Raw genomic sequence first — 45,727 nt, forward strand, 5'->3', positions numbered from 1 at the left:
GCGTGGACTACGGCAAGGCGTATGGCTTCAAGATGAAAACGACGCTGCATATTCAAGCCGAAGGCGTGAGGCAGTAAGCCGAACGTTCCTTCCCGCTGGATAAGAAAACCGCTTCCGACCGAAGCGGTTTTTTTTCGCCCCCGGTATTGCGAGCATTTCGATCCGGATTTCGGCGTGGCACAGTCGGCAGCGTTTGCACTTTGCTGACAGCCAGTCATACCGACAATAACGGAACCACCTTTCATGGGACGGGAGTAAGTGCTCTGCACCAACTCCCGTCGACACTGGAGAAATGCATGAGCAGTACGCCAGCAGCAGTACCTATCAGCCGCCCGGCCGCTTGGCGAGCGGTGGTGGCCGCGTCCATAGGCAACGCACTCGAATGGTTCGACCTCGTGGTCTACGGGTTCTTCGCGGTCGTTATCTCGAAGCTGTTTTTCCCTTCGGGCAATGACTCCGTGTCCATCCTGCTGACACTCGGTACGTTCGGCGTATCGTTTTTCATGCGGCCGCTCGGGGCTATCGTGCTTGGCGCGTATGCCGACAAGGCGGGCCGCAAAGCCGCGCTCACGCTGTCCATCCTGTTGATGATGATGGGTACGTTCATCATTGCCGTTTTGCCCACGTACTCGTCAATCGGAGTTGCCGCGCCATTGATCCTGGTGCTCGCGCGCCTGATGCAGGGCTTTTCGGCTGGCGGCGAGTTTGGCAGCGCGACGGCGTTTCTGGCTGAGCATGTTCCCGGCCGGCGCGGTTTCTTCGCGAGCTGGCAGGTCGCGAGCCAAGGGTTGACCACGCTCCTGGCGGCCATCTTTGGCGTGGTGCTGACCGGCAACCTCTCGCCCGAACAGATGAGCTCGTGGGGCTGGCGTGTGCCGTTCTTCTTCGGCTTGCTGATTGGGCCGGTGGCGTACTACATCCGCACGCGCCTTGACGAAACGCCGGAATTTCTCGCCGCCGTTCCCACCACCACCCCTCTGCGCGACACCTTCGCGTCGAACAAGGAACGTTTGCTGATCGCCATTGGAACGGTGGTGCTGGGCACGGTGGCGACTTACCTCGTGCTCTTCATGCCCACGTATGCAATCCGGCAGTTGGGGCTCGCGCCGTCGGTGGCGTTCTCCGCCATCCTCCTCACGGGGGCGATCCAGATGGGCCTCTCGCCATTTGTAGGTCATCTCTCCGATACCCACGGCCGAACCCGGATCATGGTGATCTCGGCGGTGCTGTTGCTCGTGTTGATCTATCCGCTGTTCACGTGGCTGGTCGGCCATCCCACGTTTGGTACTCTGCTGGTCGTTCAAGCAGTGCTCGGGGTGTTGATGACCGGGTATTTCGCAGCGTTGCCGGGGTTGTTATCGGAGATGTTTCCGGTTGCCACGCGCACGACCGGGATGTCGCTGGCTTATAACATTGCGGTGACGGTGTTCGGAGGATTTGGGCCGTTCATCATCACGTGGCTGATTACATCGACGGGATCGAAGGCCGCGCCCAGCTTCTATTTGATCTTTGCCGCGGTAGTGAGCCTGGTCGCCCTGATGGCAGCACGCAAGCGGCTGGGATTCAAGTAGCGTTTCTGCGCAACGGGTTCGTTCACCCGCCGCAGCCCCGCGGTTTTACGAGTGCTGCTTTTGCTGCGCCAGCATGTAAGCGCGAAGAAGTTTGTTGATCCGCGTCTGGTAACCCTGGCCTTGTTCCTTGAACCAGGCCAGGACGTCAGCGTCGAGGCGCATGGTCACGGCTTGCTTGGGCGGAGAGTGTAGTTCAGCGCGTTGGAAGAAATCGTCTCCCAGCTCGGGCATCTCGCTCGTGTCGTTACTGGAATCCGGCATGGCTTCCAGGCGTTTCCAATCCGTCTTTGTCTTCGTGGTCTTGCTCATGATATGTGCTCCTCTCCCTGTTGCCGCCAAGCGGCAGTAAAACGGTTCAATGTACGAGCGCATGTCCGTAGCGCTTGATTTCGGGGGCGGGTTGCTTTGCGCGCCGAAATGATCCGGATGGTGTCTCCGCGACGCTCGACGTACACGACCACGGCCACGATCAACTGCATCCATCCGACCGCAATCCAGCGATCCTCTCCGAAGTCTTCCCGGCTGTCCGCCGCGGTCAAAACCGTATGCTTGAAAATTTCCACTGCGTCTGTAAAGTCGATGCCGTGTTTGCGGATGTTGCTTCGGTTCTTTACTTCATCCCATTCGAATTGCATGCGACCACCTGTATTGACGATTGTACATACAATGTACGGGGTTGGGGTTATTTTCCGGCGCGCGCTGTGCGAGCATATCGACACCGACCACGAAATGTTGCAATTGCCGCCTCAAAAGCAAAAAGGCCGATTCGCGAGAATCGGCCTTTGCCACTTTCAGATCTTGAACCTCACACCTTGTAGCCTGCTATCAGACCTCTGCGCCTGCGTTGGGATCGGTGGGATCGTATTTCGGCTTCTTTTCCTTCACCAGGTCTTCGCGCTTCACGCCCAGCCACATGGCGAGCGCGGCCGCGACGAACACCGACGAATAGATACCGAACAAGATGCCGACCGTCAGCGCCAGTGCGAAGTAATGCAGCGTTGCCCCGCCGAACAGGAACATGGACAGCACCATCATTTCCGTACAGCCGTGGGTAATGATTGTTCGTGACATCGTGCTGGTGATGGCGTGGTTGATGACCTCGATCACCGTCATCTTGCGTTGCTTGCGGAAGGTTTCACGAATCCGGTCAAAGATAACGACCGACTCATTCACCGAATACCCGAGCACCGCGAGAATGGCCGCCAGCACGGAGAGCGAAAACTCCCACTGGAAGAACGCGAAGAAGCCAAGAATGATCACGACGTCGTGCAAGTTGGCGATCACGCCGGCCACCGCATATTTCCACTCGAAGCGGAACGACAGGTAGATCACGATGCCGATCACCACGCACGCCAGCGCGAGCAAGCCGTTGGTCACAAGCTCCTTACCGACCTGCGGACCAACGAACTCCACGCGCTGCAACTGCACCTGCGCGTCCTGATTCTTCAACGCCGTCATCACCTGGTCGCTCTGCTGCGCCGAGGTCAAACCATGCTTCAACGGCAGGCGAATCAGTACATCACGTGACGTGCCGAAGTTCTGCACCTGGGCATCGGGATAACCGAGCGTGCTCAACGTGCCGCGTACCGGTTCAAGCGGCACGGCTTGCGGATATTGCACTTCCACCACCGTCCCGCCCGTGAACTCCACGGAGAGATGCAGCCCGCGATGCACGAGGAAAAACACAGCCGCGAGGAACGTGATGAGCGAGATTGCGTTGAAGATCAACGCGCGCTGCATCAGCGGTAAGTCGCGGCGAATACGAAAGAATTCCATGATTTATTCTCCGGGACTCAGTTGGACGAGCCGGGTTTTTTCGGTTCAATACCCGGACCCGAGCGACGGCGCACAACCGGCTTGCCGGTACGAACGGGAGGCGTGGCCTGCTTTTGCGAACGGGCCGGAACCGGTGCTTTGGGGCGTACAGCCGGGACGACTTGATCCACGGCGGAGTCGTCGCCGCCACGCTCGTTCGCCAGGTAAGCGGCGGTGGCGGCAGCCGTGTCGCTGCCGGCCGGACGCCAGACTTGACCGATCGCAAGCGATTGCAGTTTCTTTTTGCCGCCGTACCAGAGGTTCACGAGGCCGCGCGAGAAGAACACAGCGGAAAACATGGACGTCAGGATGCCGATACAGTGCACGACCGCGAAGCCACGCACCGGACCGGAGCCGAACGCCAACAACGCCAGACCTGCGATAAGCGTGGTCACGTTCGAGTCGACAATCGTGGCCCATGCATGCGCGAAGCCGTTCTGGATAGCGAGCTGCGGCGGCGCGCCGTGACGCAGTTCCTCACGGATCCGTTCGTTGATCAGCACGTTGGCGTCAATGGCCATACCGAGCGCCAGTGCAATAGCTGCAATACCCGGCAGCGTCAGCGTGGCCTGCAGCATGGACAGGATTGCGATCAGCAGCAACAGGTTCACCGACAGCGACAACATGGAGATCAGGCCGAACAGCATGTAGTACGCGATCATGAAGACGGCGATCGCGGCGAAACCGTACTGCACGGAATCGAAACCCTTCTTGATGTTGTCGGCACCAAGGCTCGGGCCGATCGTGCGTTCCTCGATGATGTCCATGGGCGCCGCGAGCGAACCTGCGCGCAGCAGCAGCGCCAAGTCGGCGGCGGCTTGCGGCGAGGGCTGGCCGGTGATCTGGAAGCGGTCGCCGAGTTCGGACTGGATGGTCGCGACCGTCAGCACTTCGCCCTTGCCCTTTTCGAACAGGATCATGGCCATCGGCTTGCCGATATTGTCGCGCGACACACTGCTCACCGCACGGCCGCCGGCTGCGTCCAGGCGGATGTTCACCGACGGACGCTGATGTTCGTCGAAGCCCGCCGATGCGTCGATGATCCGGTCACCCGTGAAGATCACCTGCTTTCTCACGAGCGTCGGGCCGTTATTCCCCTGCGTGAAGAGTTCGTCGCCAGGAGGAACCGGGTCGTTCGGGCCGGGGTGCGTGTTGACCGGGTCGGCGAGGCGCGCTTCGAGCGTTGCCGTGCGGCCGATGATGTCCTTCGCCTTTGCGGTGTCCTGCACACCCGGCAATTCGACCACGATGCGGTCGGAGCCTTGCTGCTGGATCACAGGTTCCGCCACACCGAGTTCGTTCACCCGGTTATGCAGCGTAACGATGTTCTGTTTGAGCGCGCTGTCTTCCGCCAGCTTTTGAGCCGCCGGCGTGAACGTGCCGACGACCTGGTAACCGTCGCCGCCCTGACGCGTCGCCCATTGCAATTCGCTCAGGCTGCTCGTCAGCATGGTGCGCGCGGCATCGGCTGTTGCCTGGTCGGCGAAGTTGACCACGACTGACTGGTTCACCCGATTCACACCGCCATCGCGGATGTTTTTATCGCGTAAAAGCGCGCGGGCATCGGCGGCGTTCGAGTCGAGCTTCTTGTTCAGCGCACCCGCCATGTCCACTTGCAACAGGAAGTGCACGCCGCCGCGCAAGTCGAGGCCGAGGTACATGGGCAGCGCGTGCAACGCCGTCAGCCAGCGCGGAGAGGCTGCCTGCAGATTCAGCGCAACCACGTATTGCGGATCGCTCGGGTCGCTGTTGAGCGATTTCTGCAACAGGTCCTTCACGCGCAATTGCGTGTCGGTGTCTTTCAGGCGCACACGAATGTTGGCGTTCAGCGACGAATTGTCGAACGTCACTTCATCCGGCGTCACCTTGTCGGCAGCCAGCGCGTTTTCGATGTTGGCAAGCGTAGTTGAATCCAGCTTGACCGTTGCCTTGCCGCTCGATACCTGCACCGCCGGCGCTTCGCCGAAAAAATTGGGCAGTGTATAGACGAGGCCGATGACTAGCGCCACCAGCATCACGGCATATTTCCAAAGTGGGTAGCGATTCATGGGGATGGCCGAACAGGAGAGTTGGCGAGGAGGGGTAAGCGATGCGTCCGGCGATGAGCGGGCAACTGGCCGCGGAGGCCGCGCCACCGAGGCCGGGCCATGCTGGCCGCGCCGGACGTGAGAAAATTGGCCTTAGAGCGACTTGATCGTGCCTTTCGGGAGGATAGTCGTGACAGCAGCCTTCTGGATGGTGATTTCCGTGCCTTCCGAAATTTCAACACCAACGTACGCGTCCGTCACCTTCGTGACCTTGCCGACAATCCCGCCGTTCGTTACCACTTCATCGCCCTTCGCCATGGCAGACAGCATATTGCGATGTTCCTTCTGACGCTTCATTTGCGGACGAATCATGATGAAATACAGTACTGCAAACATCAAAATGAGCGGCAAAAAACTCATGATGCTCGACTGGGCGCCATCTGCGCCGCCGCCGAAGGCTTTGGAAATAAAATCCACGTCGGTCTCTCCGTTATAACGATCAGAAAATTAGCCCGCTATTCTATCACCGGGCTACGCAAGCCAAGCGCGGAATGCGCTTTGTGATCAAGCTGTTAAAGCGTTGCGTAAAGCAATTGTAATGTTTCTTGGGCTGGTGACGGATTCAAGGGCCGCACGTCAGCCATCCGGTCAGTCAATTCCGCGTGCGCGATCCTCTTTAAACTGCTTCACGAATGCGTCAAACGCGTGATTTTCGATCGAATCGCGGATCTCCTGCATCAGCTGCAAGTAGTAGTGCAGGTTGTGAATTGTGTTGAGCTGCGAGCCCAGGATTTCGCCCACGCGATGCAAGTGATGCAGATAACCTCGCGTGAAGTTGCGGCAGGTGTAGCAGCCGCAGGTTTCATCGAGTGGCTTCAGCGAGTTCTTGTGGGCCGCGTTGCGGATCTTGACGTCGCCGAAACGGGTGAACAGCCAGCCATTGCGAGCGTTGCGGGTCGGCATCACGCAGTCAAACATGTCGACGCCCGAGGCTACGCCCGCCACCAGGTCTTCCGGCGTGCCGACGCCCATCAGGTAATGCGGTTTATCGGCGGGAAGCTTCGGGCCGATGTGCTCCAGCACCCGCATCATGTCTTCCTTCGGTTCGCCGACGGACAGGCCGCCAATCGCGAAGCCGTGGAAGCCGATGTCCGCGAGACCTGCCAGCGATTCATCGCGCAAATCCTCGAACATGCCGCCCTGGACGATGCCGAACAGCGCGTTCGGATTTTCGCCTTTGGCGAATTCATCGACGGAACGCTTGGCCCAGCGCATCGACATGCGCATGGAGTCGGCTGCGTCCTGGTGCGGCGTGGGCACGCCGTTGGTTGCATACGGCGTGCATTCGTCGAACTGCATCACGATGTCCGAATTCAGCACCTTCTGGATCTGCATCGAGATTTCCGGCGATAAAAACAGCTTGTCGCCATTGATGGGCGACGCGAACGTGACACCATCTTCGGTGATCTTGCGCAGATCGCCGAGTGAAAAGACTTGAAAACCGCCGGAGTCGGTGAGGATCGGGCGTTGCCAGTTCATGAACCGGTGCAACCCGCCATGCGCGGCAATGGTTTCGAGCCCTGGGCGCAGCCACAGGTGGAACGTGTTGCCGAGGATGATCTGCGCGTTCATTTCCTCGAGCTCGCGCGGTGCGACGGCCTTGACCGTTCCGTATGTGCCCACGGGCATGAAGATCGGCGTTTCGACTACACCGTGGTTCAAGGTGACGCGGCCGCGCCGCGCCTGGCCGTCGGTGGTTATCAGCTCGAATTTCAGGCCGTTCGCGGGTCGTGCTGGTGCTTCGATCGTATCGGCGGGGTTGCTTGTTTCGGACATTCAAAAGCTCCTGTGCCACCGGAGGCCGCTTTGCATGGGGCCGGAGTAAGGCACTAAAGTGCCAACTCCGGACCGGCAAGTCCGGCGCAGATGGGTAAGTTGTTCGTGAGTTTAGTCGCGGCCACGGTCGTAGCTGGCGCGTTTAATCATTCTTGCTTCAAGGTTTCCCGCATGGCCCACGGCGCTCTTCAAGCCGCCGCTTGCCGCGTGAGCAGCATCGCGTCGCCGTAGCTGAAAAACCGATACCGCTCTTGAATCGCATGCGCGTATGCCGCGCGGATCGCGTCCATGCCTGCGAACGCCGAGACCAGCATCATCAGCGTGGATTTCGGCAAGTGGAAGTTGGTCACGAGCCGGTCGACCACCCGGAATTGATACCCCGGCGTGATGAAAATATCCGTCTCGGCGCTGGTTTGCGCGAGCGGCCGGCCAGCAACGGCCGCGTCGCGGGCGGCGGCTTCGAGCGCGCGCAGCGAAGTCGTGCCGACCGCGACCACCCGGTTTCCCCGCGCTTTCGTCGCCGTGATCTTGTCCGCCAGCTCCTGCGGCAGCCGATACCATTCGCTATGCATCTTGTGTTCCGCGAGGTTCTCCACGCGCACCGGCTGGAACGTGCCCGCGCCCACGTGCAGCGTCAGCGTCGCGCGCTCCACGCCGCGCGCGTCGAGTGCGGCAAAGAGTGCCGGGTCGAAGTGCAGGCCCGCCGTGGGCGCCGCGACAGCGCCGGGGTTGGCTGCGTAGACGGTCTGGTAGCGGGTTTCATCGAAGGAATCGGGGTCGTGTTCGATATACGGCGGCAACGGCAGGCGGCCGTATTGCTCGATCAGCGTCAGGCAATCGGCGGGAAAGTGCAGCGTGTAGAACGGTTCCACGCGCTCGCCGACCGTGACCTCAAAGGCATCGGCGAGAACCAGTTTCGTACCCGGTAAGGGACTTTTGCTTGCCCGGATCTGGGCGAGCGCGGTGGTCGCGCCGGTCAGGCGCTCGACCAGCACCTCGATACGGCCGCCGCTGGCCTTTTGGCCGAGGAACCGCGCCTTCAGGACTTTGGTATCGTTGAAGACGAGCAGGTCACCGGGTTCGAGCAGGTTGGGCAATTCGGTGAAATGGCGATCGGTGAAAGCCGCCGTCGCGGCGCGGTTGTCCACGTCGAGCAAACGGCTCGCGCTGCGCTCGGTGAGCGCCGTTTGCGCGATCAGCTCGGGCGGCAGATTAAAATCGAAGTCGGAAAGCGTGAACATGGGGAAAGCAGGTCGATGCGCGATGAAACGCGCGTTATTTTGGCCAGGCGTTTGGCAAGGCGGCGCGGGTAGGCGCGGATTCAGTCCGTTAATGCGGTTTCGCGGGCAGGCTCTCTGATCGACCGCTGCGACGGCTTCAAATAGCGGCGCGGCCTCTCGATATCCACTGGACCGCCCCGGAATGCACCGGGAAGCCGTTGTTTTCGCAGCCGCGTCTGTGCGGTTCGATGGGCGAAAACCCCTTGCCGGCTGCATGTTCAGGCGCTGTAACGAACCCACGCGTGCCGCGTGGCGAGCGGATGATGACCGCATCGCCGTGCCGAACGAAGCCGATATTGTACTTTGAAGAGATTAGATGCCCTTGCCCGACCGCCGTTTGCTCGCTGCTCCCGACGCCCAAGACGCTCCCGATGCAGCCGGTGAACCCGACGCGCCTGTTCAAAAGCGCAAGCGTTCGCGCTCGGGCGGCGCGAAAACGCTCGCGAATCTGGAGATCGCCGAGGACAAGGTCCAGCCCTTGAAACCCGCCGCGGCGCCACCCAAACCCGTCGACAAACTGGCCAAACTCGGCCTGAAATCCGATATCGATCTCGTGCTGCATCTGCCGATGCGCTATGAGGACGAAACCAGCATCACGCCGATCGCCCATCTGATTCCCGGCGACAACACTCAGACCGAAGGTGTGGTGTTCGACAACGAGATCGCGTACCGCCCGCGCCGGCAGTTGCTGGTCAAGATCCACGACGACGCCGGCGATGAACTCACGCTGCGCTTCCTCAATTTCTACGGCTCGCAGGTCAAGCAGATGGCGATCGGCGTGCGCCTGCGGGTGCGTGGCGATGTGCGCGGCGGTTTTTTCGGCATGGAGATGGTGCATCCGGCGGTGCGTCCGGTGGATGAAGACACGCCGCTGCCGCAAGCGTTGACGCCGGTGTATCCGAGCACGGCGGGGGTGTCGCAGGCGTATTTGCGCAAGGCTATCGACAACGCGTTGTCGCGGGTTCATCTGCCGGAGCTGTTGCCGGAGAAGATTGCCCGGGCGCATCTGCAGCCGCTGCATGTGCCCGCGTTGCTCGATGCCGTGAAAACGCTGCATCACCCGCACGCCGATTCCGATGAAAACGCGCTGATCGACGGCACGCATCCGGCGTGGACGCGCATCAAGTTCGAGGAATTGCTTGCGCAGCAGTTGTCGCTCAAACGCGCGCACGAGGAGCGCCGCACGCGCGCCGCGCCGGTGATGCCGCGCTTGCAGAACGTGCCGGAATCGCTGGTCGCGAGGTTCCTTAATACGCTGCCGTTCAAGCTGACCGGCGCGCAGGAACGCGTGTGCGCCGAGATCTCCGCCGAACTCATGTTGCCGCATCCCATGCAGCGTCTGCTGCAGGGCGACGTGGGCAGTGGCAAGACGATCGTGGCGGCGCTTGCTGCCGCGCAAGCTATCGACGCCGGTTATCAGGCCGCGTTGATGGCGCCGACCGAAATCCTGGCCGAGCAGCACGCGCGCAAGCTGCGTGCGTGGCTGGAGCCGCTTGGCGTGACGGTGGCATGGCTCGCCGGCAGTTTGAAGGCGAAGGAAAAGCGCGCGGCGCTGGAAGCGGCGGCATCGGGCGCGGCGCAACTGGTGATTGGAACGCACGCGATCATTCAGGACGCGGTGGAGTTTTCGCGGCTGGGTTTTGTGATTGTCGATGAACAGCACCGGTTTGGCGTGGCCCAGCGGCTTGCGTTGCGGGCCAAGGCGCATAACGCAGCGGATGGCGTGAACAACTTTCAGCCGCATCAACTCATGATGTCGGCCACGCCGATTCCGCGCACGCTTGCCATGACGTATTACGCGGATCTGGATGTATCGACTATTGATGAATTGCCGCCGGGGCGCACGCCCATCCTGACCAAGCTGGTCGCCGATAACCGCCGGGAAGAGGTGATTGCCCGTGTGCGCGAAGCGGCGCTGACCGGACGGCAAGTGTATTGGGTGTGTCCGCTGATCGAGGAAAGCGAGACGTTGCAATTGCAGACGGCGGTGGAGACCTACGAAACACTTGTTGCTGCATTGCCGGAGTTGCGCATTGGGCTGGTGCATGGGCGTTTGCCGCCGGCGGAGAAAGCCGCTGTCATGGACGCATTCACGCGCGCCGAGGTCCAGTTGCTGGTGGCAACGACGGTGATCGAAGTGGGGGTGGACGTGCCGAACGCCTCGCTGATGGTGATCGAACATGCGGAGCGCTTTGGCCTGGCGCAGCTTCACCAGTTGCGTGGCCGTGTGGGGCGAGGCAGCGCGGCTTCCGTGTGCGTGCTGATGTACGCCGGGCCGTTGTCGCAGACGGCGCGGGCTCGTTTGCAGACCATGCGCGAAACCACCGATGGCTTCGAAATCGCCCGTCGCGACCTGGAGATTCGCGGCCCCGGCGAGTTCCTTGGCGCGCGGCAGTCGGGTGCGGCGATGCTGCGGTTTGCCAGCTTGGAAAACGATGGCTGGCTGATCGAACCGGCGCGCACGGCGGCCGACGAGATGCTGGCCCATTTCCCGGAGGCGGTCACGAACCATCTGGCGCGATGGCTCGGTGCGCGCGAGCAATACCTGAAAGCTTGAAAAGGGTTTTTCGTTCGCACGGCCGGGATTACGGGATCGGGCGAGGCGGCCTCTGTACGCCCCGCGCACGAACGAAACATTCCGCTCACTGGTGCGAACGAAACCCCGTTCATGAACTCCAAAAGCCACCGCGGGTTGGCGAATCCCCCCGACGGGTGTATAAGTCAAATCCTATCGATTCAACGACTCTGATTGGCCCCTAATGACCTTAACCGAATTGAAGTACATCGTTGCGGTGGCGCGCGAGCGGCATTTTGGCCGTGCGGCCGAGGCGTGTTTCGTGAGTCAGCCGACCTTGTCGGTAGCAATCAAGAAGCTGGAAGATGAACTGAACGTGCAGATTTTCGAGCGCGGCACCAGCGAAGTCAGCGTCACCCCGATTGGCGAACAGATCGTCACCCAAGCGCAGCGCGTCCTGGAACAAACGCTCGCCATCAAGGAAATCGCCAAGCAGGGCAAGGATCCGCTGGTCGGGCCGCTGCGCCTTGGCGTGATCTACACCATCGGGCCGTATCTGTTGCCCACGCTCGTCAAGCAGATGATCAAGCGCGTGCCGCAGATGCCGCTGATGCTCCAGGAAAACTACACGCTCAAGCTGATCGAACTGCTGAAGCAGGGCGAAATCGATGTCGCCATCATGGCGCTGCCGTTCCCGGAAACGGGCCTGATGGTGCGCCCGCTGTTCGATGAACCCTTCGTTGTCGCCATGCCGGCGGGCCATCCGTGGGAAAACCGCGCGAAGATCAATGCCGACGACCTGAAGCTGGAAACCATGCTGCTGCTGGGTAGCGGCCACTGTTTCCGCGATCATGTGCTCGGCGTGTGTCCCGAACTGATGCGCTTTTCGCAGAGCGCGGACGGCATCCAGAAGACGTTCGAGGGGTCGTCGCTGGAAACCATCCGGCACATGGTTGCAAGCGGCGTCGGCATTACCGTGCTGCCGCGGATGTCGGTGATGGAAGTGAAACCGCACGCGGGCGGCGTGGACGCCGGCCTGCTGAGCTACGTTCCCTTCGACGACCCCATTCCAGACCGCCGCGTCGTGCTGGCGTGGCGCAAGAGTTTCACGCGGATGCCGGCCATCGAGGCCATCTGCGACGCAATCGCCGCCTGCAATATCCCTGGCGTTACGCGGCTAGAGTTGCCCGCCGCAGTCAACTAGTCCTTTCTTAGCTGGATTTAGCTTGTACCGCGCCCAGCATGGGCGCGGATTCCGGCACCATTTCCCCGCTCTTTTCAAGCTGCGCGCTCCGCAAATTTGCTTGGCCTATCGCATAGATTAAATTAATTGAATTCGATAATCAGATAGTCTTTGCTATTCTCACCTCCATGGATCGACCCCGATCCACCCAGAACAACACCGGAGGAAGCCATGACGCTGATCGCCCGCCAGGCCACGCAATTCACTGCGACATTTCGCGAAGCAAAAGGCGTTGTGGCTGAAGTGCTAGCCAGTTTCGCCAGCATTTGCTGAGCTTCCCCGACATAACGTTTCGTCCCCAGACAAATTCCACGGAGTAATCGATGAGCAATCGCATCCTCACCACCGCAGCAGGCGCGCCAGTCGGCGACAACCAGAATTCGATCACCGCTGGTCCGCGTGGTCCGATCGCACTGCAGGATTTCTGGCTGATCGAGAAGCTCGCGCATTTTGACCGCGAAGTGATTCCCGAGCGCCGTGTGCACGCCAAGGGGTCGGGCGCGTTCGGTACGCTCAAGATCACGCACGATATCTCGCGCTTAACGAAAGCCAAGGTATTTGCGGAAGTCGGCAAGCAGACACCGTTGTTCATGCGCTTTTCGACGGTTGCCGGCGAGCGCGGCGCGGCTGACGCCGAGCGCGACGTACGTGGTTTCTCGATCAAGTTCTACACGGAAGAAGGCAACTGGGATGTGGTCGGCAATAACACGCCGGTGTTTTTTATCCGCGATCCGCTGAAGTTTCCTGACTTTATCCACACGCAAAAGCGTGATCCGTATACGAACATGCGCAGCAACGTGGCGGCGTGGGACTTCTGGTCGCGGCATCCGGAATCGTTGCATCAGGTCACCATCCTGATGAGTGATCGCGGGATTCCGAAGAGCTACAGGCAGATGCATGGTTTCGGCTCGCACACGTATTCGTTCATCAACGCGAATAACGAGCGTTTCTACGTGAAGTTCCATTTCAAGTCGCAGCAGCCGCTCGAGAATTTCACCGATGCCGAAGCTGCAGCAGTGGTCGGCAGCGACCGGGAAAGCGCGCAGCGTGACCTGGTGGATAACATCGACCGCGGTAATTTCCCGAAGTGGAATTTCCGCATCCAGGTGATGACCGAAGCGGAAGCGGCGACGTATCGCATGAATCCGTTCGATGTCACCAAGGTGTGGCCGCACAAGGATTTTCCGCTGATCGACGTGGGCACGATCGAGCTGAATCGAAACGCAGGCAACTATTTCGCCGATGTCGAGCAGGCGGCTTTCACGCCGGCGAACGTGGTGCCGGGTATTGGCTTCTCGCCGGACCGCTTGCTGCAAGGACGCTTGTTCTCGTATGGCGATGCGCATAGGTATCGTCTTGGCATCAATCACCATCAGATTCCGGTGAATGCGCCGAAGGCCGCCGTGCAGAACTCGTTTCATCGTGATGGCGGCATGCGCGTCGACGGTAACAGCGGCGGCCGCGTGAACTATGAGCCGAACCGGTTCGGCGACTTCGCGCAGGACGCGAGCGTGAACGAGCCGGCATTGGCGGCGGGTGCGGTCGAGCGTTACGACCATCGTGAAGACGGGGACTACTACAGCCAGCCGGGCGCGCTGTTCCGCCTCTTCGACGACGCGCAGAAGCAGCGCTTTTTCGGCAACATCGCGCGGCATATTTTCGGCGTGCCGAACGAGATCGTGGCGGTTCAGGTCGAGCACTTCCGGCGTGCTGACCCGGCGTATGCGGCGGGTGTTGTCGCGGCGCTCGCGGCGTTGGGCCAGAAGGTTGAAACGGCTGACGCGGATGCTGAAGCTGCGATGAAGTAAGCAGGGCGGGGCGCGTTTTGAGAAAGTGCGTCCCCCTTTGATTTGACACGCAGGACTCAAAGGAGAACGACGATGACACGAGCGATCATGACACTCGAACGGGCGGTGAGCGGTATTGAGACAAAGAGCCTCAATGCGTCGCGCGGCGTACGGCTCGCGATCGGTTTTGGCATTGTCGCGGCGAGTTACGCGGTGGTGATTATCGAAGGACTGCATGGCGTTGGTTTCGCCGGATTGTCCTGAAAGCGCGTCGTCACGACGCACCCGATAACCGCTCTGACCCGCCTCCATGGGGGGTCGCGCCGCGTTTCTAAGATAAACTCACGAACGCTCGGCGGCCCCGGCAGCAGCATTGGCCGGGTCGCTCGCATTGTTCGTATCACTCTCACGGAGTCACTATGGCGAAGAAAATCGCATCACCGGCTGTGAACATCGGTATCAGCGACAAAGACCGCAAGAAGATCGCCGAAGGTTTGTCGCATCTGCTAGCCGATACGTACACGCTGTATCTCAAGACGCACAATTTTCACTGGAACGTCACGGGGCCGATGTTCAACACGCTCCACCTGATGTTCGAGGGGCAATACACGGAACTGGCGCTGGCTGTGGATTCGATCGCAGAACGTATTCGTGCGCTGGGTGTGTACGCGCCCGGCAGCTATCGCGAATTCGGGAAGCTGTCGTCCATTCCTGAAGCCGACGGCATCCCGGCAGCGGAAGAGATGATCCGCCAGTTGGTGGAAGGTCAGGAAGCGGTTGTACGCACGGCGCGTGCAATTTTCCCGCTGACCGATAGCGCCAACGACGAACCGACGGCCGACCTGTTGACGCAGCGCATGCAGATTCATGAGAAGACGGCGTGGATGTTGCGCGCGATGCTGGGGCAATAAAGATTTGATGTGATCGCCGGTGCATTGAGCACGGCGAATTGAATAGAGGAAGCCCCGCGTTCGGTCGAGCGTGGGGTTTTTGGTTTTTTTGGGGCAAACCGGAAACGAACCGCAAATCACCGCTGCCTTAAAATACCGTTACCGCCAATTGCCGCCGCCCCGTCGCCATGCTCGCTCGCCTTCCGCTCTATCTCCGCCTCGTCCGCATGGACAAGCCCATCGGCAGCTTGCTGCTGCTGTGGCCAACGCTCAACGCGTTGTGGATCGCATCGAGCGGTCGTCCGTCGCCGATGCTCTTGCTGATCTTCGTGCTCGGCACGCTGCTCATGCGCTCAGCCGGTTGTGCAATCAACGACTACGCCGACCGGGACTTCGATAAACACGTGAAGCGCACCGAAAATCGCCCGATCACGTCCGGCAAGATTGCCGCTTGGGAAGCGGTGGCGTTGGCGGCGGCGTTATCGCTGATTGCATTCCTGTTGATTCTGCCGCTCAACACGCTGACAAAAGAACTCTCGGTGTTCGCGCTATTTGTGGCGGGCAGTTATCCGTTCACCAAGCGCTTTTTCGCGATTCCCCAGGCGTATCTGGGCATTGCGTTTGGCTTCGGCATTCCGATGGCCTTCGCCGCCGTGCAAGATCACGTGCCGCCGCTTGCATGGATCATGCTCGCCGCGAACGTGTTCTGGTCGGTCGCCTACGACACCGAATACGCGATGGTCGATCGCGACGACGACATCAAGATCGGCATCCGCACGTCGGCGCTGACATTTGGCCGGTTCGATGTAGTAGCCATCATGCTGTGTTATGCCGTCACGCTTGGGATCTATGTGTGGATCGGCCTGACGCTGGCGTTCGGCGCGCTGTACTGGGTTGGCTGGATGGCGGCAGTGGCATGCGCCGTTTACCACTACACGCTGATCAAGAACCGCGAGCGCATGCCGTGCTTCGCCGCGTTCAAACATAACAACTGGTTGGGTGGCGTGCTGTTCGCGGGCATTGCGGCGCATTACGCGTTCATGCGGTAGCGCGTTCGCCCCTACCGCAACAGGGCGTTTCTTTTAGCGTTCAGCTCAATGCTTTGCAGCACGCATTTGCCGAGAGTGCGTGGACGTCAGGCTTTGCCCAGCTCTGCGCCCATTTCCTTTGCCCTGGCATCCGCCGCCAACGCGCCGCGGACGATCGCTTCCTTCACACCCTGGGCGTCAAAGGAAGCCAAGGCCGCTGCCGTCGTGCCGCCTTTCGATGTCACGCGTTCCCGCAACACGCTCGCCGGCTCACCCGATTGCGCCGCCAATTGCGCAGCACCGGTGAACGTAGCCACCGCGAGCGCGCGGCCTTGTTCTTCGTCCATGCCAAGTTGACGCGCTGCTTCCTGCATGGCTTCGATGAAATAAAACACGTATGCCGGACCGCTGCCGGATATGGCGGTGACGGCATCTATCTTCGTTTCGTCGTCGAACCAGACGATTGCGCCTACTGCTTCCAGTACCTTCGACGCGAGCGCCTTCGCTGAACTGTCGACGCCGGGCAGCGCAGCCAGACCCGTTACGCCCATGCCAATAAGCGCAGGCGTATTCGGCATGGTGCGCACGATCTGCGTGTAGCCACCGAGCCAGCGCGACAGGTCGGCGGCGCGAATGCCGGCGGCAATACTGATCACTAATTGCTTCGATAACACCGGCCGAAGCGCGCCGGCTACGTCCTTTAAAACCTGCGGTTTCACGGCGAGCAGGATTGCATCGTAGTCCGCAAGTGTCGAGTCGATCGACGCACCCGTCGCAACGCCAAACTCCTTCGCCACGCGAGCGCGTGCTTCCTCCCCGAGATCGACGACATAAAGATCCGCCGCCGCCACGCCACGCTTGATCAAACCGCCAATAAGCGCGGACGCCATGTTGCCGCCACCAATAAACGCAATTTTCATAGTGAGTTCATCAATCAAGTCAGTGAGAGTAATCGCGCGCGCCGAAGATGGCCGTACCAATGCGAACCATTGTTGCGCCTTCCAGGATTGCCGCTTCGATATCCGCCGACATGCCCATGGAAAGCGTGTCGAGTTCAAGCCCGTCCGCGCGCAATGTGTCCATGAGTTCATGCAGACGCCGATGCGGCGCGCGTTGTTCATCGAGCGTTCCGGCCGGTTCGGGAATGGCCATCAAACCGCGCAGCTTGAGATTGGGCAGCGCGGCAATGGCATGAGCAAGCGTCAAGGCTTCGGCAGGCGGCACACCGCTTTTGGATTCCTCGCCGCTGACATTGACCTGCAGACACACGTTGAGCGGCGCCAAACCGTCGGGCCGCTGTTCGCTGAGACGCTGAGCAATCTTCAGCCGATCGACGGAATGTACCCAATCAAAATTCTCGGCGACGACCTTGGTCTTGTTCGACTGCAGTGGCCCGATGAAATGCCACTGGACCTGATCGCGCAGATCGGCGAGCGCGGCAATCTTCGCGACCGCTTCCTGCACGTAGTTTTCGCCGAACGCGCGTTGTCCTGCTTCGAACACGGCCCGCACATCCTCGGCGGGAAAGGTCTTCGATACCGCCAGCAACGCAACAGACGACGCGTCGCGCGATGCCGCCGCTTCGGCTTGCGCGATACGTTGGTGGACTTCACTGAGATGGCGGGCAAGATCGGAGGAGGAGGGCATCGCGTTCAAGAGCCGGTGAATGACAAGCCCCGATTATACGGACGCGACGGCGCAACGCAGTCAGCGCCCGCCAGCGTTAGCCATACAGCAGATGTTCCACCAGCTGGATCCAGTGCACGACAGGCGTGGACGTACCGCTTTGCAAGTGCGCGATGCAACCGACATTCGCCGACACGATCATCTGCGGTTCGAGTTTCTCGAGCGTGTCGAGTTTCTGGTCGCGCAACGCGTACGAGAGCTTCGGCTGCAGCACCGAGTACGTTCCAGCCGAGCCGCAACATAAATGGCTGTCGGCGGGAAGATGCACCTCTATGCCCAGCGTCGTCAGCAAGTTCTCCACGTGGCCGCGGATCTGCTGGCCGTGCTGCAGTGTGCATGGCGGATGGAACGCGACGGTGTGGACGGCGCGCCGCCTTGCCATCGCGGTCAGTTCGTCCTCGTATTGCGGCAGGATCTCGGACAGGTCACGCGTCAGGTCCACAATCCGCGCGGCCTTCTCGGCGTACACCGGATCGTTGCGCAGCAAATGCGCGTATTCCTTGACCGTCGCGCCGCAACCGGACGCGTTCATCACGATCGCCTCCACGCCGTTCTCGACGTACGGCCACCACGCGTCGATGTTCTTGCGCACGTCGTCCAGCGCCTCGCCGTTGTAGCCGAGATGCAGGCGGATCGCGCCGCAACAGCCCGCGTCAGGCGCGGTGAGGATCTGAATGCCCAATGCATCGAATACCCGTGCAGTCGCTATGTTGACGTTCGGCATCATGGCAGGCTGAACGCAGCCGGCGAGCATCAGCATCGTGCGCTCATGCGTGCCGGTTGGCGGTTCGAGCGGGCGTTGCGCGACCGGAATCTTGGTGCGCAAAGTTTTGGGCAGCAGCGGCCGGAACTGCTGGCCGAGTTTCATCGCGGGCGTGAAAAGCTTGCTGTTCGGCAGGAAGTTGGCGAGCAGTTTGCGTTGTATACGTTGACCAAACGGCCGCTCCACTTTCTCTTCCACCACCTTCCGGCCGATCTCCACCAGCCGTCCATACTGCACGCCCGAGGGGCACGTGGTCTCGCAATTACGGCACGTGAGGCAGCGATCCAGATGCAGTTGCGTACTGCGTGTGACGGGCGCGCCTTCCAACATCTGCTTGATCAGATAGATCCGGCCGCGCGGGCCGTCGAGTTCATCGCCCAGTATCTGATATGTCGGGCACGTCGCCGTGCAGAATCCGCAATGCACGCACTTGCGCAGGATGGCCTCGGCCTCTTCGCCATCGGCGGTGTCGCGCATGAAGTCGGCGAGGTTGGTTTGCATTGCGTGTGTCTTCGTTCAGAAGTCGGGGTAGAGGCGGCCGCGATTGAAAATGCTCGCGGGATCGAATGCAGCCTTCAGCCCGCGATGAATCTTCATCATCGGGGCAGGCAAGGGCGTGAAGACACCCGCGTTACGGTCATACAGAGTGCCCGAGCGGAAGATGGTCGCGTGGCCGCCGGCCTGCTTGGCGCTGATGCGCACGGTTTGCGGATCGGCGTCAGTGATCCACCAGCGCTGCGCGCCGCCCCATTCCATCAGGTGCGGGCCGGGAAGATGCATCGGTTCGGCAATCGATGGCAACGACAGCCGCCACAAAGCAGACTTCGGCGGCAGCACGGCGAAGAATGGATCGGATTGTTCGCGCAAACCGTGCCAGAAACGTTCGGCTTCGACCGCGTCCACCACTTCGCCGCCCAACGATGTCCGCGCCGCTTTCACCGCCGCTTCCGCGCCGCCCAGGCGCAACGCCAGCGTGTGGTCACGCCAGGCGCTGCCGGTCAGCGGCAAGGGGTGGCCGCTCCACTCATTGAGCTTGCGCACTGCGTCCGTGTCGTTCATCTCGAACTTGAGCGTGGCTTCGGCAACGGGTTTCGGCAGCACTTTCACCGATATCTCCAGGATCAACCCAAGCGTACCGAGAGACCCCGCGAGCAGCCGCGAGACGTCGTATCCCGCCACGTTCTTCACCACTTGCCCACCGAAATGCAGCACCTGGCCCTGGCCATTCATCACCACCGCGCCGAGCACGAAGTCGCGCGGCGCACCGGCCGCGGCGCGCCGCGGGCCGGCGAGTCCCGCGGCAATGCAGCCGCCGAGCGTGGCATTTAGCCCGAAATGCGGCGGCTCGAACGGCAGCATCTGGCCGCATTCGTCCAGCACCGCTTCGATCTCGCTGAGCGGCGTGCCGGCTTTCGCGGTGATCACGAGTTCGGCCGGGTCATATTCGATAATCCCGCGATGCGCCCGCGTATCGACTATCTCGCCTTGCAGCGCCTGCCCGTACCAATCCTTCGTGCCGCCGCCGCGAATCCTTAGCCGGGTGTTGCTCGCCGTCGCGGCGCGCACGCGCTCGGACCAGTTCGCGACAATGTCTTCCTCTGTCATGGTGTCCCGCGTTTTATGGCTCTTGGGTCAGTGTATCGGCGTGTTCCCGCACGGCCACTCGTATAAACGTGGATACGTGCGGGCTTGGACGCCTGGAACAACCGCCGATTCTTCAAAGGGACATTAAAGAGACGCCGAAGGGGACGTTATCTGCACGTAACGTTTAGAAGCGTCGCCTAAACACGCCGCTCAAAAGCGTGGAATCTCCGGATGCGGCAGCAAACCGCCGCGAATATGCATTTTCCCGTACTCGGCGCAACGCGCACGCGTCGGGATGCCTTTGTCGGGATTGAGCAGGCCGGGGGGATCGAAGGCGCGCTTGATCGCGTGGAAGGTGTCGCGTTCTTCAGGCGAAAACTGCACGCACATGGAATTGATCTTTTCGATACCCACACCATGCTCGCCCGTCACCGTTCCGCCCAATTCCACGCAGGCTTCCAGGATATCGCAGCCGAATGCTTCCGCCCGGTGCCATTCGTCGAGATCGTTGCCGTTGAAGAGAATCAGCGGATGCATGTTGCCGTCGCCGGCATGGAAAACGTTCATGCAACGCAGTGCGTACTTTTTTTCCATCTCTTCAATGCGCGCCAGCAACGGCCCGATCTGGCGGCGCGGCACGGTGCCGTCCATGCAGTAGTAATCGGGGGAGATACGGCCGGCAGCCGGAAACGCGTTCTTGCGGCCGGACCAGAACTTCAGCCGCTCGGCTTCCGAGCGCGAGATCTGGATACGGTTCGCGCCGAATTCGCGCAGCACGGCCGTCATTCGTACGATTTCCTCCATGACTTCGTCGTGCGTGCCGTCCGATTCGCACAGCAGGATCGCCTTGGCGTCGAGGTCGTAGCCCGCCTTCACGAACTCTTCCACGGCGCGGGTCGCGGGTTTGTCCATCATCTCGAGCCCGGCGGGGATAATGCCGGCCGCGATGATCGCCGCGACCGCGTTGCCGCCTTTGACGACGTCGTCGAAGCTCGCCATGATCACCTGGGCTGTTTGCGGCTTCGGGATCAGCTTGACGGTGATCTCGGTGACGATGGCGAACATGCCTTCGCTGCCGATCAGCACCGCCAGCAGGTCCAGCCCCGGCGCGTCAAGACTGAGCGAACCGAATTCAAGGATATCGCCTTCCATTGATACGGCACGCACCCGCATCACGTTGTGGCACGTCAGGCCGTACTTGAGGCAGTGGACGCCGCCGGAGTTCTCGCTGACGTTGCCGCCTATGGTGCAAGCGATCTGCGATGACGGATCGGGTGCGTAGTAGAGCCCGAAGGGGGCCGCCGCTTCAGATATGGCGAGATTGCGCACGCCCGGCTGGACCGTGGCGGTGCGGGCGTACGGGTCGACCTCCACGATCTTGCGAAAGCGCGCGAGCGATACCACGATCCCATGCCGGATCGGCATGGCGCCGCCCGACAGGCCCGTGCCCGCGCCACGCGGGACGATAGGCACGTCCAGCCGCGCGCAGATCTGCACGACGCGCTGAACCTGCGCTTCGGTTTCGGGCAGCGCGACCGCAAGCGGCAGCCGCCTGTACGCCGCGAGCCCGTCGCATTCATAAGCGGCCGTATCTTCTTCGCGATACAGCAGGCAATGCGTCGGCAGCACGGCCATCAACGCCTGCACCACTTCACGCTGACGCTGCGCCAGCACTTCAGGCGAAAGCTCGGCGGGTGCGTTCATGTCTCCTCCCGGCGGTGTTTGTGCTCTGGAGCAGTTCCAAAAAGCAGAGCATTGATCTTGCACCTGCGCGTGTCTGCCGTCGATTGGGCTAATTACGGGGACGGAGCATGTTTATACGCCAGCGCGTTGTTCGCGCCAGGCGCTCACCGTTCAGTTATCCGCGAATAACCGGCCCGCATTCGCTCAAGCGTCGTAGGCGAATATCTTGCCCGGGTTCATCAGGTTTTTCGGATCGAGCGCATGTTTGATCGAGCGCATCACGCTGATCGCGTCCTCGCCGTGTTCGTCGATCAGGAAACCCATCTTGTGCAGCCCGACACCGTGTTCGCCGGTACACGTTCCGCCCATGCGCAGCGCGCGCTCCACGATCCGGTGATTGATCCGCTCGGCTTCCTCCAATTCCTCGGGCTTGGCCGGATCCAGCAGCATGGCGACGTGGAAATTGCCGTCGCCGACATGGCCGACGATCGGGCAGGGCAGCGTGCTGGCCTTCAGGTCCTGCTCCGTTTCGATCACGCATTCGGCCAGCCGCGAAATCGGCACGCAGACGTCCGTGGTCACGGCGCGGCTGCCGGGCTTCAGTTGCAGCATCGCGAAATAGGCGTTGTGACGCGCGTTCCACAGGCGGCTGCGGTCTTCCGGCCGGGTTGCCCATTCGAAATCGGTACCGTTGTTTTGTGCGACGATTTCCTGCACCGTTTCCGCCTGCTCTTTCACGCTGCTTTTCGTGCCATGGAATTCGAAGAACAGCATGGGCGATTCGCGGAAGGTGAGGTTCGAATGGCGGTTGATCGCGCGCACGGCAAGCGAATCCAGGAACTCGACACGGGCCACGGGCACGCCCATCTGGATGGTCTCGATGGTGGCACGCACGGCGTCTCCCATCGACGGAAATGCGCAGACCGCGGCCGATACCGCTTCCGGTTGCGGATAAAGCCGCACGGTGATTTCAACGATCACGCCGAGCGTGCCTTCCGAGCCCACGAATAAACGCGTGAGGTCGTATCCGGCCGACGATTTGCGCGCCCGTGTACCGGTCTTGATGACGCGGCCATCGGCTAATACGACGGTGAGGCCGAGCACGTTCTCGCGCATCGTGCCGTAGCGCACGGCGTTGGTACCCGATGCACGCGTTGCCGACATCCCGCCAATGCTCGCATCCGCACCGGGATCGATGGGGAAAAACAGCCCGGTGTCCTTCAGCGCTTCGTTCAACTGCTTGCGCGAAATGCCCGGCTGCACGGTGACCGTCAGGTCTTCAGCGTCGATTGACAGCACCTGGTTCAGACCCGACATGTCGATGGATACGCCGCCCTGTACTGCCAGCAAATGACCTTCCAGCGACGACCCGTTGCCGTACGGAATGACCGGGACATTGTGTTCGGCGCAGAGCCGGACCACGGTCTGGACCTCTTCTGTGCTGGTCACGAAAACGACAGCGTCGGGCAGTTGCGGATCGAACGGCGATTCGTCGCGGCCGTGATGTTCGCGGACTGCGGCAGTGGTCGAGACGCGTTCGGCGAACGCGGCTTTCAGCGCGTTGAGCAAGGCGGCGGGGAATGCGCGGCGCACGGCGAGCGGCGGGACGGGATGGTTCACGGCATGTCTCCGGACATCGGTGTAATGGGATGTTGGAATGCACTGGATTTCGCATCGAAATGCGGGAATCGTGCGTTTTATGTATTCATTTTACGCCGATAGCCCATATCAAGCCCGCCTTGAGGCCGCCTCCGGGCGATGCTCCCGCGTTGCCTATAATGAGCGCGGGCGCTGACCGGCGTTCCGGGTTACCTGGAGGACATCATGGGCAATCGCCTGAGCAAGATATCGACGCGCACCGGCGACGACGGCACGACCGGCCTCGGCGATGGCAGTCGCGTGCAGAAGGACGACGCGCGCATCACGGCTATTGGCGATGTCGATGAACTGAATTCGCAGCTTGGCGTGCTGCTGTGCGAACCGCTGCCGGACGACGTGCGCGCCGCGTTGTCGGCCATCCAGCATGATCTCTTCGACCTTGGCGGCGAGCTCTGCATTCCCGGCCATTCGATGATCGAGAAGTCGCATCTTGCTCGTATCGATGAATGGATCGCGGAATACAACGCGACCTTGCCGCCGCTCAAGGAATTCATCCTGCCGGGCGGATCGCGGGCTGCGTCGCTCGCGCACGTCGGGCGGACTGTTTGCCGGCGTGCGGAGCGCGCGATTGTTGCGCTTGGCCGCGTGGACAGGATCAACGCGGCGCCGCGGCAGTATGTGAATCGGCTGTCCGATCTGCTGTTCGTGCTGGCGCGCGTATTGAATCGCGTGGACGGCGGAACGGACGTGTTGTGGAATCACGAACGCAAGGTCTAGGGCAGGGGTGTTCGGCACCGATTGCGCTACGCAGCACTAGATAACCCCTGCGACAAAACGCGCAAATTCGTACCTCCTTAAACATGTATTATAAATGCATCTTTAAGAGAACCCACTAATGACAGCCTTGACCGCCGACCAGATTGCCCGTGTAAAAGCCACCGCTCCCGTGCTCGCCGAACATGGCGTGACCATCACTCAACACTTCTACAAGCGGATGTTCACTCACCATCCCGAGTTGAAAAACGTGTTTAACCAGGCGCATCAACAGAGCTCGAGCCAGCCGCAGGCGCTGGCTCGAGCGGTGTATGCGTATGCCGCGAACATCGATAACCTCGGCGCGCTCGGTTCGACCGTCACGCATATTGCACACAAGCACGCAAGCCTGAATATCTGGCCGGAGCAATATCCGATCGTTGGGGAAAATCTGCTCGCCGCCATATCGGAAGTGCTGGGCAATGCCGTCGATGAACCCACGCTCGAGGCCTGGCGAGCCGCATACGCGCAGCTCGCGGAGATCTTGATCGGGGCCGAAAAGGCGCTTTATGCCCAGGCTGCATGGAGCGGTTTCCGGCCGTTCGTGGTGTTTCGGCGAGAACGGGAAAGCGACGAGATCACATCGTTTTATTTGAAGCCGTCCGATGGCGGACCAGTCTGCGATTTCAAACCGGGCCAGTACATCAGCGTGAAGCGGTTCGTGAAGGCGATTGGGGTAGACCAGCCGCGTCAATACACGCTCTCCGACGCGCCGAACGGCGAGTGGCTGTGGATTTCGGTGAAGCGCGAGCGGGCGCAGGATACGCCACCCGGGCACGTGTCCAACCTGATACACGAGGGTATTGAAGTCGGTGGAATTGTTGAAGTCAGTGCACCGATGGGCGAGTTCACGCTCGACGCAGCCAAGACGACACCCGTTGTATTGATCAGCGGCGGCGTGGGCATTACGCCAATGGTGTCAATGCTCACCTCGCTGACCGCGCAGGACAGCAAGCGGAAGATATCGTTTGTGCATGCTTGCCGGAATGGCCGCACGCACGCATTTGGCCGGTGGCTTGACGCGATTGTTGCAAAACATCCGAACGTGTTGCGCGCCGTGTTCTATGAAAACACTCACGCCGATGACCGTCCGGGGAAGGATTTCGATTTCACAGGGCGCCTGGATTTCTCGAGGATCGCCGATAAAACCCTGCATCCGGACGCCGATTATTATCTCTGCGGTCCTGTCCCCTTCATGCGCGTGCAGCAGGAAGCATTGATGGCGGCGGGGGTATCGAAGGCCCGGGTGCGTACTGAGATTTATGGTTCCGGCGAGCTCGCGTAGCGCCATGGCGTTTTGAATCGAGGGCCACCAGACCTGGCGGCCCTCGCCTGCTCACCCGGATCAAGGGCCAGTCAGTTCCCATTCCCGCGCGCCACGCGCCGCTGCTTCACGGCTTCGGCCAGCCCTTCCAGCACGTTCAAGCTGTCTTCCCAGCCGATACACGCGTCGGTGACGCTCTGCCCGTACGTCAGCTCGCAACCTTCCTTCAGATCCTGCCGCCCGGCGACCAGATTCGATTCCACCATCACGCCGATGATCCGCTCGTCACCGCCCGCAATCTGCCGGCCGATATCGGCGCAAACCGGGATCTGGTTCTCATGTTTCTTCGAACTGTTTGCGTGGCTCGCATCAATCATCAGGCGCGCGGCCAGTCCGGCCTTGCTGATGTCGTTGCAGGCGGCGTTCACGCTCTCCGCGTCGTAGTTCGGCGTCTTGCCGCCACGCAGGATGATGTGGCAGTCCTCATTGCCGGCCGTCGAGACAATGGCAGAATGGCCGCCTTTCGTCACCGAGAGGAAATGGTGGGGTTGCGACGCTGCCTTGATGGCGTCGACCGCAATCTTCACGTTGCCGTCGGTGCCGTTCTTGAAACCTACCGGGCACGACAAACCCGACGCCAACTCGCGATGCACTTGCGATTCCGTTGTCCGTGCGCCGATCGCACCCCATGAAATCAGGTCCGCGATGTACTGCGGGCTGATCATGTCGAGGTATTCGGTGCCGGCGGGCAACCCCAGTTCGTTGATCCGCAGCAGCAATTCGCGCGCGGTCCGCAGGCCGTCGTTGATCTTGAAGCTGTTGTCCATGTACGGGTCGTTGATCAGGCCTTTCCAGCCGACTGTTGTACGCGGCTTCTCGAAATACACCCGCATCACGATTTCAAGCTCACCGGCAAAGCGCTTGCGCTGTTCGACAAGACGGCCCGCATATTCCAGCGCCGCTTTGGTGTCGTGGATCGAGCACGGCCCGACGATCACGATCAGGCGGTCTTCCATGCCGTGCAGGATGCGATGCATCGACTGGCGCGAGTTGTAGATCAGCTCCGAAACCGTCTCGGCGCAAGCGAACTCACGGATCAGGTGAGCGGGGGGTGTCAGTTCTTTCAATTCGCGGATTCGGACATCGTCGGTGTTGTGCGGGGGCATGCTGGTTCTCCGGGAACTCGTTTTGGTGCTGCGTTGGTCTTGTCGAAAGGTCTGACAGATCAGGGACAGTGCAAAAGTCGTCAAAAAAAGTGGGCATAAAAAAACCGCCAGACTGCGCTGGCGGTTTTTCGGGAAACTTGGGTTCTACACAAACGACTCACCCCTCTCGATCCGCCAGCGGCTTGAGATGCCAAAAAAAGTAAAAATAAAACTTGGCGGACATGATGGTTTCGGTCGTCTGGTAAAAATTGAACGTCTGGCTTTATAACCTTAAACACGCGCGGTTGGCAAGTTGTCAGCCGCTAAAATGCGGATATCCCGCGTCACAACATCGAACTTCGCAGTAAGCGTGCGTATTCCATGCGGTTTTCCCGCATGACGCGCTCAAAAGCTATACGGAGCGCGGTGCGGGAAAATCAAGGGCCAAATGACGGACTACGCGGTCAAACCGTGCCGCCCACCGTCATCTTTTCGATCCGCAAGGTCGGCTGGCCAACGCCCACCGGCACGCTCTGGCCTTCCTTGCCGCACACGCCCACGCCGCCGTCGAGCGCCATGTCGTTGCCGATCATGGTCACGTACTTGAGCGATTCCGGGCCGCTGCCAATCAGCGTTGCACCCTTCACCGGATACGTGATCTTGCCGTTCTCGATCATGTACGCCTCAGACGCCGAGAACACGAACTTGCCGTTGGTGATGTCGACCTGGCCGCCGCCGAAATTCACCGCGTACAAGCCGTTTTTCACCGATGCCAGGATCTCACCCGGATCCTTGTCGCCGTTGAGCATGTACGTGTTGGTCATGCGCGGCATGGGCAGGGCGGCGTACGACTCGCGCCGGGCGTTGCCCGTCACCGGCATCTTCATGAGGCGGGCATTCAGCGAGTCCTGAATGTAGCCCTTGAGAATGCCGTCCTCGATCAAGGTCGTGCATTGCGTAGGATTGCCTTCGTCGTCGATATTCAACGAGCCGCGCCGGTTCGGCAGCGTGCCGTCGTCGACGACTGTCACGCCCTTCGCCGCCACCCGCTCGCCGATACGCCCCGCAAACGCCGAAGAACCCTTGCGGTTGAAGTCGCCTTCCAGCCCGTGGCCGATCGCTTCGTGCAGCAGCACGCCGGGCCAACCCGGTCCGAGCACGACGGTCATTGCACCGGCGGGCGCCGGACGCGCGTCCAGATTGACGAGCGCGGCGTGCACGGCCTGATCGACGTAGTGGGACAGGACTTCGTCGGTGAAATAGGCGTAGTCGTAACGTCCGCCGCCACCGCCGCTGCCCATTTCACGACGCCCGTCCTTTTCGGCGATCACCGTTACGGACACGCGCACGAGCGGCCGGATGTCGGCAGCCAGCGCGCCGTCGCTGCGCGCGACTAGCACGACGTCGTATTCCCCCGCCAGACCCGCCATGACCTGGACGATGCGCGGATCGCGGCCGCGCGCCATTTTCTCGACGCGTTCGAGCAGCTTCACCTTTGCGGTGGCGTCGAGCGACGTGAGCGGATCGGACGGCAGGTACAGGTCGCGGCCGAACACGCCGGTCAGCGAACTGGCCGACTTGATCTTGTGCTTGCCTCCGCCGGCCTTCGCGATGGCGCGCGTGGCGATAGCCGCCTGACGGATGGATTCGGGCGACAGGTCGTCCGAATAGGCAAACGCGGTCCGGTCACCCGACACGGCGCGCACGCCGACACCCTGGTCGATGCTGAAACTGCCCGATTTGACGATGCCTTCTTCCAGGCTCCACGCTTCGCTGCGCGTGGACTGGAAATAGAGATCCGCGTAGTCCACGCGGTGCGTGAAGATCTCCGCCAGCGTGCGCGTAATCGTGGATTCGTCGAGGCCGTAGGGCGTCAGCAGGATCTCTTTCGCGGTGGCGAGATTTCGGATGCCGGGTTCGATGATGTTCATTCGTTGCCTGTGGCGAAGTCTATGGGGATTAAAAGCATTCTAACGTCCGGATGTTCGTGCGACCTCCTGACCAGATGGAGGGGGGCTCCGGAATAACAAGCCAAGCAACAAGCTAACCCAATACGCGATGGCGATAAGCCGGCAGGCTTTGCCGGACCGATGCAATGCGTTCGGGATCAATTGTTCCAGCCACCACGCCCGCGCCTTCCGCCAGCACGGCCACGACCTCGCCCCACGGGTCGATCAGCATGCTGTGCCCCCAGGTCCGGCGGCCGTTTTCGTGTTTGCCGCCTTGCGCGGCAGCCAGCACGTAGCATTGGTTTTCCACTGCGCGTGCCTTGAGCAGCGTTTCCCAGTGGGCCTCGCCGGTCGTGTACGTGAACGCGGAGGGCACCACCATCAAGGCGCAGTCGCCCATTTTCCGGTACAGCTCGGGAAAGCGCAGGTCGTAGCACACCGACAACCCCACGCGTCCGAATGGTGCATCAAACGTACGCACTTCGCTTCCCGGACAGATCGTGCGGGCTTCGTCGAAGGATTCCGTGCCTTTTTCGAAATTGAACAGATGAATTTTGTCGTAGCGGGCGACCTGTTTGCCGGCCGGATCGAAAACGAGCGTTGTATTGAGCACGCGCGCCGCTTCAGCCGACTCCAGCGGCAAGGTCCCGCCGATCACCCACACGCGATGTTCACGCGCCGCGTCCGCCAGGAACTGCTGGATCGGACCATGGCCGGGCGTCTCGCGGATCGCGAGCTTGTCCGTGTCCTTGAAGCCCATGTAGCAGAAATATTCGGGCAGCAGCACAAGCTGCGCGCCGCCCCGCGCGGCTTCGGCAATCAGCCGGCCGGCTTCCGCGATATTGCGCTCGCGATCCGGCGCACTCACCATTTGCAGCGCGGCGACGCGGAACGTGCCTGGGGTGCCTTCGCTTGATCTTTCGCTCATGTCAGCCTGCTAAAAAAGGGGCGCGATGATGACCGGATCGTGACCGAAATTGTGGTTGAATCTGCCCGCCGCCAGCCAGCGGGCCTGTACCGGAACGCCATTCAGACGCTCAGTTGGGCAAGGTTGCAGCGGGAATTTCGATCTTACCCTGATCGCCTTTCACCCGCTGGATGACGGGTTTCGACCACGGTCCGGTAATGGAATAGTCAATGGTGAACGCCTTGCCGATCGACTTCGAAAGCAGCAGGTCGGCTACCAGCGTGCCGAGCCCCAGCAAAGGATTGATCACGGCTGCGCCCAGCGCGACGGCGCCCGCGCTGATGGTCGGGATGATCTTGGCGTGCAGGTCCTGCGTTTCCTTCGGCAGGTCGACCAGTCCTTTCAGCTCCACGCGCGCAGGCGCCGTGATCATCGTGAAGTCGTTGGTGCGGCCGATACCGTTCTGAACCGTGCCCGAGCCGGTGATCTTTTCGAACGGCAGCCCCTTGCCGACCACATCCTGGAAATTCAGCGTGAGGAAGTGCGCGAGGCTTTGCAGGCTGAGCACGCCGAGCAGCTTGGCCGCGCCCGGGTTGACCTTGAGAATCTGACCGTGCTGCAGGTCGGCGTCCAGCTTGCCGTTGAGCGTGGGCAGGTCGACAGCGGCCGGGCTGCCGTCCCAGCCAAGCTGGCCCGTCACCGTGCCTTTGCCGCCCTTCACCGTGCGCGGCAGGCCAAGCCGTTCGACCAGCGCTCCGGCGTCCATGATGTCCAGCTTGAAATCGAGTGCTGTGCGGCGAGGGGCGTTGTCGTCGGCATCGGCCGGAAAACCAACCGGGCCGCTGATCGTGCGCCAGTTGGCGGTTGCGGAAAGCTTCGCGTCCGGGTTGCTCAGCTCCAGCTTGTCCAGATGCCAGACCGGCACGTTGTCTTCCACGTCGTTGCGTGCGTCGACCTCGAGGCGTCCGAGCTCGCGCCCGCGCACCACGAGTTCGTTCACGATCAGGTCGATGGACGGCATGTTGGGCGGCGGCTTGCGGATCATTTGCGTGACCAGGTCGGTTTCCTGTTTTCCCGGAATCACGACCTTTTCGAACCGCGCCTGCAATGCGCCCGGGCTGCCTTTCGTCGCGCCCGGCAGCCATTGCGCATTTCCCGTGACCTGATCCGACGCAATGTTCGCCTGCCACTTGCGGTCATCGCCGAGATTTGCGCCGATCGACACATCTTCCCAGCGCCGGTTGAGCAACTTCACCGTCGCGAAATGCAGCGTGAAGCGAGTCGGAACGAATTGCTTCACCACTTGGGATTGCGTCTTCGGATCCGGTTGCGGCATGGGTCCCAATTCAGTGATCAGCTTGCGCCACGCATCGGCGTCGAGTTCGTCGATATCCACGGCCGCCGACACGCCTTGCGCCGGCAGATCGGCCGGCTTGTTCACGCCGATAGCACCACGCTCCACCGTCGGCGCTTCCTTGCCCGTCTGCTTGAGCAGGTAGTGCGCATTGACCGGCCCGAGCGTGAGTTTCGCGTCGTGCTCCTCTGCCGATCCGGCGATCGGCTTAAACGTGAACGCGAAGGGCATGGGCGTGCCCTCGCTCTTGTTGAAGGGCGCCGGGAAGTCCAGCCCGAGGCCGGTCAGGTCGGAGTTCGCCTCGATTTGCGGCAACGTGTTTTTCACGCCGCGCACACGCAGGTCGTAAGGCGCGGTGCCGCTGACGTGCTTGAGGATTTGCGCTGCCTGCGCCTGGTCATGCGCGTTCAGGCTCTGGGCGGCGTCGGCGCCTATGCGGCCGTTTACATCGAAGGCATAACTGCCGTCGGGTTTCACGCCACCCGTACCGCGCACGTCGCCACCGAGGAATTTCGCCGTCAGGCCATCGAGCGAGGCGGTTTTCTCGCCGAACCGCGCCCGCCCCTTGAGATTCGACAGCGGCGGAAACGTGCTGTACGCGAGGTCGTTGCCATTGAACGTGAGCGCGCCTTTGTAGCCCACATGCGCCCGCATGCCGGGCGGCGGCGCGACCCGCGGAATCTCCAGTTGCAGCGCCAGCGCGGCGTTACCGGTTGCATGGATCTTTGTCGCCACGTGGTGGGAGAGCGAGCCGAGCGAGCTGTCTTCCACGTAATGGAGCATGTCGGTGATGGGGCCGTGCGCGTCGGCGTCGATCAGCAGCTTCGATTCGCGGTTGCCCAGGTCTTCTATACGTCCGGTGGTCTTGACCACGCTCACGCCGAGATAATGGCCGCGCGAAATATCGAAGCCCAGCTTGTTTTCGGCAAGGTGAAACGTCCCGTCGATACCGTCAAACGCCGGCCATACGTTCGGCGTGCCGTTCGCCATGGTCTTTGGCGGATAGGGCGTTGGCTCGAACTTGCCGCCGGTGAACGGCGCGACGATGCGGAACTGGCCGGCGTCGGGGAACTTTGCGTAGGGGAATTTCGTCAGGTCGCCGTGAATCTCGATAGTGCCGTTGCGCGAGATGCCCGCTTGCAATGCGTGGCCCAGATACAGGCGCAATTTTTCGCTGATGCTCGTCGGCAGATAGTGCACGAGGCTCGTCACATTCAGGCGCGCGGCCTTTGCCTTGAGATCGAGGGAACCGCGGCCTTCGCCTTCGTTCCGGTAATCCGCTGTCGCACTGGCTTCCGCGTCCGCGTTCCTGACGTGCAGCGTCTCCACGTGCGCGATGATTGCCTTGTGCGGCTTGCCGGGCGCGTCGGCGAGGGTCCAGGTTACGCGGCCGTCGATCTGGTCCAGCACGAGGCGCGGGTTATCGAAGACGCCGGGCACGGTGATCGCCGTATTTTTCGTATCGATGACTGCGCTGCCGTGATCCTGATCGGCGTCAATACTGCCCCACAGGTTCTCCACGCCGGGAATCCCGGCTCGCGGATGGTTGTTGATCGTCAGTCCCGGCGGCGGTTCCTGGGCCTGCACGCTGACGCCGTGCAAGTCGCCCTTCACCGTGTAGCGCATCGGCGGTTCGGCGCCTGTCTGGCGCTGGGCCAGCATTTGAGCATGGGTTGCCGGTCTGGGCCGCTCGGTCTGCAGCGTGTAATTGGCAATCTGGCCACGCGGGTTGAAGCGGATCAGATCGTTTTGCAGCTTCGACGGCAAAGGCAGCGCGCGCAAGAATTCGCCCAGGATGCCGAGATCGACGACATCGCCCGCTACCCCGAACATCTGCCCATGCTGCAGGCTTGCCGAGCGGTAATGGCCGGTCAGCGTATGCAGGGCCAGCAGGCGCGACACCGGCGTGCCGTCCGCGAGCGGCGGCTGGCCGAGTTCCGCGCGCAGGTTCGCGAGGTGCAGCGTGTATTCGTCATCCTGCAGCGCGAGATTCCAGTTGAAGTTCGCGATCGGCACGTCGAGACGCGGCTGCGTTGGGCGCACGCGTAACGCGATGTCGGTCCCGGTCAGCTCGCCGCCTGCTGTTTTCAGCTTGCCGCTCGCGAAGTCGATCCAGATGCGGTTGTCGAAACGTCCGCCATAGGTCGCGAACGGCATCGCCACGTATTGCGAGAGCTTGGGCAGATCGACAGGACCGGTCGACAGATACGCCTGGCCCGTCCAGTTCGCCGGACGGCCCGGCACGCTGAAACGCGGCGTGCGGAAGTCCGCGCGAAAATCGAGCGGCCCGTGCAGCAGGTCGCCGTCGGGCAGGGCCTGCAGCGCCACGCGATGATGCGGGCCGTTGTTGAGAATGGCCAGCTTGATCCGCTTGAGCGCCAGTTCCGGCGCGTTGCGCTCGCCGTCGTGCCAGCGCAGCGTGCCGTCACGCAGCACGATGGCTTGCTGTCTCAGCAGCCAGGTCATGAACGCGTCGTTGCCTGTGTGTTTGGCCTGGAGCGGCACGCCGGCCACGCTGAAGGTCCCGTCGGCGGCGCGTGAGATGACGACATCGGGGCCATCGACGGTGAGATTCGAGAGCAGCGGGACAGGACCCAGCAGCGAGCGCCACGCGACCGTGGCGCTGGCGTGCGGTACCGCGAGACCCGGGGTGCCGTCAGCGGCGTCGATCCGGAGATTGTCTATATCGAATGAAGGCTCGAAGCCGGACCATTTCGCCGCGATACGCCCGATGTGCAACTGCGCATGGATCTTCGACGAGACCATTTGCTCGATGCGCGGCCTGAACGCATCGATCTGGGGCAGCACGGCATAACGCAGCGCGAGATAGATGCCGGCGACCGCGAAATAGACCACGGCAACCAGCACCAGAAGGACTTTGAGCACCCGCGAGAATGCGAGCTCGGCGCGACCACCTAGCTTCACGGGTACAGCTTCAGGTGGGTCGGCAAGTTCCTTTCGGTCGGACATGCTGCGGCGGGTCGGCGATATGGTAGGTTTTCGAGATTTGACGTTGAAATGTAACACAGCGCGCAATGCAAAAAACTGCGGGAACACGCTACGATGCAGCCGCCAAGCCGCGCCGGACGGCGTTCTGCGCATCTCGCGCCAATTCGCGCAAAAGCCCCGGTGCATTGCCGGACTTCTTTGTGAGCAATGACTGAGCCCGACCTTTCATGACCGACGCCGTTTTGCTGAGTTCCAGTGCTTCCCACTACGCCGCGCGCGTGTATGCCGCGCGTCCCGAATTGCCGGCGGCTGTGGCCGAATGGTCGAAGGTACCGATCCGCCGCGCGTGGGTAGAAGCGCGGTTGAACGCGCTGTGCGACGCGTGTTCGGCGAGTTCGGCCAGTGGCCGGCTTGATGAGGCCGCGCTCAAGACCGCGCTTCGCCGGTTGCGCATCGAGGTCTTCTGCACGGTGATGGAACGTGATCTTGCCGGCCTCGCGCCTGTTGCCGAAGTCACGGGCGCCATGACCGATCTTGCCGAGCTGACTATCCAGCGCGCGCTCGCGGTGTTGTCGGCGGATCTGGAAGTCACGTTCGGCGAGCCGCGCGGGCCTGACGGACAGCGCTTGACGCTGGGTGTGGTGGGAATGGGAAAGCTCGGTGGACGTGAGTTGAACGTGTCGTCGGATATTGATCTGATCTTCGTCTATGAAGAAGACGGTGAGACGGCAGGCGGCGAACGCGCGGCTTTATCGACCCAGGAATATTTTACGCGGCTCGGCCGCAAGCTGATAGGCGCATTGGCCGAGGTGACGGAAGACGGTTATGTCTTTAGAGTCGATATGCGGTTGCGGCCGAACGGCGATGCCGGTCCGATCGCGTGCGGACTCGGCATGCTCGAAGAATATTTCTACGTGCAGGGCCGCGAGTGGGAACGGTACGCGTGGATCAAGGGGCGGCTGGTCTCCGAGAGCGAGAGCGACGCGGCGCAACGGCTGGCGAAGCAGCTCGACGCGCTGGCTACGCCGTTCATCTACCGGCGGTATCTGGACTACGGCGTGATCAGCGCGATTCGTGCGCTGCATGTGCAGATCCGGCAGGAAGCGCAACGGCGTGCGTCGATGCGTCCCGACAAAGCCGATGACATCAAGCTCGGCCGCGGCGGCATTCGGGAGATCGAGTTCAGTGCGCAGGTGTTTCAACTGATCCGTGGCGGTCAGATTGCCGATCTGCGGATTCGCCCGACCTTGTCCGTGCTGAAGCGCGCGGCCGCGCACGGGTTGATATCGGCGAACGTGTGCAGCGAACTCACCGACGCGTACCTGTTCCTGCGCAAGCTCGAGCATCGCTTGCAGTATCGAAACGACGCGCAGACGCACGCCATGCCGGTCGCGCCGGAAGACCGGGCGGTGCTTGCCGGTGCAATGGGTTTTGCCGATTACCCGGCGCTGACAGATGCGCTGGAAGCGCACCGGGCGCGCGTGGAGCATCAGTTCGACCAGATTTTCGCCGATAAGGTGAAGGGCGACGGCGGTTGTGCGGTCGCGGAAGATTCGGCGGCGTCGTGGGTCTGGAGCAGCGCGCTCGCCGACGACAGCGCCGAGGAGCAGTTGGTCGAACGCATGACCGAACTCGGTTTCACCGATGCCACCGCGGTGCTCACGCGTCTGCGCAACGTGTGGAAGTCGACGCGATACGAAGGTTTGCCCGAGCGCAGCCGGGAACGATTCGACATCGTCGCGCAACGTGCGCTTGAAGCCGCGCGGGCCATAGAGCCACCCGAGCGGCGCGGTGACACCATCGCCCGGCTGTTCGACCTGCTCGAAACGGTCAGCCGCCGCGGCGCTTATCTTGCGTTGCTGACCGAATATCCGGCGGCGCTCGAGCGGGTGTTGTCGGTGCTCGGCGCGTCGCGCTGGGCGGCAGGGTATCTGATTCGCCATCCGCAGCTTCTGGATGAATTGCTCGATGACGAAGTGATCGCGAGTCCCTTCGACTGGCTGCAATTTCGCGAATCCTTGCGCGCGCAGATTGCCGCCGCCGATGGCGCCGAGCAGCAGATGAACCTGCTGCGGCACGCGCATCAGGCAGAGGTCTTCCGGATTCTGCTGATCGACCTGGGCGGCAAGCTTACTGTTGAACACGTGAGCGACTTGTTGTCGGCGCTGGCTGATGCCGTGCTCGATGTCACCATCGAAACGGTGTGGTCGCAGTTTCCGAAGCGTCACCGCGACGTGCCGCGCTTTTCTGTGATCGCTTACGGGAAGCTGGGCGGGAAGGAACTGGGGTATGCGTCGGACCTGGACCTGATCTTCCTTCACGATGACCCCGACGAATCCGCTGGCGATATCTATGCCACGTTCGCTCGCCGGCTGATCACGTGGCTCACTACGGCAACGGGAGCGGGCACATTATTCGATGTCGATTTGCGGCTGCGTCCTAATGGCGAATCGGGTTTGCTGGTGACGAGCCTGGAATCGTTCCGGCGTTATCAGATTCGCGAGGGCGACGCTGCGAATACGGCGTGGGTCTGGGAGCATCAGGCGCTGTCGCGGGCGCGGTATTGCGCCGGCGATGCCGAGATTGGCGAGCGCTTCGAGGAGATCCGCGCCCAGGTTCTCACGATGCCGCGAAATGCTGCTGCGTTGGCGCAGGAGATTGTCGTGATGCGCGAGCGGGTGGACGCCGGGCATCCGAACCGCAGCAAGTTATTCGACCTGAAGCACGACCGCGGCGGGATGGTGGATATCGAGTTCATCGTGCAGTACTGGGTGCTGCTGCACGCACGCGAAGACGCTGAGTTCGTGCGGAACATGGGCAATATTTCGCTGCTGCGACTGGCTGCGGCGTTCGGGTTGATGAGCGCCGACGAGGCTGAAACGGTGGCGGCTGCGTACAGGCGGTATCGGAAGTTGCAACACACACTGAGGCTCGACGGGATGGAAAAGGCGCGGGTTGAGCCGGAGGTTGTGGTCGCGGAGAGGGAAGCGGTAACGGGGCTTTGGAAGCGGGTGTTCGGGTAATAGCAGCTTTGTCCGGCCCCGCTCGCAGGGGTGAACATTGGAACGTGGTCTCGGCTTCGGGCGCGGCTTCGGCCGCGATTTTTGATTACAGCCGCGCTCGTTACTTCACCAGGCGAATCGGGCTCGCTTTGTACTCAGCGACCGTCTCGTCATTTGTCAGCAAGGTGATGCCCTCGACTGTCGCTTGCGCGATCAGCAGCCGATCGAACGGGTCTTTGTGATGGTCGGGCAGGTTGCCGACGGCCGCCGTGTGCGCGCTGCTGATGGCCAATTCGATATAGCCGTTGTCCAGCAACGCCCGGCGGAACAAGTGCGCGTCGACTTTGAAGTCGGGTCTGCCAAGCCCGTTCTTGATCGCCACTTCCCAAACGCTGGCCGCACTGAACAGCAGTTCGTTTTCCTCATCTTCGATCAACGCGCGCGCTTCGCTGGATAGCGAGCCATTCGAACGAACGTCCGCGCTTGCAACTGCCGTCCACAACAGTAAATGCGTGTCGAGCAACAGCTTCATTCGTCACCGCCAAACATCGCCGTGATTTCGTCATTGCCCAGATCGTTGAAAGTCTGCGCATCAGGCACGGTGACCTGGCCGGCAAGAAAACCGATCCGCTTCTTCTTGGCCGGCACCGGGGCGTCTATGGCAATGATCCGGACCATCGGCTTGCCGGCTTTGGCGATTACAACGGATTCGCCCTGCACTGCCTTCTCAACCAGCCGCGACAGGTTGGTTTTGGCCTCGTGCATGTTGACAGTGATGGTGGGCATGGTGTTCTCATTAGCTTAGCTAGGTTGACTTAGTCTATCATGAGGCCGAAAAACGGGCACATAGCGGCCGTAACGGCGGTGTCGATCGGTAGCGTTAATTCACCGCTTACGCAGCAAGCATTTCCTTCGCGTGCTTGCGGGTCGTGGCCGTGATTTCGAGCCCGCCGAGCATGCGCGCGACTTCCTCGACGCGCTTCGATTTATCCAGCGGCGTAACCGTGCTGACCGTTCCGCCCGCTGAGTCTCCGGCTTTCGCCACCTGGAAATGATGATCGCCGCGCGCCGCGACCTGCGGCAAATGGGTCACGCACAACACCTGCCGGTCGCGGCCCAGTTGATGCAGCAAACGCCCGACTACTTCCGCCACACCGCCGCCAATTCCCGTATCCACTTCGTCGAAAATCAAGGTGGGGGTCGGGCTCGCCGTGCTCGCAATCACCGCCAACGCGAGACTGATCCGCGCGAGTTCGCCGCCGGACGCGACCTTCGCCAACGGCCGCAATGTCACACCCGCATGTCCGGCCACCCGGAATTCGATCTGCTCGAGCCCGTTCGCGCCGCCCTCTGCAAGCGGCACGAGCGCGACTTCAAAGCTGCCACCCACCATCGACAATTCCTGCATGCCCTTGGTGACCGCCTTGCCGAGCGACTTCGCAGCTTTCCCGCGCGCCTTCGATAACACCGTCGCCTCCGCCAGATAACTTTCTTTCGCCTTGGCGACCGCTGCGCGCAGCGCATCGAGATCGGCGGCGGCATCGAGCGCCGCCAGTTGCCTGCGCCGCTCCGCGTGCTCCTCGGGCAAGACCTCGGGTTGCATGCGGAACTTGCGCGCGGCCGAATGGAGTTGCTCCATCCGATGCTCGACCTGCGCCAAGCGGTTCGGATCGAGTTCGAGCCGCTGCGCATAGTGGGAGAGCGAATACGACGCTTCCTGCAATTGAATTTCGGCAGGTTCGAGCGAAGCCAGCACGTCGGCGAGCGCAGGGTCGATGTCGACAAGACTCCGCAGCTTCGACACGATCGCGGAGAGCTGCGTGATCATGGCTTCGTCCGACTCGGACAGCGCGTTCAGCGCGCCTTGCACACCGTCGATCAAACTCGCCGAATGCGACAACCGATGATGCTCTGCGCTCACTTCTTCCCATTCGCCCGGCTGTGGCGCAAGTTTGTCGAGTTCGCTCAACTGCCACGCAAGACGCTCGCGTTCCAGTTGCAACTCGCGATCGCGGTTCTGCGCCAGCTCCACCGCGTGCGCGGCGTCGCGCCAGACCCGATGCGCCCGCGCCACTTTCTGCGCTGCGTCGAGAAGGCCCGCGTGGGTGTCGAAGAGTTCGCGCTGGGCGTCCGGGCGCATCAGCAATTGATGGGCGTGCTGCCCGTGGATGTCGACGAGCATTTCGCTCAGTTCACGCAGCTGCACGAGCGTGGCCGGCGTACCGTTGATGAACGCCCGGGAACGCCCGCTCGAATCGACTACGCGCCGCAGCATGACCGTGTCGGCGTCGCCGACAGCCAGTGCGTGCTCGTCCAGCCAGCGCGACACCCCTGCGTGAGTCGAAAACTCGGCCGTGATGTCCGCTCGCGCTTCGCCTGTCCGCACAATGCTGGCGTCGGCGCGGGCGCCAAGCGTGAGCGCGAGGGCGTCGATGAGAATCGATTTGCCGGCGCCGGTTTCGCCTGAAAATACGGTGAAGCCGCGCTCGAACTCGAGGTCTAGCGCGGCGACAATGACGAAGTCGCGAATCGAGAGATGGCGGAGCATGGGCGTCTTAGAGTTTCGTGGCGTCTTCGTGCGAGGGATATTCGTTCCAGTGCAGTTTCTTGCGCAGCGTGGCGTAATGGCTGTAGCCGACCGGGTGCAACACCGGCACGGTATGGCGCGAACGCCGCACTTCAATGGTGTCGTTCAATTCGACCGCGGTAAACGACTGCATGTCGAAATTCACGTTGACGTCGCGCCCGCCAATAATCTGAATATCCACCTGAGAGTCGTCGGGCAGGACAATTGGACGATTCGACAGCGAATGCGGCGCGATGGGTACAAGCACGAAGCCCTGCAATTGCGGATGCAGGATCGGTCCGGACGAGGAGAGCGCATACGCGGTCGAACCCGTAGGGGTGGCGACAATCAGCCCGTCCGAGCGCTGGTTGTACATGAAGCGCCCATCCACCGACACGCGCAGTTCCGCCATACCCGAGAAACCGCTCCGGTTCACCACGACGTCATTGAACGCCAGCGCGTGGTAGATAGGCCGGCCGTCCCGGACAATGCGCGCTTCGAGCAAGGTCCGCTCTTCGCGCTCAAAACTGCCGGCGAGCATTTGCGGCACCAGCTCGTGCATTTCGGCCAGCGTGATGTCCGTGATGAAACCGAGCCGCCCATGATTGACGCCGATCAGCGGCGTGCGATACGGCGCGAGCTGCCGCCCAATGCCGAGCATGGTGCCGTCGCCGCCCAGCACGACAGCCACGTCCGCGCGTGCGCCAATTTCCTGCGCGGTCAACGCGGGGTAGTCGGTCACGCCAACGTCGTGCGCCGTTTCCGCTTCGAACACGACACTGAACCCGCGTTTCACAATGCACGCGGCGAGCGCCGTCAGCGGCTCCCTGATGCCGGGCGTATTGTTGCGCCCCACGAGCGCAACAGTCTTGAATTGGGTACCAATTTCCATGCCGGCATTACACCATAGGTGAGTGTCGAAAAGAACCGCGCGCCACGTCCGTGACGCGTTCCGGCGCGTTGGGTTGTCCTATATATGCTAAGCCCCGGGCGTAACGGGGAATTGTCGCTAGAATGGTATCGATCATGAATTGATGACGGATGAATGACAAAATAACGTCAACCCGCCATTGCCATATTTGGTGTGCTCGCTGTTTCCTTACACGTTGAGCTAAAATTTCCCCATGCTAGACCCACGTGCCCAGACCCTCCTCAAGACGCTAATCGAGCGCTATATCGCCGAAGGTCAGCCGGTCGGTTCCCGCACGCTTTCGCGTTACTCCGGACTCGAGCTCAGCCCGGCCACCATCCGCAACGTGATGTCGGACCTGGAGGACCTCGGGCTGGTGGTCAGTCCGCATACGTCTGCAGGACGGATTCCCACGCCGCGCGGCTACCGGCTCTTCGTGGACACCATGCTCACCGTCGAAACCACCGACGACGAAGCCATGACGTCCGCCGTCAAGATCAAGCTGCAGGGCGGCGAGCCGGCGAAGATCGTGGCCGCCGCCGCGAGCGTGCTGTCGAATCTTTCGCAGTTCGCGGGCGTCATTCTCACGCCGCGCCGCAGCCACATGTTCAAGCAGATCGAGTTCATGCGCCTGTCCGACAAGCGCATCCTGCTGATCATCGTGACGCCGGAAGGCGACGTGCAGAACCGCATCATGGCGACCCAGCGCGACTACTCGCCGTCGCAGCTCACCGAGGCGTCGAACTATATCAACGCGAATTTCGCCGGTTTGTCCTTCAACGAAGTACGCCGCCGACTGCGCGAGGAAATCGACGCGTTGCGCGGCGACATGACCTCGCTGATGCAGGCAGCGGTGGCGGCGAGCGTCGACGAAACGGATCAGGGCGACACCCTGCTGATTTCCGGCGAACGCAACCTGCTGGAAGTGGCGGATCTTTCTTCCGACATGGCGCGGCTGCGCAAGCTTTTCGACGTGTTCGACCAAAAGACGAGTCTCCTTCAATTACTCGATGTCTCGAGCCACGCGCAAGGCGTGCAGATATTCATAGGCGGCGAGTCGAATCTCGTGCCGATCGAGGAAATGAGCGTGGTGACCGCGCCCTATGAAGTGAACGGGACAATCGTGGGCACGCTGGGGGTGATCGGACCCACGCGGATGGCGTATAACCGCGTCATTCCCATTGTCGATATCACCGCGCGCCTGCTGTCCCTCTCGCTCAGTCAGCAGTAGGCCGATACAAGCGGCTTGCAACAAACCATCCGCCGGTGCGGCCCGCAAAATGCTGCGAACCCCGGCAGACAACCAATCTTGCCACGTCCCAAGCCCCGTGCACCACTCGGCCGTTCGGTCGATGTTGCGTTCCGAAAGCCGCCGCTATAATGGGTTTCACATACTTACACGGGCTTCACAGCCTCTTTCTTTTATGCGCTACGACCTCGAGTTGCCTTCGCAGCCTTCCGCTTCGCATCGCGTTGCGGTGCTGCTGATCAATCTCGGCACGCCGGACGCGCCCACGCCCAAGGCCGTGCGCAAGTACCTTGCGCAATTCTTGTCGGACCCGCGGGTGGTGGAAATTCCGGCGCTCGCGTGGCAGGTGATCCTGCGGCTGGCAATCCTGCCGTTTCGCGGCCGGGCGTCGGCGAAGAAATATGCCCAGGTATGGCTGCCCGAAGGCTCGCCCCTGCGGGTCTATACGGAAAAGCAGGTGGAAGCGTTGCGGCGCTTGTTCATGGTGAACGACTATCACGTGATAGTTGACTACGCCATGCGCTACGGGACGCCCGGCATTCCGGCCATGATGAATCAACTCAAGCTGGAAGGCGCCGAGCGCGTGCTGCTGGTGCCCATGTATCCGCAATATTCGTCGTCGACCACGGCCACCGCGTTCGACGATGCATTCAACGCCTTGCGGCGCGTGCGCAACCAGCCGGAACTGCGCACCATCCGCCAATATGCTGACCATCCGGCCTATATTGGCGCGCTGGCCGAGCAGGTGCGGGACTATTGGCGGCATCACGGCCAGCCGGACTTCGCGGCGGGCGACCGGCTGGTGCTGAGCTTCCACGGCGTGCCCAAGCGCACCATGGATCTTGGCGATCCGTATCACGATCAGTGTCAACAGACCGGATCGTTGCTCATGGCTGCGCTCGGGCTATCGCCGGTCGAATGCCGGGTGACATTTCAATCACGTTTTGGCCGGGCAGAATGGCTGCAGCCTTATACCGCACCCTCGCTGGCCGAACTTGGCGCGGCGGGCGTGAAGCGGGTGGACGTGTTCTGCCCGGGCTTTACGTCGGATTGCCTGGAAACCATTGAGGAAATCGGCATTGAAGTGCGTGATGAATTTCTGCACGCGGGTGGCAAGGATTTTCACCGGATTCCCTGCCTGAATGCATCGCCGGCCTGGATCAAGGCGCTGGGCGAAATTGTCGCGCAGCACCTGCAAGGCTGGCCGGTTCAGGTGCCGCAAACGCTGAGCGCGGCCGCATAGACCATCTTACTGAGCACTTGTGAACTACCAGATCTCAACGGACTCCGGCGCGCGCCTTCGTATCGACAAATGGCTGTGGGCAGCGCGCTTTTTTAAAACGCGTTCACTGGCTGGCGACGCCGTGGAGAAGGGCCGCGTGCGAATTGGCGGCGCGAACGTGAAGCCGTCCAAGGATGTGCGCGTGGGCGATCTCGTGGAGATCGAGATTGAACACGTGCTTTGGCAAGTGAACGTGCTGGGAATTTGCGAAGTGCGCGGTCCCGCACCCATTGCGCAGACGCTTTATGCGGAAACCGATTCCGGGCGGGAAAAACGCGTGGCGGAGAATGAGCGGAGGAAGACGTATCGCGAGCCGGCAGCCGCATTGCAGGGTCGCCCAACCAAGCGCGACCGGCGCATTATCGACAAACTTTCAGGTTCGGACTGAAAAAGTGTTCCATGGTGGCCGAAATGCCGCCGTACTCCGTGGTGCGGTCATTGACCGCGCCTGACATGCAGATGGTCGTGGTGCCGCCAACGAGTACCAATGCGACGATCGCAATTGCAAAGGTCAGTTTCATGGGCACCCCCTGTAACAACGCAACAACTCTGAAAAACGGGCGCTAGAGCTGACTTGAAACAAGCTTTAGCGATTAAAAAAACTTGGCTTCGGGCAATCGTAAGATTAGGGTTAACTAGTGCTTCCGGAGTCATGTTCGAAGTGTAGGCGAGCAAATCAACCGGCTCAATCTGAATCTGATGACAGGTCGAAAATGGTTGTAACCGGCCATTTCCGCAGCCTAGAAATGGTCCCGGAAAGCGCGTGCAACCCCTTGAAAACGCTCGTCTGAGCCTCAGATGGGTTGCTTAGGACGAACACAGGATGCACCCCGCTTTACTCGCACCGTCTGCCGTTGAGGCCCGTTGTGTTTTTGCAACGTTGAGTTGGCGGTTATCATCGGCAGCTTTTTGATGAGCCGAACCCGCAACGTTGCGTTCGATTTCACCCGTTTTCACCCATAGCAAAATCTCAAGCGACATGGAAAACACGCAAGACAACTCCGCGAGCCAGAACCCCACGCCCGCCGACAATCCCGCGGCGGCTCAAACTATCCAGCAGCCCGGCGTGCCGGACGCGACTTCCGCACCGGAAACCGTCGACGCGAACGAAACCGAGGCATTGCTCGCCGAAGCGCAAGCGCGGGCAGCGTCGTTGCAAGAAGAGTTTTTGCGCGCGAAAGCCGAGACCGAGAATGTGCGGCGCCGGGCGCAGGAAGATGTGCAGAAGGCGCATAAATTCGCGATCGAAAATTTCGCGGAAAACCTGTTGCCGGTGCTCGACAGCCTGGAAGCCGCGCTGACGCATTCATCCACCGACCTGGCAAAAGTCCGCGAAGGCGTTGAGCTGACGCTGCGCCAACTGACCGCTGCGCTCGAAAAGGGCCGTGTGGTCGAGGTCAATCCGGTTGGCGAGAAGTTCGATCCACATCGCCATCAGGCTATTTCGATGGTGCCGGCCGACCAGGACGCGAACACGGTGGTTTCGGTGCTGCAAAAGGGCTATGTGATCGCGGACCGCGTTTTGCGTCCGGCGCTGGTCACCGTTGCCGCGCCGAAATAAGCGTTTCAGCTAAAGACGCTGCTGCATGGCCAATATCCCCGTCGACGCCTCCGCGTTTGCCGTTTTTGACATGCAGGAGTTGAGCGCCGAGACGTTCGATGCCGGTCTTGAGTCGGCAGCGGACGAATTGGCCGTCGTGTTTTTCTGGGGTTTCGAGTGCTTCAACTGCGAAATCGCGAAGAAGGCGATGCTCGCGAAACCGGACGAAATCCGGGCACTCGGGCTGAAATGGTTTCACAGCAACGTTTACGAGCATCGCGATCTCGGCCGCCGTTTCATGCTGCATGGCGTGCCAACGTGGTTCTTCTTCTACCGGGGCAAGCGCCTGGGACGAGCAACCGGCTGGCATGGGCTTGGCCAGTTCGAAGCCGCTGTCGCCGCTGCCCGCGAGAAAATCCGGGCGCTCGAAGCGAAAGCTTGAGCAGGCAAGTCAGGAAAAGTTTCAGATCGGCTGAAAAAAAGCGGGAAAGCATCAGTTTTTGGTCTTGAAAACGATGCGAACGCTCTTATTTGGCGTACAGGGTTAAATTTTGGGCGTCCGGATAGCGAATTCGATCGTCAACACGTCGAAAACGCAAAATCGGGCCTGCTGCAATCAAAGTCAGGAGAGTGATAAAAATGGGCAGAATCATTGGTATCGATCTGGGCACGACGAACTCGTGCGTCGCGATCATGGAAGGCAACACGGTCAAGGTGATTGAGAACGCGGAAGGCACGCGCACCACGCCGTCGATCATCGCTTATGTGGACGACAACGAAATTCTCGTCGGCGCGCCGGCGAAGCGCCAGTCGGTGACGAACCCGAGGAACACGCTGTACGCAGTCAAACGGTTGATTGGCCGCCGTTTCGACGAAAAAGAAGTGCAAAAGGACATCGCGCTGATGCCTTACAAGATCGTGCGCGCCGATAACGGCGACGCCTGGGTCGAAGCCCGCGATCAAAAACTGGCACCGCCGCAAATTTCGGCTGAAGTGCTGCGCAAGATGAAGAAGACCGCCGAAGACTATCTCGGCGAAGAAGTGACGGAAGCCGTGATTACGGTTCCGGCCTACTTTAACGACAGCCAGCGTCAGGCGACGAAAGACGCTGGCCGTATCGCCGGTCTGGAAGTGAAGCGGATCATCAACGAACCGACCGCAGCCGCGCTCGCGTTCGGCCTGGACAAGAACGAAAAGGGCGATCGCAAGATTGCGGTGTACGACCTGGGCGGCGGTACGTTCGACGTGTCGATCATCGAAATCGCGGACGTTGACGGTGAGAAGCAGTTCGAAGTGCTCTCCACGAACGGCGACACGTTCCTTGGCGGCGAAGATTTTGACCAGCGCATCATTGACTACATCATCTCCGAGTTCAAGAAGGATCAAGGCGTTGACCTGAGCAAGGACGTGCTCGCGCTGCAACGCCTGAAAGAAGCGGCTGAAAAGGCGAAGATCGAGTTGTCGTCTGCTGCTCAGACCGAAATCAACCT

39 protein-coding genes are annotated in these 45,727 nt (G+C 61.3%); 16 read left to right on the plus strand and 23 right to left on the minus strand.

All coding sequences use genetic code 11. The features are described 5' to 3' along the window. Nucleotides 1–245 (minus strand): hypothetical protein (locus AWB69_RS49885; protein ID WP_231937356.1); only part of this gene is annotated, 245 nt, incomplete at its 3' end. A 51-nt stretch (nt 246–296) separates the two neighbouring features. On the opposite strand from AWB69_RS49885, the gene AWB69_RS36820 reads away from it, so the two are divergent. Beyond that, nucleotides 297–1,571, plus strand: coding sequence for an MFS transporter (locus AWB69_RS36820; protein WP_062091710.1), 1,275 nt, complete (start codon nt 297–299; stop codon nt 1,569–1,571). A 45-nt stretch (nt 1,572–1,616) separates the two neighbouring features. Here AWB69_RS36820 and AWB69_RS36825 read toward each other — a convergent pair whose 3' ends face one another. The 7 genes from AWB69_RS36825 to queA form a co-directional block, all read right to left on the minus strand. Beyond that, entirely contained in the window at nt 1,617–1,880 is a 264-nt protein-coding gene (locus AWB69_RS36825; RefSeq protein WP_062091711.1) for a BrnA antitoxin family protein, read from the minus strand. Beyond that, on the minus strand, nt 1,877–2,206 hold the full coding sequence (locus AWB69_RS36830) for a BrnT family toxin (RefSeq protein WP_062091712.1): 330 nt from the start codon (nt 2,204–2,206) through the stop codon (nt 1,877–1,879). The genes AWB69_RS36825 and AWB69_RS36830 overlap by 4 nt, the downstream gene beginning before the upstream one ends. 190 nt (nt 2,207–2,396) lie before the next feature. After that, nucleotides 2,397–3,347: a protein translocase subunit SecF gene (gene secF, locus AWB69_RS36835; protein WP_062091713.1), complete on the minus strand. Its 951-nt coding sequence runs from the start codon at nt 3,345–3,347 to the stop codon at nt 2,397–2,399. A 17-nt stretch (nt 3,348–3,364) separates the two neighbouring features. Continuing rightward, nucleotides 3,365–5,434, minus strand: a complete 2,070-nt coding sequence (gene secD / locus AWB69_RS36840; RefSeq protein ID WP_062091714.1) for a protein translocase subunit SecD — start codon at nt 5,432–5,434, stop codon at nt 3,365–3,367. Nucleotides 5,435–5,566: 132 nt separating this feature from the next. Continuing rightward, nucleotides 5,567–5,890, minus strand: coding sequence for a preprotein translocase subunit YajC (gene yajC / locus AWB69_RS36845; RefSeq protein ID WP_062091715.1), 324 nt, complete (start codon nt 5,888–5,890; stop codon nt 5,567–5,569). A gap of 171 nt (nt 5,891–6,061) precedes the next feature. Then, nucleotides 6,062–7,249, minus strand: a complete 1,188-nt coding sequence (gene tgt, locus AWB69_RS36850; RefSeq protein ID WP_062091716.1) for a tRNA guanosine(34) transglycosylase Tgt — start codon at nt 7,247–7,249, stop codon at nt 6,062–6,064. A 188-nt stretch (nt 7,250–7,437) separates the two neighbouring features. Next, the gene (gene queA, locus AWB69_RS36855; protein WP_062091717.1) at nt 7,438–8,490 is read right to left on the minus strand and encodes a tRNA preQ1(34) S-adenosylmethionine ribosyltransferase-isomerase QueA; all 1,053 of its coding nucleotides are present in this window, start codon (nt 8,488–8,490) and stop codon (nt 7,438–7,440) included. Between the two features lie 355 nt (nt 8,491–8,845). On the opposite strand from queA, the gene recG reads away from it, so the two are divergent. From recG to ubiA, 6 genes are all read left to right on the plus strand, one after another. Then, nucleotides 8,846–11,086, plus strand: a complete 2,241-nt coding sequence (gene recG, locus AWB69_RS36860; RefSeq protein ID WP_062091718.1) for an ATP-dependent DNA helicase RecG — start codon at nt 8,846–8,848, stop codon at nt 11,084–11,086. Nucleotides 11,087–11,288: 202 nt separating this feature from the next. After that, nucleotides 11,289–12,248: a hydrogen peroxide-inducible genes activator gene (locus AWB69_RS36865; RefSeq protein WP_062091719.1), complete on the plus strand. Its 960-nt coding sequence runs from the start codon at nt 11,289–11,291 to the stop codon at nt 12,246–12,248. Nucleotides 12,249–12,610: 362 nt separating this feature from the next. Further along, entirely contained in the window at nt 12,611–14,095 is a 1,485-nt protein-coding gene (locus AWB69_RS36870) for a catalase (RefSeq protein WP_062091720.1), read from the plus strand. A gap of 72 nt (nt 14,096–14,167) precedes the next feature. Further along, nucleotides 14,168–14,338: a hypothetical protein gene (locus AWB69_RS48240; RefSeq protein ID WP_156529096.1), complete on the plus strand. Its 171-nt coding sequence runs from the start codon at nt 14,168–14,170 to the stop codon at nt 14,336–14,338. A gap of 155 nt (nt 14,339–14,493) precedes the next feature. Then, the gene (locus AWB69_RS36875; RefSeq protein WP_062091721.1) at nt 14,494–14,985 is read left to right on the plus strand and encodes a Dps family protein; all 492 of its coding nucleotides are present in this window, start codon (nt 14,494–14,496) and stop codon (nt 14,983–14,985) included. 167 nt (nt 14,986–15,152) lie between these two features. Further along, complete coding sequence (ubiA, locus tag AWB69_RS36880; RefSeq protein ID WP_062091722.1) at nt 15,153–16,013, plus strand: 4-hydroxybenzoate octaprenyltransferase; 861 nt, start codon at nt 15,153–15,155, stop codon at nt 16,011–16,013. Between the two features lie 86 nt (nt 16,014–16,099). On the opposite strand, the gene proC is transcribed toward ubiA, so the two are convergent. The 6 genes from proC to AWB69_RS36910 all read right to left on the minus strand — a co-directional run bounded on the left by proC (nt 16,100) and on the right by AWB69_RS36910 (nt 23,328). Then, the gene (proC, locus tag AWB69_RS36885; RefSeq protein WP_062091723.1) at nt 16,100–16,912 is read right to left on the minus strand and encodes a pyrroline-5-carboxylate reductase; all 813 of its coding nucleotides are present in this window, start codon (nt 16,910–16,912) and stop codon (nt 16,100–16,102) included. 19 nt (nt 16,913–16,931) lie between these two features. Next, nucleotides 16,932–17,639 (minus strand): YggS family pyridoxal phosphate-dependent enzyme, encoded by a 708-nt coding sequence (locus AWB69_RS36890; protein WP_062091724.1) that lies wholly within the window; start codon nt 17,637–17,639, stop codon nt 16,932–16,934. A 76-nt stretch (nt 17,640–17,715) separates the two neighbouring features. Then, entirely contained in the window at nt 17,716–18,942 is a 1,227-nt protein-coding gene (gene glcF, locus AWB69_RS36895; RefSeq protein WP_062091725.1) for a glycolate oxidase subunit GlcF, read from the minus strand. 15 nt (nt 18,943–18,957) lie between these two features. Then, nucleotides 18,958–20,046, minus strand: coding sequence for a glycolate oxidase subunit GlcE (glcE, locus tag AWB69_RS36900; protein WP_062091726.1), 1,089 nt, complete (start codon nt 20,044–20,046; stop codon nt 18,958–18,960). A 189-nt stretch (nt 20,047–20,235) separates the two neighbouring features. Next, complete coding sequence (locus AWB69_RS36905; protein WP_062091727.1) at nt 20,236–21,729, minus strand: FAD-linked oxidase C-terminal domain-containing protein; 1,494 nt, start codon at nt 21,727–21,729, stop codon at nt 20,236–20,238. Between the two features lie 183 nt (nt 21,730–21,912). Then, the gene (locus AWB69_RS36910) at nt 21,913–23,328 is read right to left on the minus strand and encodes an FAD-binding oxidoreductase (RefSeq protein WP_062091728.1); all 1,416 of its coding nucleotides are present in this window, start codon (nt 23,326–23,328) and stop codon (nt 21,913–21,915) included. Between the two features lie 204 nt (nt 23,329–23,532). Here AWB69_RS36910 and AWB69_RS36915 point away from each other — a divergent pair, with 204 nt between their 5' ends. Continuing rightward, complete coding sequence (locus AWB69_RS36915) at nt 23,533–24,084, plus strand: cob(I)yrinic acid a,c-diamide adenosyltransferase (RefSeq protein ID WP_062091729.1); 552 nt, start codon at nt 23,533–23,535, stop codon at nt 24,082–24,084. A 118-nt stretch (nt 24,085–24,202) separates the two neighbouring features. Continuing rightward, the gene (gene hmpA / locus AWB69_RS36920) at nt 24,203–25,405 is read left to right on the plus strand and encodes an NO-inducible flavohemoprotein (protein ID WP_062091730.1); all 1,203 of its coding nucleotides are present in this window, start codon (nt 24,203–24,205) and stop codon (nt 25,403–25,405) included. 71 nt (nt 25,406–25,476) lie between these two features. On the opposite strand, the gene aroG is transcribed toward hmpA, so the two are convergent. The 4 genes from aroG to AWB69_RS36940 form a co-directional block, all read right to left on the minus strand. Beyond that, nucleotides 25,477–26,550 carry a 3-deoxy-7-phosphoheptulonate synthase AroG gene (gene aroG / locus AWB69_RS36925; protein ID WP_062091731.1) on the minus strand — a complete coding sequence of 358 codons (1,074 nt, stop codon included), beginning with the start codon at nt 26,548–26,550 and terminating at the stop codon, nt 25,477–25,479. 443 nt (nt 26,551–26,993) lie between these two features. Continuing rightward, the gene (gene tldD, locus AWB69_RS36930; protein ID WP_062091732.1) at nt 26,994–28,460 is read right to left on the minus strand and encodes a metalloprotease TldD; all 1,467 of its coding nucleotides are present in this window, start codon (nt 28,458–28,460) and stop codon (nt 26,994–26,996) included. A gap of 112 nt (nt 28,461–28,572) precedes the next feature. After that, nucleotides 28,573–29,406 carry a carbon-nitrogen hydrolase family protein gene (locus tag AWB69_RS36935; RefSeq protein ID WP_062091733.1) on the minus strand — a complete coding sequence of 278 codons (834 nt, stop codon included), beginning with the start codon at nt 29,404–29,406 and terminating at the stop codon, nt 28,573–28,575. Nucleotides 29,407–29,515: 109 nt separating this feature from the next. After that, nucleotides 29,516–33,709: a YhdP family phospholipid transporter gene (locus tag AWB69_RS36940; RefSeq protein WP_062091734.1), complete on the minus strand. Its 4,194-nt coding sequence runs from the start codon at nt 33,707–33,709 to the stop codon at nt 29,516–29,518. A gap of 206 nt (nt 33,710–33,915) precedes the next feature. Between AWB69_RS36940 and glnE the strand changes: the two genes are divergently transcribed. Beyond that, on the plus strand, nt 33,916–36,711 hold the full coding sequence (glnE, locus tag AWB69_RS36945) for a bifunctional [glutamate--ammonia ligase]-adenylyl-L-tyrosine phosphorylase/[glutamate--ammonia-ligase] adenylyltransferase (protein ID WP_062091735.1): 2,796 nt from the start codon (nt 33,916–33,918) through the stop codon (nt 36,709–36,711). A 100-nt stretch (nt 36,712–36,811) separates the two neighbouring features. Here the strand turns inward: glnE and AWB69_RS36950 are convergent, their stop codons facing one another. From AWB69_RS36950 to AWB69_RS36965, 4 genes are all read right to left on the minus strand, one after another. Then, complete coding sequence (locus tag AWB69_RS36950; protein ID WP_062091736.1) at nt 36,812–37,222, minus strand: type II toxin-antitoxin system VapC family toxin; 411 nt, start codon at nt 37,220–37,222, stop codon at nt 36,812–36,814. Continuing rightward, nucleotides 37,219–37,476 carry a type II toxin-antitoxin system Phd/YefM family antitoxin gene (locus AWB69_RS36955; RefSeq protein WP_062091737.1) on the minus strand — a complete coding sequence of 86 codons (258 nt, stop codon included), beginning with the start codon at nt 37,474–37,476 and terminating at the stop codon, nt 37,219–37,221. Before AWB69_RS36955 ends, AWB69_RS36950 begins: the two co-directional genes overlap by 4 nt. Nucleotides 37,477–37,582: 106 nt before the next feature. Continuing rightward, nucleotides 37,583–39,238, minus strand: a complete 1,656-nt coding sequence (gene recN, locus AWB69_RS36960; protein WP_062091738.1) for a DNA repair protein RecN — start codon at nt 39,236–39,238, stop codon at nt 37,583–37,585. Nucleotides 39,239–39,245: 7 nt separating this feature from the next. Then, nucleotides 39,246–40,148, minus strand: coding sequence for an NAD kinase (locus AWB69_RS36965; protein ID WP_062091739.1), 903 nt, complete (start codon nt 40,146–40,148; stop codon nt 39,246–39,248). Between the two features lie 232 nt (nt 40,149–40,380). Here AWB69_RS36965 and hrcA point away from each other — a divergent pair, with 232 nt between their 5' ends. The 3 genes from hrcA (at nt 40,381) to AWB69_RS36980 (ending at nt 43,085) form a co-directional block, all read left to right on the plus strand. After that, on the plus strand, nt 40,381–41,397 hold the full coding sequence (gene hrcA, locus AWB69_RS36970) for a heat-inducible transcriptional repressor HrcA (RefSeq protein WP_062091740.1): 1,017 nt from the start codon (nt 40,381–40,383) through the stop codon (nt 41,395–41,397). 193 nt (nt 41,398–41,590) lie between these two features. Further along, entirely contained in the window at nt 41,591–42,658 is a 1,068-nt protein-coding gene (hemH, locus tag AWB69_RS36975; protein ID WP_062091741.1) for a ferrochelatase, read from the plus strand. A gap of 19 nt (nt 42,659–42,677) precedes the next feature. Further along, the gene (locus AWB69_RS36980) at nt 42,678–43,085 is read left to right on the plus strand and encodes an RNA-binding S4 domain-containing protein (protein ID WP_062091742.1); all 408 of its coding nucleotides are present in this window, start codon (nt 42,678–42,680) and stop codon (nt 43,083–43,085) included. Here the strand turns inward: AWB69_RS36980 and AWB69_RS48900 are convergent. Next, entirely contained in the window at nt 43,057–43,218 is a 162-nt protein-coding gene (locus tag AWB69_RS48900) for a hypothetical protein (protein WP_197500396.1), read from the minus strand. The genes AWB69_RS36980 and AWB69_RS48900 overlap by 29 nt on opposite strands. Nucleotides 43,219–43,676: 458 nt before the next feature. Between AWB69_RS48900 and grpE the strand changes: the two genes are divergently transcribed. The 3 genes from grpE to AWB69_RS36995 all read left to right on the plus strand — a co-directional run. Continuing rightward, a complete protein-coding gene (gene grpE, locus AWB69_RS36985) occupies nt 43,677–44,258 on the plus strand; it encodes a nucleotide exchange factor GrpE (protein WP_062091743.1) in 582 nt (193 codons plus the stop codon). A gap of 25 nt (nt 44,259–44,283) precedes the next feature. Further along, nucleotides 44,284–44,679, plus strand: coding sequence for a thioredoxin family protein (locus AWB69_RS36990; RefSeq protein WP_062091744.1), 396 nt, complete (start codon nt 44,284–44,286; stop codon nt 44,677–44,679). A 197-nt stretch (nt 44,680–44,876) separates the two neighbouring features. Continuing rightward, the coding region (locus AWB69_RS36995) for an Hsp70 family protein (RefSeq protein WP_156529097.1) at nt 44,877–45,727 on the plus strand (851 nt) is incomplete at its 3' end.

Source organism: Caballeronia udeis (assembly GCF_001544555.2).
Taxonomy (GTDB): Bacteria; Pseudomonadota; Gammaproteobacteria; order Burkholderiales; family Burkholderiaceae; genus Caballeronia; species Caballeronia udeis.

Excerpts from the sequence above, each read along its gene's own strand:
- AWB69_RS36820 (WP_062091710.1), top strand. The coding sequence starts at position 297 with ATGAGCAGTACGCCAGCAGCAGTACCTATCAGCCGCCCGGCCGCTTGG.
- AWB69_RS36825 (WP_062091711.1), bottom strand. The coding sequence starts at position 1,880 with ATGAGCAAGACCACGAAGACAAAGACGGATTGGAAACGCCTGGAAGCC.
- AWB69_RS36830 (WP_062091712.1), bottom strand. The coding sequence starts at position 2,206 with ATGCAATTCGAATGGGATGAAGTAAAGAACCGAAGCAACATCCGCAAA.
- secF (WP_062091713.1), bottom strand. The coding sequence starts at position 3,347 with ATGGAATTCTTTCGTATTCGCCGCGACTTACCGCTGATGCAGCGCGCG.
- secD (WP_062091714.1), bottom strand. The coding sequence starts at position 5,434 with ATGAATCGCTACCCACTTTGGAAATATGCCGTGATGCTGGTGGCGCTA.
- tgt (WP_062091716.1), bottom strand. The coding sequence starts at position 7,249 with ATGTCCGAAACAAGCAACCCCGCCGATACGATCGAAGCACCAGCACGA.
- queA (WP_062091717.1), bottom strand. The coding sequence starts at position 8,490 with ATGTTCACGCTTTCCGACTTCGATTTTAATCTGCCGCCCGAGCTGATC.
- recG (WP_062091718.1), top strand. The coding sequence starts at position 8,846 with ATGCCCTTGCCCGACCGCCGTTTGCTCGCTGCTCCCGACGCCCAAGAC.
- AWB69_RS36865 (WP_062091719.1), top strand. The coding sequence starts at position 11,289 with ATGACCTTAACCGAATTGAAGTACATCGTTGCGGTGGCGCGCGAGCGG.
- AWB69_RS36870 (WP_062091720.1), top strand. The coding sequence starts at position 12,611 with ATGAGCAATCGCATCCTCACCACCGCAGCAGGCGCGCCAGTCGGCGAC.
- AWB69_RS48240 (WP_156529096.1), top strand. The coding sequence starts at position 14,168 with ATGACACGAGCGATCATGACACTCGAACGGGCGGTGAGCGGTATTGAG.
- AWB69_RS36875 (WP_062091721.1), top strand. The coding sequence starts at position 14,494 with ATGGCGAAGAAAATCGCATCACCGGCTGTGAACATCGGTATCAGCGAC.
- ubiA (WP_062091722.1), top strand. The coding sequence starts at position 15,153 with ATGCTCGCTCGCCTTCCGCTCTATCTCCGCCTCGTCCGCATGGACAAG.
- proC (WP_062091723.1), bottom strand. The coding sequence starts at position 16,912 with ATGAAAATTGCGTTTATTGGTGGCGGCAACATGGCGTCCGCGCTTATT.
- AWB69_RS36890 (WP_062091724.1), bottom strand. The coding sequence starts at position 17,639 with ATGCCCTCCTCCTCCGATCTTGCCCGCCATCTCAGTGAAGTCCACCAA.
- glcF (WP_062091725.1), bottom strand. The coding sequence starts at position 18,942 with ATGCAAACCAACCTCGCCGACTTCATGCGCGACACCGCCGATGGCGAA.
- glcE (WP_062091726.1), bottom strand. The coding sequence starts at position 20,046 with ATGACAGAGGAAGACATTGTCGCGAACTGGTCCGAGCGCGTGCGCGCC.
- AWB69_RS36905 (WP_062091727.1), bottom strand. The coding sequence starts at position 21,729 with ATGAACGCACCCGCCGAGCTTTCGCCTGAAGTGCTGGCGCAGCGTCAG.
- AWB69_RS36915 (WP_062091729.1), top strand. The coding sequence starts at position 23,533 with ATGGGCAATCGCCTGAGCAAGATATCGACGCGCACCGGCGACGACGGC.
- hmpA (WP_062091730.1), top strand. The coding sequence starts at position 24,203 with ATGACAGCCTTGACCGCCGACCAGATTGCCCGTGTAAAAGCCACCGCT.
- aroG (WP_062091731.1), bottom strand. The coding sequence starts at position 26,550 with ATGCCCCCGCACAACACCGACGATGTCCGAATCCGCGAATTGAAAGAA.
- tldD (WP_062091732.1), bottom strand. The coding sequence starts at position 28,460 with ATGAACATCATCGAACCCGGCATCCGAAATCTCGCCACCGCGAAAGAG.
- AWB69_RS36935 (WP_062091733.1), bottom strand. The coding sequence starts at position 29,406 with ATGAGCGAAAGATCAAGCGAAGGCACCCCAGGCACGTTCCGCGTCGCC.
- AWB69_RS36940 (WP_062091734.1), bottom strand. The coding sequence starts at position 33,709 with ATGTCCGACCGAAAGGAACTTGCCGACCCACCTGAAGCTGTACCCGTG.
- glnE (WP_062091735.1), top strand. The coding sequence starts at position 33,916 with ATGACCGACGCCGTTTTGCTGAGTTCCAGTGCTTCCCACTACGCCGCG.
- AWB69_RS36950 (WP_062091736.1), bottom strand. The coding sequence starts at position 37,222 with ATGAAGCTGTTGCTCGACACGCATTTACTGTTGTGGACGGCAGTTGCA.
- AWB69_RS36955 (WP_062091737.1), bottom strand. The coding sequence starts at position 37,476 with ATGCCCACCATCACTGTCAACATGCACGAGGCCAAAACCAACCTGTCG.
- recN (WP_062091738.1), bottom strand. The coding sequence starts at position 39,238 with ATGCTCCGCCATCTCTCGATTCGCGACTTCGTCATTGTCGCCGCGCTA.
- AWB69_RS36965 (WP_062091739.1), bottom strand. The coding sequence starts at position 40,148 with ATGGAAATTGGTACCCAATTCAAGACTGTTGCGCTCGTGGGGCGCAAC.
- hrcA (WP_062091740.1), top strand. The coding sequence starts at position 40,381 with ATGCTAGACCCACGTGCCCAGACCCTCCTCAAGACGCTAATCGAGCGC.
- hemH (WP_062091741.1), top strand. The coding sequence starts at position 41,591 with ATGCGCTACGACCTCGAGTTGCCTTCGCAGCCTTCCGCTTCGCATCGC.
- AWB69_RS48900 (WP_197500396.1), bottom strand. The coding sequence starts at position 43,218 with ATGAAACTGACCTTTGCAATTGCGATCGTCGCATTGGTACTCGTTGGC.
- grpE (WP_062091743.1), top strand. The coding sequence starts at position 43,677 with ATGGAAAACACGCAAGACAACTCCGCGAGCCAGAACCCCACGCCCGCC.
- AWB69_RS36990 (WP_062091744.1), top strand. The coding sequence starts at position 44,284 with ATGGCCAATATCCCCGTCGACGCCTCCGCGTTTGCCGTTTTTGACATG.